Here is a 57671-nt window from a genome sequence, read left to right on the forward strand (position 1 = left end):
TCGGCGGCTGCGAAGCGGTAGCTCTGCACATACGCGCCGTAGAAGCCCGCCAGGAAGGTGCCGGCGCAGAAGATCCAGAACGAGGCCAGCATGATGCCCAACGCGGCGATCAGGCCCGAGGCCACGCCGAAGCCGACCCCCACCACGTATCCGTTGCGGCGGCCATGGTGCCGCATGATGAAGGCGGCAGGCAAGGTGCCGATGGCAAGACCCAGGCCGAACAGACTCACGGGCAAGGTGATCCAGGCCGAATTCTTGGCAAGCTGCTGGCCGACCAGCCCACCCAGCGACATCACGATGGGCGCGCTGGCGCCGCCGAGCGCCTGCGCGGCGGTGAGAACGCCGATGTTTCGGCGCGTGATGCTCTGGTCGGTCATGGGCGTCTTTCTTATTCGTTTGTCTGGCCGGAAATATTACACGCATGAATATATATTCAGTTATATGGACATGCGATGCTCACGAACCATCGCGAGCCGGTCCATCCTCGGAAGCCCCGGCGGAAGCAGCACCGTGCAGGGCCAATGCGAGCAGGTGCTCTTTCACCTGGATCAGTTGCTCCATGCGTTCCTCAACACAGGCGAGATGGCCTTGGACAGCCTGCCTTAGCAGCTCAGGTTCCAGGAACCCCTCATGTGCCCAACCCAGTAGGCGGCGCACGTCATCCAGGCCGATTCCCGAGGCACGGTAGTTGCGAATCAGGTGAAGCCGTTCGACATGGGCCGGGCCATAGCGCCGATAGTTGTTGCGTGACCGCTCCGGGGCTTGCAACAGGCCCTCCCGCTCGTAGAACCGAATGTTCTCCGGGGGGGTGCCCGTCAAGCGCGCAAGTTCACCGATCCTCATCCGGTTCTCCGTGCGCAACGATGGGGAACGCCGCCGTTGCGCATAGCCCTTATCCCGGCGACCGGGCGGATGGTTGCCCGGTGGCGCCCGATTGCACCGTGTGCTCAGTCCAGCCGCCACCCAGCGCCTTGTAGAGGTGGATGAGGTTGTTCAGCCGCGTCAGGCGCGTGCGCACCAGGGTCTGCTGCGCACCGTACTGTGTGCGTTGCGCATCGAGCAAGGTGAGGTTGTCGTCCACGCCTTCCTGGAAGCGTTGCTCGGCTAGTTGGTAGGCTTTCTGGCTAGCCGCTACCAGGAGCTGCTCCGAGCGGATCTGCTCATCAAGCGTGCGCTTGCCCGCCAAGCCGTCAGCCACCTCAGCAAAGGCCGCCTGGATAGACTTCTCGTAGTTGGCGATTTCGATCCTCTTTTGTACCTGTGCCACGTCCAGATTGGCTCGCAACGCGCCGCCGCGGAAGATGGGCAGCGTGATCTGCGGCAGGAAGCTCCAGGCCCGCGAGCCCGAATCGAACAGGCCGTCCAGCGAAGCGCTGGCCGTGCCCGCCGAGCCCGTGAGGCTAATCGTCGGGAAGAACGCGGCCCGCGCCGCGCCGATGTTGGCGTTGGCGCCGATCAGCATCTGCTCGGCGGCGCGGATGTCCGGCCGACGCGCGAGCAGTTCGGACGGCAGGCCGCTCGGCAGGTCGGTCGGCACGATGTCGTCCGGCAGCGCCACGGCCTCGTCAAGCTGCCGGGACAGCTCCGGCGTCAGCGGCTGGCCCAGCAGCAGCACCAGCGCGTTGCGGTCCTTGGCCGCCTGCCGCGTGTAGGCGGCGCGGTTGGCCTCGGCGGTGCGCAGCGCGATCTCCGCGCGGCGCAGGTCGAGCTGCGTGGAATTTCCCGCTTCCACCAGTTGGGTGGTCAGGTCATAGGAGCGCTTCTGTGTGGCGAGGGTGTCGCTCGTCAGGCGCAGCAGTTCCTGGTCGGCGCGCAGCGTGAGGTAGGCGCTGGCCACCTCGGACACCAGGCTCATCTGCGTGGCGATGCGGGTCTCGTCGAGGGCCAGGTAGGACGCCAGCGCCCGGTCGTTGAGGCTGCGGATGCGGCCCCACAGGTCCAGCTCCCAGGCGGCCGTCACCCCGGCCACGTCGTAGCGCCGGAGCACGTCGCTTTGCCCCGTGGTACTGAGGTCGGCCGGTACGCGCTCTGACGCGCCGCGGGCGGAAACGCCCAGGTTCGGCAGCATCTCGGCACGCTGGATACGGTACAGCGCCTGAGCCGCCTCCACGTTGAGCGCGGCTTTGTGCATGTCGCGGTTGTTCTCCAGCGAAATGCCGATCAACTGCTGCAGCAGCGGGTCGCGGAAGAAGTCCCGCCAACCGATCTCGGCCGTGATCGCGTCGTCGGGCGTCGCGGCCGCCAGTTCCACATAGGCCGCGCCCGAGGGATAGGCCGTGTCGATCGGCGCTGCGGGCCGGTCATACTTCGGTGCCATGGAGCAGCCAGCCAGCGCCGCCGCGAGGGCGAGCGGCGCCAGCGTCCTGGCGGGTCGTGTGAATGCGAAAGATGTTTTCATGTCGTATGTCCTCCTGGCCGTCATGCGTGCTGGTCGGTCATGCCGCCACGGGCATGGCGCGCTTCGCGGCGCAGCGCCAGCTTGCGCACCACAACGTAGAACACCGGCGTCAGCACCAGGCCGAATACCGTCACGCCCAGCATGCCGGCGAACACCGCGATGCCCATGGCGTGGCGCATCTCGGCGCCCGCACCGCTGGCCAGCACCAGCGGCACCACGCCAGCGATGAAGGCGAACGACGTCATCAAGATCGGGCGCAGCCGCAAGCGCGCGGCTTCGAGCACGGCTGCCAGCGGATCGGCCCCTTCGCTTTCCTTCGCGCGGGCGAACTCCACGATCAGGATCGCGTTCTTGGCAGCCAGGCCGACCAGCACCACGAAACCGATCTGCGTGAAGATGTTGTTGTCGCCCCCAGAGAGCCAGACGCCGGCGATCGCCGAGAGCAGCGCCATGGGTGCAATCAGCAGCACAGCGAACGGCAGCGACCAACTGTTGTACTGGGCCGCCAGGAACAGGAAGGCGAGCAGCACCGCCAGCGCGAAGATGTAGATCGCCGTGTTGCCAACCCGTTTTTCCTGGAAAGTCAGGTCCGTCCATTCGTAGGTCATACCGTCCGGCAGCGATTCGCTCACGATCTTCTCAATCGCGGCGGTGGCCTGGCCGGACGAGTAGCCCGGCGCTGGCCCGCCGCTGATGTCGGCCGAGGGAAAGCCGTTGTAATGCATCACCCGGTCGGGGCCGGAACTGCGCTCGATGGTCGCGATCGCGCTCAGCGGGATCATGTCGCCCGCTGCATTGCGCACCTTGAGCATGCCTATGTCCTCAGCCTGCATGCGGAACTGCGCATCGGCCTGGGCCATGACCCGGTAGGTGCGACCGAAGCGGTTGAAGTCGTTGACGTAGAGCGAGCCAAGGTTGACCTGCAGGGTGTCGAACACCTCGGTCAGCGATACGCCCTGCGACTTGGCCTTCACCCGGTCGATGTCCACCTGCAACTGCGGCGCATTGGTCTGGAAGCTGGCGAGCATGTTCGCCAGCTCGGGCGCCTGCATGGCCTTGCCCATGATCTGGCCCTGTGCCTGCGCAAGCGCCTCGGGACCCAGGCCCGCCCGGTCCTCGATCTGCAGCTTGAAGCCGCCCATCGAACCCAGGCCCGGCACCGGCGGCGGCGGGAAGATGCCAACGAAGCCGTCCGGGATCTGGCTGAACTTGCCCATGAGCTTGCCCTGGATGGCGAAGGCCGACAGCGACGGGTCCTTGCGCTCATCGAAGGGCTTGAGCATGGCGAACATCAGCGCGGTGTTCGGCTGGTTCACCGGTCCATTGACCGACAGGCCCGGGAAGGCCACCACGCTCTCGACGCCCGGCTCAGCCAGTGCGATCTTGGTCATCTCCTTGACGACCGCCTCGGTGCGATCCAGCGAGGCGCCGGTCGGAAGCTGGGCGATGCCCACGAGATAGTACTTGTCCTGGGCCGGCACGAAGCCCGCAGGCACCTTGTGGAAGCCCAGCCAGGTCAGGCCCAGGAAGCCGACGTAGAGCAGCAGCACGATGGCGCTGCCGCGCACCGCGCGGCGCACGCCCCCGACGTAGGAATTCGAGGCGCGATCGAAGAAGCGGTTGAAGCGGCGGAAGAAGCCGCCGAACACGCCGTCGATGATGCGCGTGAGACGATCGGGCTTGGCCGCGCCGTGGTGCGGCTTGAGCAGGATGGCGGCCAGCGCTGGCGACAGCGTAAGCGAGTTGATCGCCGACAGGATGGTCGAGAACGCGATGGTCAGCGCGAACTGGCGATAGAACTCGCCCTGCAGCCCCGACAGGAACGCCGAGGGGATGAAGACCGCTGCCAGCACCGAGGTGATGGCCAGGATCGGGCCAGTCACTTCATCCATCGCCTTGCGCGCCGCATCCTTGGGCGATTCGCCCAGCGCCATGTGGCGCTCCACGTTCTCCACCACCACGATGGCGTCATCCACCACGATGCCGATGGAGAGCACGAGGCCAAACAGCGACAGCGTGTTCAGCGAGAAGCCGAACATGTGCATCACCGCGAACGTGCCGACCAGCGAGACCGGCACGGCGATCAGTGGAATGATCGACGCGCGCCAAGATTGCAGGAACAGCACCACCACGATCACCACCAGGAGGATGGCCTCCAGCAGCGTGACGGCGACGGACTGGAGCGAGGCGCGCACGAAGACTGTGGGGTCGTAGGCGATCTTGTACTCGATGCCTTCGGGGAACTTGGCCTGCAGCCGCTCCATCGTCGCGCGCACCGCGCTGGACGTGTCCAGGGCATTGGAGCCGGGCGTCATCAGGATTTGCAGGCCGACCGCGTTCTCGCCGTCGAGCTGGCCGCGCATGGTGTAGTTGTCCGAGCCCAGTTCCAGGCGTGCGACGTCGCGCAGGCGGGTCACCTGGCCGTTGGCGCCGGCCTTGATCACGATGTCGCCGAACTGCTCTTCGGTGGTCAGGCGCCCCAGCGCATTGACGCTGACCTGGAAGGCGGCCGACGCATTCGGCTGCTGGCCGATCGAGCCGGCTGCGACCTGCACGTTCTGCTCGCGGATGGCGGCGACCACATCGCTGGCGGTCATGCCCCGCGATGCGACCTTCTCGGGGTCGAGCCAGACGCGCATTGCGTACTCGCCTTCACCGCCGATGATCACGTTGGCGATGCCCGGCAGGCGCGCCAGTTCGTCGCGCACGTTGAGCATCGCGTAGTTGGACACGTACAGCGGGTCGTAGCGGTCCCCCGGCGAGAGCATATGCACCACCATGAGAATATCGGGCGCGGTCTTGTCGGTGACCACGCCGATGCGCTGGACCTCGGGCGGCAACCGGGGCAGCGCGCGTGAGACGCGGTTCTGCACCTGGATCTGCGCGACGTCGGGGTCGATGTGCTGCTCGAACGAGATGGTCAGCACCATCCGCCCGTCCGTGGACATCTGGGACTGCATGTACATCATGCCTTCCACGCCGTTGACCGCCTGCTCCAGCGGCGATGCCACGGTGTCGGCGATCACCTGCGGGTTGGCGCCGGGATAGCTGGCGGTGACCTGCACCGTCGGCGGCGTGACCTGGGGGTACTCGCTCAGGGGGAGCTGGAAATAGCTGATCGCGCCCGCGATCAGCATCAGCACCGACAGGACGATGGCGAAGATCGGCCGGTTGATGAAGAAGCGGGGGAAATTCATTTGCGGGCCTCCGCCGAGCCGGCCGCGCCGTCAGCCTTGGCGGGGTCCGCGCCACCGGCCTTGGCAGGCGCCGCAGCGGGAGCCGGAGCGTTTGCCGCAGCCTTGGTCGCGCCGGTCGCGCCGGCGGCCGGTGCCGCGGGCGCCTGCATGGGCACCATGCGCGGCGTGACCGCCATGCCGGGGCGCACGAGGCCCTTGATGATGATCTTCTCACCGGCCTGCAGGCCGCCGTTGATGACGCGCAGCCCGTCCACCACCGGCCCCAGTTCGATGGGCCGGTACTGGGCCTGGTTGTTCTCGCCCACGACCAGCACGTAGTTGCGCCCTTGGTCGGTGCCCACGGCCTGATCGTCGATCAGGACGGCCTCGCGCGCCGCGCCGGTGGACAGCTTGGCCCGGGCGAACATGCCGGGTGCCATGCGCCCATCCGGGTTGGGCACAACGGCGCGCGCGGATCGTGCCGGTGCTTCGGTCAATGGTGTTGCCCACGAAGTCGAGCGCGCCCCTGTGCGGGAAACCCTTGTCCGTGGTCAGCCCGACCTGCACGGGCAGCGAAGCCTTGCTACCGGCGCCCGCAGCGGGCCGCGAGCGGCTGACGACGTTGAGATAGGTGGCCTCATCAATGTCGAAGTACACGTGCAACGGGTCGATGGATACGATCGTGGTCAGCAGCGTGGCCGCGCCGGCGCCGCCACCGCTGACCAAGTTGCCCTCGGTCACGAGCACGCGGTCGACGCGCCCGGCGATGGGCGCAGTGACGCGGGCGTAGGACAGGTCCAGCTGAGCCGCAGCAACGGCGGCCTTAGCCGCCTGCACCTGAGCCTGGCGCGCGTTGCGTGCGGAGGCGGCATCGTCATAGGTCTTGCGCGCGACGGCGCCGGTCGCCACCAGGCGCTCGGCGCGGTCAAAGTCGGCCTGGGCCTGGCTGGCCAGCACCTCGGCCTGACGCAGTTGCGCCACGGCCGTGTCGAGCGCAACCTGGAACGGCCTCGGGTCGATCTGGAACAGCAGTTGGCCCTTGCGCACGAGGCTACCTTCGGGAACGCTCACCGCATCGACGGCGCCGCCGACCCGCGAGCGCAGCTCGACGGTCTTGGGCGCGGCCAGGAAGCCGGTGTACTCGGCCGATGGCGCGACCGTGCGGGTAATGACCTCGGCCACGGGCACCTGCGGCGCCATCGGCGCGCCCGCCGGGGGCGCCGCGGCCTTGCCCTCGTCCTTGGCGTCGCGGGCAGCGATCGCTATCCCCCCGACGGCTGCGATGACGCCTGCCACCACAATGATTCTGATTTTTTTACGCATGGAAGTGACCCTTTCTTGGATGCAGGACTCCGGCCCTTCCGAAGCGCTCTGCAGACATTTGTGTGGAGGCTAGGCGTTACAACGACGGCAAGGTCAAGCCCTCTTGTTGCCTCAGCGGGCAGACGGCACGGACAAGGTGGTGGGACGCCCGGCGTCGTCGCCGTGGTTGGCCTCCGGCGCGCCCTTGAAGCGCAGCAGGCGCAGTGCGTTCAGCGTGACCAGGGCCGTGGCGCCGGTGTCGGCCAGCACGGCAACCCACAAGCCGGTGATACCCAACACGGTGGTGACCAGGAACAAGCCCTTGAGGCCAATGGCGAATACGACGTTTTGGTGAATGTTGGCCATCGTCGCCCGCGACAGGGCCACCAGGTGGGCCACGTCCGTGACGCGGCTCTTGAGCAGCGCGGCATCGGCGGTTTCCAGCGCCACGTCCGTGCCGCCGCCCATGGCGATACCCACGTCGGCGGTCGCCAGGGCCGGCGCGTCGTTGATGCCGTCGCCGACCATCGCCACCTTGGCATCACGCTTCATCTCGTTGACCAAGCGCAGCTTGTCCTGCGGCAGCAGCTCGGCCTCCCACTCGATGCCCAGCTTGCCGGCGATCGCCTGCGCGGTGCGGCGGTTGTCGCCGGTCAGCATGACCGAGCGCACGCCCATGGCGTTGAGCTGGGCCACGCCTTCGCGCGCGTCGCGGCGGGGCTCGTCGCGCAGGGCCAGCAGGCCCAGAACGTTCTTGCTGGCTTCGTCGAACAGGACCACCACGGTCTTGCCGCCATCCTCCAGCTTGTCGATTTCCCTGCGGTGCGCGGCTGTCAGCGTGGCCGTCTGTTCCGCATGGGCGGGCGATCCGACAGCGAGCGCACTGCCGTTCACGGTGGCGCGCACCGCCTTGCCGGCAATGGCCGATGCGCCCGTGGCCTGGGGAATCGCCACGTCCAGGCTCTTGGCATGGGCGACAATGGCCTTCGCCAAGGGATGGTTTGAGCCGGACTCGACAGCGGCGGCAAGCGCAAGGACCTGTTGATGCTTGAACAGCCCGAAGGGCAGGACCTCGGTGATGCGCGGCTTGCCCTCGGTCAGCGTGCCAGTCTTGTCGAAGGCAATGGCGCGCACGCGGCCGATGGTTTCCAACGCGTTGCCACCCTTGATCAGCAGGCCCCGTCGCGTGGCCACCGCAAGGCCCGAGGCGATGGCCGCCGGTGTGGAGAGCACCAGCGCACATGGGCAGGCAATCAACAGCAGTGCGAGGCCGCGGTACAGCCAGGTACCCCAGTCGCCACCCATGGCAAGTGGCGGAACCACCACGATCAACGCCGCGATGGCCATGACGGCAGGGGTGTAGTAGCGGCTGAACTTTTCGATGAAGCGAGCCGTGGGCGCCTTGGAGGACTGCGCCTGCTCCACCAGTTGGATGATGCGAGAAATGGTGTTGTCCGATGCCGTCTTCTCGACTTGTACTTCGAGCACGCCATCGACGTTGATGGAGCCGGCGAACACGTCGGCACCGATAGCCTTTTGACGCGGTACGGACTCGCCGGTGATAGGCGACTCGTCCAGGCTGCTTTCACCGCGGAGGATCTTGCCGTCCGCAGGCACCCGGTCACCAGGGCGCACCAGCACGCGGTCGCTCACGCGCAGGGAAGCGGCGGGCACTTCGCGCTGCCCGCCCGCGGCATCGAGCAGTACCGCCGTCTTAGGCACCAGGGAGGCCAGCGCCTTGATGCCGGCGCGCGCGCGGCCGGCGGCCACGCTTTCCAGCAGCTCGCCGATCGCGAACAGGAACACCACGGCAGCAGCTTCCTCGGCCTCGCCTATCACGAGCGCGCCCAGCGAGGCGACGACCATCAGCGTTTCGATAGAGAACGGCGAGCCTGACACAGCCAGCGCGAAGGCTTTGCGAGCGAACGGCAGCACGCCCGCGATCACCGCAGCGGCGAAGATCCATTCAGCGTAGCCAGGAACGAACTGCGCGATCGCGTAGGCCGAGCCCATCAGGCCGCCCAGGCCCAGCACGTGCTTGCCTTTCTTCGTCTGCCACCAGCGCTGATGGCGCGCCGTCGATGCTGCTGCTGGGGCCGCGGGTGCTGAGCCATCATGGCGGCGCACGTCGGAGACGCCGAAGCCCAGGCTCTTGATGGTCTTCTCGATGTGGCCGAGCTGCGTGGGGCCGCCAGACGCGAGCGTCAATTCCAGCGTTTCTGCGGTGAAGTTTATGCGGGCATCGGACACGCCATCCATGCGAGCGAGCGCCGTTTCGATCTTGCCGACGCAACTGGCGCAGTCCATGCCCTCGACGCGCATGGACACGTTGGGGGGCGTGCTGGGTGCTCCACGGGAGGCAGAGGCCGGCGCATGGTCATGCCCGCTGCAGGCCCCGTGATCGTGACCGTGGTCATGGGCATGGGCATGGCCGTGAGCATGGCCATGCCCATGGTCATCACCGCACGCTTTGCCGTGCGAATGATCGTGCCCGTGGTCGTGGGCATGCCCATGGTCATGGTGGCCGCCGCAGCCGGCGTGGTCATGCGCGTGGGCCGCATGGCACGGTGCAGGTGCTGCGGACATTTCGGACGCGGGCAGTGCCTGCACGTCGAAGCCCAGGGACCGGATTTTCTTGGCAATGTCGCGTGCAGTATTTCGGCTACTTGTGCTGCGCGTCAACGTCAGCGTCTCATTTGTAAAATTAACCTGTACATTTGATACGCCATCAATTCGACCAAGCGCTGTTTCAATCTTGCCGACGCAACTGGCGCAATCCATACCTTCGACCCGAAAGCCCAGTTGTTCGTCCTGCGCTCCTGTGCCGTCCAATGTTTCCAAAGACATATCAATCTCCTGGTTCTCTGAGTAATCGCCGTGGCAGGACGCACAAATCAGCGATCGGAATGTTATGCAAACAAATGAACACTTGTTTGTATGTTTATTCAAAAAAAAGAAAGAATCTCTTTCTGGCTGAACCATCCGACCGCTGCTTTATGCAGCTGCCATTAAGTCATTTTTTGTTGCGCAGCATCTGGTAGGTTTCAAATGCGGTGCGGTAGGCATCACTATAGGTATCAGGCGTCTGCTCACCAGCCCAGAATCCAGCCATTCCCGCAACCTGCCAATCTGCCAAATCACTCTTTACTTGAGCACGAGTCAATGCCACCGGAGCCTTGTAAGCCGCACCCAGCTTGAGCTGGAGATAGCTCTCGTAGGCTTGTTGGTAGGCTTGGGTGTGCGAAGCGGTGGTGATTCCGCGCGAGGTGAACGCGTGCATGCCGGAGATTTTCCACAGTTCCAAATCAGCCATCACTTCAGCACGAGTCTTTCCTGCTGAGGGCGCCTGATACATATCACCTTGGGTCAATTGCAAGTAGCGCTGAAAGGCAGCCTGGTATTGAGGGCTGAACGTATCCGGGCCGCTTTCGCCGCGAGACAACGCTTCCAACCCAGATTGCCTCCAAGCAGCCAGATCCTCCTGGACCTGTTGCCGTGTCATATCTGCGGCGAACGGTTGAGCGTTTACTCCAGCAGCAAAAAGTGCGGAAAGCAGAACAGCAAAGCGAATTTTCTTGGACATGGTCAATACTCCTTGACGTTAAAAATAATGGCGTGGTCCTTACGCCTTTCGGATACCCCGTAGACAAATAATAACACACATGAAGATATGTTCAAGTGTTTATTTTTAGAGTGCTTTTTGCTTGGGGTCTTCTAGGCATTCAGCAAGGCGCGCCGGTGTCTCTCTAGATTAATAGCCAAAAAAAGCCTACCCCTTGAAGGCGTAGGCCGGCGCGCACTCACATGTTCAGTCAATCGTCGTGTCTGTCCTCCGAAATGTGAACCGCCATGTCCTGGAGTACCTGGCTGACGTGCTGGTCGGCAATGCCGTAGAAGATGTGCTTGGCTTGGCGCTCGCCGCGCACGAGGCGCGCGCCGCGCAACAGGCGCAGGTGATGGCTGACCAAGGACTGCGACAGGTCTAGCGAGCCAGCAATGTCGCCCACTGCGACCGATCCGCGCATGCACTGCAACAGGATTTTCAATCGCGATTGGTCGCCCAGCAGGCGGAAGGTCTCTGCCAGAACAGCGACGTCACTTTGCGATAGTGCGAGGACATCAGTGGTCGTGCCGTGGTTAGAGGTCGAACATTGCACAATAGCGGCGCTGGTGGTTTTGCGGGATGTCATGGATTCAAACCCTCAAGTGAACTGCGAACCGTCTAGCACGGCCTCAATGCTTGTGACCGGGAGCGGAGTGGTCATGGTCATGATTGTGCTCACTGTGGTCGTGGCCGCTGTGGTCCTGACGGCCTGTCGTGGGTTGCAGGCTGCAGATGTTCTCGTCAGCCTCCGAGTTCCAGTCGATTCCGACTGTGGCGTGTTCGATGCTGAACTGCTCTCGCAGCACCGCCTCGACGCGCTTGACCACAGCTCGCGCCTCCTCGTCCACGTTGGGTCGAACGTGTAGCGTGGCCATCGTGCGACCGGAAGTGAGTTGCCACACGTGAACATGGCTGACAGCCGCCAGGCCGGGCACAGTGCTCATCAGGCCTTGTTCCACCTTTTCCGGCGAAGCGTCCTCTGGCGCACCCTCCAACAGGATATGGATCGACTTGGCCAGGAGCTTCCAGGCGCTGCGCAGAATCAACGCCGCTACTAGAACCGACAGGATGGGGTCGATCGGAGTCCAGCCGGTGAAGTAGATGACGATCGCTGCAACGATGGCGCCGACAGAGCCGAGCAGGTCACCCATCACGTGGAGGATGGCACCTTTCACATTGACGTGATCGGTTTCGCCGCGGGTCATGATCCACAGCACGAGGACGTTGATCAGTAAGCCGAGCACGGCGACGATCATCATCGGGCCGGCGAGGATGACGGGCGGCGCCTGCAGCCGCTCCCACGCCTCGTAGGCGATCCATGCGACGATCGCGAACAGGGTCACGGCGTTCAGGAAGCCGGCGATGACCTCGAAGCGCAGGTAACCGAATGTGCGTTTGCTGTCGGCTGCGCGGCGACCGAATCGGAAGGCAGCGTAAGCCAGGGCAAGTGCCACGGCGTCGGTCAGCATGTGGCCAGCATCGGCAAGTAGGGCTAGCGAGCCCGACAGCACGCCGCCGACAGCTTCCACGAGCATGAAGCCGAAGATCAGGAAGAAGGAAACCAGAACCTTGCGCTCGTTGGCGCTCGTCACTGTGGGGGTGTGGTCGTGATCATGGTCGTGACCATGGTCATGTGCATTGGATTGGGACATGGGCGCCTCTGCTGGTTGAGTGTTTGACTATGGCGAAATATAACACATGAATATGTGTTCATGTGATATATTTTCGCTCACCCTTCTCAGCCTCCGAAGCCATGCGTTGTGATGCCGCAACGAGAAAATGTGCCTATCCTTTCGGCCAGATACGGTGCAGGTCATCCAGAATCAGCTGGTGATGGTGCCTGCCTTGGTCTGCGTGTGTGCGTAAATGAGGGTGATCCGGCGGCAAGCTGGGGTGGTCATGCGCCACGTCAGAAGGGTCGCTGGCCGGCCACAGCCAGAGCGTCAGCGCCACGCCGGCCAAGCCGACCAGGGACATGACAATGAAGGTCGATGGCAAGCCCATGACCGCGCCGAAGCGGCCGGCAAGTGGGTAGCAGATGAGCCAACAGGCGTGCGACAGCGCGAAGTGTGCCGCGAAGATCGCAGGACGGTCCTCGGCATGGGCCGAGCGGCGCAGAAGACGGCCGGATGGCGTTTGCGCCACGCTGTAGCCAAAGCCGATGATCAACCACAGCGGCAGCAACAATGCATAGCTCGGCAGCAGTGCGCCGATCCCCGTGCCCACGACCAGTACGGTAGCGCCGGTGAGCATCGCGGTTCGGTCGGCCACCTTTTCCAGTAAGGATGGCAGAACGAAGGCTGCCACCATCGAACCGCCTCCGAATGCCGCCAGTGCCGACGCCACTTCGACCTCGCCTAGGCCAAAGCGCGCCTTCACGAGAACCACCGTGTTCACGATCACCATGGCGCCCGCCGCCGAGACGGCCAAGCTGATCGCCAGCAGGCCCCGCAGGCGTGGCGTAGCGAGATAGATGCGTGTGCCGCGGGTCGTGCGATCCCAAATGCCGCGGCGCGGTCCGGGAATAGTTGTGGGCAACCGCACGCTGACCACGAGCGCGGCTGAAACGAGGAAACCGAGCACTGTTCCCGCGAACAGGTTGTGAAAGCTGATGACGGTCAGCAGCGCAGCAGCCAGCATCGGGGAAATCAGGCTTTCCAGGTCATAGGCCAGCCGGGACAGCGACAGCGCCTTCGTGTAGTCCTCTTCATCGGGAAGGATGTCCGGGATAGTGGCTTGGAAAGTCGGCGTGAAGCCGGCGGATGCCGCTTGCAGGACAAAGATCAGCAGATAGATCTGCCAGACCTCGGTGACAAAGGGCAAACAGATCGCGACAACCGCTCGTACCAGGTCCAGCGCTACGAGCAATGACCGTCGCGGGAACTGGTCGGCGAAGGCCTGTGCGACTGGAGCGACTCCCACATAGGCCAGCATCTTGATAGCCAGCGCCGACCCGAGCACCGCACCTGCATCGGCCCCGGCCAGCTCGTAGGCAAGTAGGCCGAGCGCTACCGTCATCAGGCCTGTGCCGACGAGTGCGATCACCTGCGCGGTGAACAGGTGGCGGTAGGTGCGGTTCTTTAGGACGGAGAGCATCGAGAGACCTCAGAGCAGTCTGGTTAGCGCCTTCATTTCGGCTAGAACGGAGTCCTCATCATGAGATAGGCAGTGGTCGATGTGGTCATGGATCAGGACGCGCTTGGCCGCTGTGACGGCGCTCTCCACCGCAGCGAGCTGGCGAGCGATGTCCAGGCAGGTTTCTTCTCCTTCGATCATCCCGATGACGTGTCGCAGATGACCCTCGGCGCGCTTGAGCCGTTTCACGAGATCTGGGTGGCTGGTGTGCTTGTGCATCTCTTTCATGCAGCAATCATATCCCCCCCCCGGGGGATATGCTCAAGGAGTCTGCATAGCTGTTTGCGCAGTGGATTAGCCCCACCTCGCCTCTCGATGTCTTGCGCCCGACGCCCTCTCTAAGGCGATTGGTGCTCAAAGGATGTAAGGTTTTCTTTCCCATTCATATAAATAGATATACAATTGTTCATATCTAAGCCAGTGAACAGTGGCTTTTCAACGACAAGCACTTGCTCGGAAAGAGAACACCCAGCCGGGGGTAAGTACTGATGCAACACCGATGGAGAATTGAATGCTTCGCAAAGACATACGCAAGGGATGGATATGGGCGGTATCCACGCTTTGGGCCGGCACCGTGCTAGCCCAGCCAGTAGCCGCCCCTCACGTCCCATCCAGACCAGACAGCCACATGGTCGCCCAATTGTGGGAGTCAGCTTGGCAGCGGCAGCCAGAAGCCGCTGGAGAAGGCGCCTGGCAGCAGGCCGCCCAAGCACGCCAAGAGACGGCCGGCAGTTGGGTGGCAGGTCCGATGGCGCTGGAAGCCTCCACCAAAACTGATCGGTTCAACAACCGCAACGGACAGCGCGAATATGAAGTCGGGGTGGCTATTCCCCTTTGGATGCCTGGTGAGCGCGCCTCGTCGGCACGCTGGGCGGACGCGGAAAGCCTCGCGCTATCCAGCCGGATGCTGGCCGCCAAGCTACGCACGGCCGGACAGGTTCGCCAGGCATGGTGGGCATGGCAGCGTGCCCAGGCCGAATTGGTGGCGGCGCAGGATCGCACCCGCAGCGCGGACGAGTTGGCGCAAGATGTGGCTCGCCGGGTTCGCGCGGGCGACCTGGCGCAAGCCGACAGAAACCAGGCCGATGGCGCCTTGGCGTCGGCTCGTAGTGCCCTGGCCATTGCTCAGGCCGAAGAAATCACGCAGCGCGAGGCGTTGTTGGCACTGACCGGCATCGAGAGTATCCCGTCGCAGGCCGATTCCGCGCAGCCGGAGCAGTCAGGTGTCCGAGTTCAACCGGCATCGGCACAGCCGTCCGGCGCGTTGTTGGGTAACCACCCTGCGCTGCTGGAACTGCAGCACAAGGCGCTGGCGGCCCGCCGCTCTGCGGAACTGGTGTCCCATCAGAAGTACGCCAACCCCGAACTGACCCTGGCGACCACGCGGGATCGGGGCGGCTACGGCGAACGCTACAACCAGACGATCACGGTGGGTGTGCGCATTCCCTTCGGTACGGGTAGCCGTCATACCGAGCAATTGTCCAGCGCCAATGCGCAGGCACTGGAGGCTGAGTCGGCACTCGCGGCCCAGCGCACCCGGCTACTCTCGGAAATTCGAACTGCCCAATCGCGCGAACTGGCAACCAGCACCCAGATGCAGGCCGCTTCGGAGCGCCAGCGACTAGCCCAACAAACGCGCACCTTCTACCAAAAGTCGTTCGCGATGGGCGAGACGGACATGCCGACACGCCTTCGCATCGAGCAGGAGGCCACCGAGGCCGAGCGCGCGGCGCTGCTCGCCAAGGTGGAGCATGCCGCGGCCATCTCGTCCCTGTTGCAGGCACAAGGCACGCTGCCGCAGCCGACCGAGACTTTCACTGACATCTCCGGCACGCGCTGATCGGCGCGCGCTCAACCATCCTGGAACCTTAGAAATGTCGCAATCCTCTTTCTGGCGTGCAGCTGCCTTGTCCAGCCTCCTGCTTGGCAGTAGCGCAACGTGGGCCGGCGACGGCCATGACCATGGCGAAGCCGCTCCTGCCCCCGCAGCGGCCGCGCTTCCGCGCTTTGCCGCAGTTTCCGATGACTTCGAACTGGTGGGTGTGCTGAACGGCCAGCGTCTCACACTCTACCTCGACCATGCTGCCGACAACCGGCCGGTGACCGATGGCGAGCTGACCCTCGAGCTGGGTGGTCAACAGGTAAAGGTCAGCTCACACGGGGTTGGAGAGTTCGAGGCCGATCTGACTGAGCCGCTATCCGATGGCGAGACCTCAATCATGGCCACTATTACTGCGCAGGGCCAATCGGACCTGTTGACGGGCGTTCTCGATGTTCATAGCGAAGACGCCGAACACGAGCATGCCGTCGCATCCGGCCGTGTGGTCGTACTAGGTGGCGGTGCCGCAGTCCTCGGCGTCGGTGTCCTAGCGTGGGCGCTGCGCAGACGTACACGCACCAACGGTGCACTGCGAGGTGCAGCATGAAGCGCAACTTCCGTTTCCTAATGACGACGGCCATGGCGGCTGCATTGGCTCTGGCTGCTCCCGCGTTCGCTCACGACGGCCATGACCACGGCGACGAAGCGCCGGCTGCGTCTTCCAATGGCCCCCAGCGCCAGCCTGATGGCAGCGTGTTTCTTCCGAAACCGTCGCAACGTCAGATCGGTGTACGCACCCAGCTGATCAAGCAGGAGCCCTTGGCCCGCAGCCATGAACTGGCTGGCAAAGTAATCATGGACCCGACGACAGGCGGCAAGGTCCAGGCAATGGTAATTGGCCGGCTGGTGCCCGGGCCGGATGGTCTGCCGCAGATCGGCCAATCCGTGCGCAAGGGCCAGGTGCTGGCTTACATCGAACCGGCCAGCGGTGTGCTGGAGCGCTCAGGCCAGATGGCCCAGGTTGCCGAGCTGCGTGCGGGCCAAGCGCTCGCGCAGAAGCGCTTGGCCCGGCTGCGCGAGCTGTCGGAGACCGTGCCCCGCAAGGAGATCGAAGCAGCCGAAAGCGAAGTGAACAGCCTGACCGAACGCGCCCGCGCCTTGAGCGGGGGCCTCGCCGGCAGGGACGTACTGAAGGCCCCAGTCAGCGGCGTCATCGCATCCAGCCCCGCAGTTGCCGGGCAGGTCGTGGATGCGCGCGAACTGGTGTTTGAGGTGGTCGATCCGACCCAACTGCGCATCGAGGCGCTTGCCTACGATCCGGCAATGGCACAGAACCTGGCCGGTGCTGCACTCGCAGTAGGCGGTCAGAAGGTGCCGCTGAGCTTCGTCGGTGCCGCCAGCAGCCTGCGCGAGCAGGCCCTGCCCATGCTGTTCAAGGGCACCAGCGAAAGCCTCTCGCGCTTGGCGGTCGGTATGCCGGTGGTGGTCTTCGTGCAAGAGGCGACGACGGTACCTGGCTACCGCGTGCCTTCCGGTGCGCTGATGAAGAACCCTGCCAACCAGAACATCGTCTGGGTCAAAGACCAGGCCGAGCGCTTCGAGCCGCGTGTCGTGAACATCACTCCTTTGGATGGTGCATCCATCGCTGTCACTTCGGGCCTGGCGGACGGCGACCGCGTGGTTGTCGAGGGCGCGTCCCTGATCAATCAAGTTCGTTGAGGGGCACCATTCCATGTTCAAGTGGCTTCTCGAAAATAGCTTACGAAACCGGCTCCTGGTCATCATCGGGGCGCTGGTGCTGATGGCGTATGGCGCGTTCACCCTGACGCGCACGCCGGTAGATGTCTTTCCCGATCTCAACAAGCCGACCGTCACTCTCATGACGGAGGCTGGCGGCATGGCTGCCGAAGAAGTCGAGCAACTCATCACGTTCCCGCTCGAAACGGCCATGAACGGCCTGCCCAGCGTCGAAAGCGTGCGCTCGGTCTCCAGCGCCGGGCTTTCCTTCATCTACGTGACATTTGACTGGAAGACCGACATCTTCCGGGCGCGCCAGATGGTCTCCGAACGCCTGACGTCCATGGAGGAAGGGCTAGCCCCGGGCGTGACGCCCACTATGGGGCCAATCAGCTCAGTGATGGGCGAGATCATGCAGATTGCAATCCCCATCGGTGCCAAGCCCTCAGGGCAGAAGAACGCAGCCCCGCCGCTGTCGGCCATGGACACTCGCGAGTACGCGGACTGGGTGCTACGCCCCCGGCTGATGGCCATACCTGGTGTTGCCCAAGTCATCCCGATCGGAGGCGAGGTCCGTCAGTTCCAGGTCCAGCCCAACACCACGCGAATGTCAGAGCTGGGCGTGACTGCGTCCGATCTGGATGCGGCTCTCAAGGGCTTCTCCGCGAACACTTCCGGCGGCTTCCTGGAGATCAATGGCCGCGAGTACCTGATCCGCAACCTGGGCCGCACGTCCCGACTCGACGACCTGCGTAACCTGCCTCTCGCGGTGCGTGCGGGCCAACCCATCCTGCTCCACCAGGTCGCCGATGTTCAGTTTGCGCCAGCCATCAAGCGCGGCGATGCGGGCTTCGAGGGCCTGCCAGCCGTGATCCTGGGCATCCAAAAGCAGCCCACGGCCGATACGATTGCACTGACCCGCTCGATCGAGTCAGCGTTGGCGGACATGAAGGGCTCACTGCCGGCTGGCATGGCCGAGCCACAGGTGACCTTCCGACAAGCCAACTTCATCGAGGCGTCCATCAGCACGCTGCAAGGCAAGCTCATCGGCGCATCGGTCTTCGTGGCGGTGATCCTGTTCTTCTTCCTGGGCACTTTGCGCCCCCTGGTGATCGCGTTGACCGCGATTCCTGCCTCGATCTTCGTGACCGGGCTGGTGTTCCACTATTTCGGCCTATCAATCAACACCATGACGCTCGGTGGGCTGGCGATCGCCATCGGCGGTCTCGTGGACGATGCTGTGGTCGATGTGGAGAACATCATGCGGCGGCTCAAGGAGGACCGCACCCGCCACCCTGAGAACCGGCTGACGCCCCTGGTCATCGTTGCCAGGGCCTCGATGGAGGTTCGCTCGGCGATTCTCTACGCCACGATGATCATTGTGCTGGTGTTCCTGCCCCTGTTCGCGCTGCCGGGGATGGAGGGGCGCTTGTTCGTGCCGCTGGGCATCGCCTTCATCGTCTCCACGCTGGCCTCGCTGCTGGTCTCTGTGACGGTCACTCCGGTGCTTTCGTACTACCTGCTGCCCAAGATGAGGACGCTGGACCATGGCGACACTCGGCTTCTAGCCTGGTTGAAGACGCGCTATCAGGGCGGCCTGCAGCGGGTCTTGCAGCGGCCGCGTGCCGCCCTTGGCATGGCCGCTGTGGCTGTCACACTGGCTGTCGCCGCGGTGCCATTCTTCCCGACCACGTTCCTGCCCCCGTTCAATGAAGGAACGTTGCTGGTGGGCCTGCGCCTGAATCCCGGTGTGACGCTGGCCGAATCTTCGGCGCTTGCCCAGCAAGCCGAGCTGCTGGTCGCGCAGGTGCCAGAGGTGCAGCACGTGGGCCGGCGCAGCGGACGGGCCGAGCTGGACGAGCATGCCGAAGGCGTGCATGTCAGCGAGCTGGACGTGGGCCTGCTGCCCGCCTCGGAGCTAAAGCGCTCCATGGAGGAGATCACCGCCGACATCCGTTCGCGTCTGGCTCACTTGCCCGGCTCCATCGGCATTGGCCAGCCGATCTCGCACCGCATCGACCACATGTTGTCGGGGGTGCGCTCGCAGATCGCCATCAAGGTGTTCGGCGAGGACCTGGACGTCCTGCGCGGGCAGGCGGATCTGCTGCGCGCCAAGCTGGCCGGAATTCCGGGGCTTGCTGACCTGGAGATCGAAAAGCAGGTCCTAGCGCCGCAGATCAAAATCCGCGTGGATTATGCGGCGGCGGGACGCTACGGCGTGGCCGCACCGCAAATTCTGTCCACGCTGCAAAGCCTGGTCGAAGGCGAAAAGATCACCGAGGTCATCGAGGGCAACCGCCGCTTCGCGCTGGTGGTTCGCCTGCCCGAGCAGGCGCGGTCGATTGAGGGCTTGAGCCGCATCCTCATCGACACGCCCATGGGTCGGGTCCCGTTGTCGCGCCTTGCCACCATCGAAGACAGCGACGGCCCCAACCAGGTCAGCCGCGACGATGGCCGTCGACGCATAGTTTTGTCGGCCAACGCTCAGGGACGGCCGCTGTCCGAAGTAGTGGCCGACATACGCAGCGTCGTCCAAGAAGTGCGCTTGCCCGAAGGCTACTTCATCACGCTGGGCGGCCAGTTCCAGGCACAAGAGGAAGCCTCGCGACTGGTGGGCCTGCTGTCCATCGTCTCCCTGACGCTCATGTTCGTGGTGTTGTACACGCGCTACAAGTCGGTCGTCCTATCAGCGCTCATCATGGTGAACATTCCATTGGCCCTGGTCGGCGCCGTGTTGGGGCTGTGGCTGTCTGGCCAGCCGTTGTCCGTGGCCGCCCTGGTCGGCTTCATCACGCTCGCGGGTATTTCTGTGCGCAACGGCATCCTGAAGGTGAGCCACTACCTCAACCTCATGCGCATGGAGGGCGAGGACTTCGACCAGAAGATGATCGTGCGTGGCTCGCTCGAACGGCTTTCCCCGGTTCTGATGACCGCGCTGGTCACGGCCTTCGCGCTGGCCCCGCTGCTGTTCGAGGCGTCCCGACCCGGTACTGAGATCCTGCACCCCGTCGCGGTGGTGATCTTCTCGGGGCTGGTCAGCTCCACGCTGCTAGACACCTTCCTTACACCCGCCATGTTCTGGCTGTTCGGCCGCAAGCCTGCCGAACGCCTGCTGGACGACCGCGACGCGGGGGCATTCTGATGCAACGCCTTCTGTCACCCGATTTCAACCACCGTAACCCTATAGGAGCTTTCATGTCTGTTCGATTTCGTTCCCTCACGGCTGGCACCGCCCTCGCCCTGGCATCCGTCACCGCCTTCGCCGCAGGCGACCATGACCACGCGCATGACCACAAGCCGCTGCATGGTGGCGTCGTGACCGAAGTCCGGGACGTGGACTACGAGTTGGTCGTTCAGCCCGCAGCAGCGCAACTCTACCTGCGCGACCACGGCAAGCAGGTCAATGTAAGCAACACCAAAGCCAAGCTCACACTGTTGACCGGCTCACAAAAGCAGGAGGTGCAACTCACGCCTGCCGCGGACGGAAGCCGCCTCGAAGGCAGCGGGACCTTCGCCGCAGCCAAGGGCACGAAGGCCGTCGTCCAAGTCGAACGTGGGGGCAATACCGCGAGCGCCCGGTTCGTTCTGCCGTAGTGTTCAACGTGATCGTCAGGGAACGAGCTGTAATCTGGCGACCACCTGACAAAAGGCGCGACATAGGCGCTCACTATTTCCTCAAAAACTTTGGAGATGTAAATCATGGACATGCATTTCGACGTCATTGTTATCGGTGCCGGCCCAGGCGGATACATCGCGGCCATTCGCGCTGCCCAATTAGGCATGAAGGTCGCTTGTGTAGATGCCTGGAAGAACAAGGACGGAAAGCCAGCACCTGGCGGCACCTGCAACAACATCGGTTGTATCCCTTCGAAAGCGCTACTGCAGTCGTCAGAGAACTTTGAACAAGCCAAGCACCACTTTGGCACGCACGGCATCTCCACGGGTGATCTGCGCATGGATGTGACCACGATGTTGGAACGTAAGAATCAGGTCGTGAAGTCCAGCAACGAAGGCATCCTTTATCTGTTCCGCAAAAACAAGGTCCAGTTTTTCAACGGCCTGGCGTCTTTCACCAGGACTGTCGATGGTGGCTTCGAGGTGAGCGTCGCCGCCGATGAGGCTGTTACCTTGGTGGGCAAGCAGATCATCGTTGCCACAGGCTCCAACGTGCGGCCACTCCCCAACCTACCGTTCGATGAGCGGGTCGTGCTCTCCAACGACGGCGCGCTGGACATCGCGGCCGTGCCCGATCGGTTGGCCGTCATCGGTGCCGGCGTGATCGGCCTGGAGCTGGGCTCCGTTTGGCGCCGCCTGGGGGCGGATGTCACGATCCTCGAAGGCTTGCCCAGCTTCCTGCCAATCGTCGACCAAGCCATCGCCAAGGAGGCGAAGAAGGCGTTCGACAAGCAAGGCCTGAAGATCGAACTAGGTGCGAAGGTTCGCGAAGTCAATGCAACCGAGGCTGGCGTGACTATTCACTACACCGACAGCCAGGGCCAGACGCAGTCCTTGCAGGCAGACAAAGTGATCGTGGCTATCGGCCGTGTGCCCAACACCGAAGGCCTGAATCCGGCCGCCGTGGGACTCCAACTGGATGAGCGCGGCGCCGTGCTGGTGGACGATGAATGCCGCACCAGTGTGCCCGGCATCTGGGCCATCGGTGACGTGGTGCGTGGCCCGATGTTGGCGCACAAGGCGGAAGAGGAAGGTGTCGCAGTGGCCGAGCGCATTGCCGGCCAGCACGGTCACGTCGATTTCAATACGATCCCCAACGTCATCTACACCAGCCCAGAGATTGCCTGGGTAGGCCGCACCGAGCAGCAGCTCAAAGAGCAGGGCACCGCCTATCGAATCGGTTCCTTCCCGTTCATGGCCAATGGCCGCGCGCGTGCGCTGGGCGACACGCCGGGCCTCGTCAAGGTGATCGCCGATCCTGCCACTGATGAGATACTCGGCGTGCATGTGGTCGGCCCGCAGGCCAGTGAACTGGTGGCCGAGGCCGTGATCGCCATGGCGTTCAAGGCCAGCAGCGAAGACATCGCCCGCATCTGCTTTGCCCATCCGACCCTCTCCGAGACGTTCAAAGAGGCCTCGCTGGCCGTGGACAAGCGCGCGCTCAACTTCTGATTGATCGGAAGCGGCATCCAAACCACCTCACCGAACGCAGCTGCGGGCGGTGGGGCGCATATCGCCATGGAACGTAGGCCACGCCGCAACGGCATGCTATGCCCAACAGTTACTCGTCGTTGTGGTCTTCCGCGATGTGGGTGGCCATATCCAGCAGCACCTGGTTCACGTGCTTGTCCGCCACCTCATAGAAGATCTGTTTGGCTTGGCGCACGCCCTTGACCAGGCGAGCACCGCGCAGCAGCCGCAGGTGGTGGCTCACCAGCGACTGCGAGAGTTCGAGGGTTTCAGCGATGTCCCCGACCGAGGAAGAGCCTTTCATGCAGCACAGCATGATTCTCAGCCGGGACGGGTCACCCAGGAGGCGGAATGTCTCAGCCAAGATGGTCACGTCATTCTGTGACAGCGATTCCAAATCGGCGCTGGGACCCTTCGGTGGGGTACTGAATGGCTTACTTGTATTCATTTTTAAAATATTTCCTAACCTCGAATGGCTGTTTTCGCCCTTCAGAATTAACAAGGCAGCGGCCGCTTAGGCGCGCGCAGCAAAGAACCAGTGCGAGCCTGGCAGGCAAGGCCTCCGTTCCCCGTGCACCGGGTCATTTCTGAAACCTGACAGCATCCGAAAAAGCGCTTGACCTTCCCACGATGGTAAACCCTAAGCTCCCTCCATGTCGAATTTCAACTATGGGAAGCACACCATGAGCATGGCAACAACGAGTAGTGCTGGCGCCCAAGCAGCGGCAATCAGCCTGCCCATCGAGGGCATGACCTGCGCAAGCTGTGTCGGCCGAGTCGAGGCCGCCCTTGCCAAGGTCGAGGGCGTGGCAAGCGTGTCTGTCAATCTCGCCACCGAGCGAGCGGACATTCGCCTGAACCGTGCTGTCGATCGCATGGCGCTGATCCAGGCGATCGAGAAGGTAGGGTACGACGTGCCTCAGGGCACCATCGAGCTGGCGATCGGAGGCATGACCTGCGCTTCGTGCGTGGGCCGCGTCGAGAAGGCGCTCAAGGCGGTGCCGGGCGTCACTGAGGCTGTGGTCAATCTGGCGACCGAGCGCGCTACCGTGCGTGGTGTGGCATCCGTGCAGGATCTAATCGCGGCTGTCGATAAGGTCGGCTACGAGGCCAGCCCTGTCGATACCAGCATGCAGGCCGACGAGGAAGCCGCCGAGAAAAAGGACGCCGAGCGCGCCGAACTCAAGCGCGACCTGACCCTGGCCGCCGTGCTGGCGCTGCCTGTGTTCGTGCTCGAAATGGGCTCGCACATGATTCCCGGCATGCACGAGTGGGTGGCTTCCACCATCGGCATCCAGCAGAGCTGGTATCTGCAGTTCGTGCTGACCCTGCTGGTGCTCGCCATTCCGGGCTGGCGCTTCTACGAGAAGGGCTTCCCGGCGCTGTTCCGCCTGGGTCCCGACATGAACTCGCTGGTCGCGGTCGGCACGGCCGCGGCCTTCGGCTATTCGATGGTCGCCACGTTCGCGCCCAGTCTGCTGCCGGCCGGCACGGTGAACGTGTACTACGAGGCGGCCGCCGTCATCGTGGCGCTGATCCTGCTGGGCCGCTTTCTTGAGGCACGGGCCAAGGGCCGCACCTCCGAGGCCATCAAGCGCCTGGTCGGCCTACAGGCCAAGGAGGCGCACGTGCTGCGCGACGGCCGCATCGTGGACATCCCGATCAACGACGTGGCGCAGGGCGACATCGTGGAAGTGCGCCCCGGCGAGCGCGTGCCGGTCGATGGTGAAGTGACCGAGGGCCGCAGCTTCGTGGACGAGTCGATGATCACCGGCGAGCCGATTCCCGTCGAAAAGGCGGAAGGCAGCACCGTGGTCGGCGGCACCGTCAACCAGAAGGGTGCGCTGACGCTGCGTGCCACCGCCGTGGGCGGTCAGACCATGCTGGCGCAGATCATCCGCATGGTCGAGCAGGCGCAAGGTTCCAAGCTGCCGATCCAGGCCGTGGTGGACAAGGTGACGCTGTGGTTCGTGCCCGCCGTCATGCTGGCCGCCGTGCTGACCTTCCTGGTCTGGCTGGTGTTCGGCCCGTCGCCCGCGCTGTCCTTCGCGCTGGTCAATGCCGTGGCGGTGCTGATCATTGCCTGCCCGTGCGCCATGGGTCTGGCGACGCCGACCTCCATCATGGTCGGCACGGGCCGGGGCGCTGAGATGGGCGTGCTGTTCCGCAAGGGTGAAGCCCTGCAACTGCTCAAGGACGCCAAGGTGGTGGCCGTGGACAAGACCGGCACGCTGACCGAGGGCCGCCCGGTCCTGACCGACCTGGAGATTGCCGACGGCTTTGACCGCAACCAGGTGCTGGCGAAGGTCGCCGCCGTGGAATCGCGCTCGGAGCATCCGATCGCACGCGCCATCGTCGAGTCGGCCGTGGAAGGTGGCATCGCGCTGCCGACGATGACAGACTTCGATTCGGTCACGGGCATGGGCGTGCGCGCCACCGTGGACGGCGCGCGTGTCGAGGTCGGTGCCGATCGCTTCATGCGTGAGCTGGGGTTGGACGTGGGCGGCTTCGCTCGCACGGCCGAGCGCCTAGGCAACGAGGGCAAGTCGCCGCTGTACGCCTCGATCGACGGCCGGCTGGCCGCCATCATCGCGGTGGCCGATCCGATCAAGTCCAGCACGCCCGCGGCCATTGCCGCGCTGCACCAGCTCGGCCTGAAGGTGGCGATGATCACCGGCGACAACGCGCGTACCGCGCAGGCCATCGCCAAGCAACTGGGCATCGACGAGGTGGTGGCCGAAGTGCTGCCCGAGGGCAAGGTCGAAGCCGTGCGCCGGCTGAAAGCCAGCCACGGCCAGATCGCCTACGTGGGCGACGGCATCAACGACGCCCCGGCGCTGGCCGAGGCCGACGTGGGCCTGGCCATCGGCACCGGCACCGACGTGGCGGTGGAGTCGGCCGACGTAGTGCTGATGTCGGGCAACCTGCAGGGCGTGCCCAACGCCATCGCGCTGTCCAAGGCGACCATCGGCAACATCCGCCAGAACCTGTTCTGGGCGTTTGGCTACAACACGGCCCTGATCCCGGTGGCCGCTGGCGTCCTGTACCCCGCATACGGTGTGCTGTTGTCGCCGATCTTCGCGGCTGGCGCGATGGCGCTGTCCAGCGTGTTCGTGCTCGGAAACGCGCTGCGCCTGCGCCGCTTCCAGCCGCCGCTGGCGGCGGATACCGCTCATTGAGAAAGGAGGAACACCATGAACATCGGTGAAGCATCCAAGGCCTCGAAGGTCTCGGCCAAAATGATCCGCTACTACGAGCAAATCGGTCTGATCCCTCCGGCTGACCGCACCGATTCGGGCTACCGCGCCTATACCCAGGACGACGTTCACCGGTTGCATTTCATCCGGCGTTCGCGCGACCTCGGCTTCTCGGTAGCCGAGATCACGGACTTGCTGGGACTGTGGAATGACAAGTCGCGCCAGAGTGCTGATGTAAAGCGTCTGGCCCAGCAACACATCGACGAGTTGGACCGGCGCATCGAGAGCATGCTGGAGATGGCCGCGACGCTCAAGGCGCTGATCCGGTGTTGCGCCGGCGACGAACGGCCCGACTGCCCGATCCTGCACACGCTGGAGCAGCCCGATACCAGTGACAACAAGCCCGAAGCGCGCACTGGCGCAGTGCCGCGCCGCGCGCGAGCCAACGCAGCAGGAAAAAAGCCGCGTGCGCACTGAGCAGCCAGGAGAGATATGCCCAAAATCACAGTCTTGCCCCATCCTGAACTGGCTCCCGAGGGAGCCGAACTGAACGTGCCAGCAGGCACTTCGATCTGCGAGGCCCTGCTGGACAACGGCATCGAGATCGAGCATGCCTGCGACATGAGCTGTGCCTGCACGACCTGTCACTGCATCGTGCGCAAGGGGTTTAATTCTCTAAACGAAGTCGAGGAGTGCGAGGATGATCTGCTCGACCGGGCCTGGGGACTGGAGGCGCAGTCGCGGCTGAGCTGCCAGGCCATCGTTGCGACCGAAGACCTGACCGTCGAGATCCCCAAGTACACGATCAACCATGCCAAGGAGAACCACTAGGAGCCTGCGTGCTGCCTCAGGCGCACCGGCCTGCGGCAGGGTTGCTCTGGCAGATGGAGGACTGACGGCATTGCAGCCAGATAACCAACCCGTGGGCCAGACCAACCCGCGAGCCAGGTGTCTACACTCCCTTTGCACGGTCGTCGGTTAGGCTGGAAAGGTCATCAACGTCCTTAAATCCGTGACGGCCGGCCCATGGAAAGTCACACAGGAGAAGTCCTGCATGTCTGCGCCCAAGCTAGCCACGCTCTACCGAATGGTCATGCCCGGCCATACCTGCCCCTACGGGCTGAAGTCGCTCGATCTGCTCAAACGCAAGGGCTACGAGGTCGAGGACAAACACTTGGCGAGCCGCGAGCAGACGGATGCGTTCAAGAAGGAGCATGGCGTCGAGACCACGCCCCAGGTCTTCATAAACGGGCGGCGCGTGGGCGGCTACGACGACCTACGCAAATTCTTCGGCATGTCCGTGAAGGACAAGAACGCCGTGACCTACACCCCTGTGATCGCGCTGTTCGCCATGGCGGCCGCGATGGCGCTGGCGGCGAGCTGGGCGGCCTTCGGCCAGCTCTGGAGCATTCAGGCGGCAGAGTGGCTCGTGGCCTTTGCCATGTGTCTCCTGGCGCTGCAGAAGCTCAAGGACGTGGACGGCTTCGCGACGATGTTCCTCAACTACGACCTGCTGGCCAAGCGCTGGGTTCGGTATGCCTATTTCTACCCGTTCGCGGAGGCCATCGCAGGCGTCCTGATGGTCGCGGGCGTGGGGATGTGGGTGTCGATTCCGTTGGCGCTGTTCATCGGGACCGTCGGGGCCGTGTCGGTTTTCAAGGCGGTCTATGTCGATCGCCGGGAACTCAAGTGCGCCTGCGTGGGCGGGGACAGCAACGTGCCGCTGGACTTCGTGTCCCTGACCGAGAACCTGATGATGGTGGCGATGGCCCTGTGGATGTGGGCCAAGGTCGCCTACCTTGGGATGCACTGAGCGCCGCGCCAGATATGGCGCAGCGCACGTGCTCGCATCGGCCGTCCTGTGTGCATGCCGGCCACGACGCGGTGTTACTGCGCGCGCGGCGGGAAGCCAGCTTCGCTCAGGGCCGCGGCGATCTGCTCTTGCGAGGCCGAGGTCTGGACCTCGACACGGCGGGTCGGCGGGTCCGTAACGATCTTGGCGTTGGGGTCGATCGTTTGGATCGTTTTCGTCACAGTGCGGGCGCAGCCGCCGCAGGTCATGTCTTCGAGATGGAATTGCATGGAAAACTCCTTTCGGGTTGGGATGCTTAAAGTTTGATCCTTGCCACGGTTGGAAGGTCAAGCGCTATTTGCATCCCCGCCACACCAACCTGCCGAATGTTCATAGGGGCAAGGCCGTGGTGCTCTTCACGCGGTCCAGCACGAAGCTGGTCTTGCAGTCTTGCACGCTGGGGTGCTTGAGCAGCGTATCGAGCACGAAGCGGGAGTAGTGGGCCATATCTCTGACGACCACCAGCAACAGGTAGTCCATGTCGCCGGTCAGCGCGTGGCACTCCACCACCTCGGGCCAGTTCTGAACCGACGCGCGGAACACGTCCATGGGGTTGCGCTTGTGCGAATCAGAGTGCTTTTCGAGGCGCACGTTCAGGTAGGCCGTGAGGGTGAGGCCGATGCGTTCGGGGTGCACCAGGGCCACATAGCCGGCGATGACGCCAGCCTCTTCGAGGCGGCGCACCCGCCTCAGCGTGGCCGAGGACGACAGGCTTGCGTGTTCGGCCAGTTCGTCGAAGGTGGACCTTCCATTGCGTTGCAATGCATCAATAAGGCGTCTATCCGTACCATCAAGGACTATTTCTGTGCTCATTTCTTTCACCACGCAGGAATCAGGCATCAAGAAGTCTATTTGCAATTGATTTTGCAGAAATGATGTGCGGGCTTTTTCTTACCATCTAGGGTGTCCAGATTTCCACCCCAAACCCAAGAGAGACACCCCTGATGACCGACCTTTTTGACAACCCGATGGGCCTGTGCGGCTTTGAATTCGTCGAGTTCGCCTCGCCGACGCCCGGCGTGCTGGAGCCGCTGTTCGAGAAGCTCGGCTTCACCGAGGTGGCCCGGCATCGCTCCAAGGACGTATCGCTCTACCGCCAGGGCGACATCAACTTCATCGTCAACCGCGAGCCTAAAAGCCAGGCGGCGTATTTCGCGGGCGAGCACGGCCCCAGCCCCTGCGGGCTGGCGTTCCGCGTCAAGGATTCGCACAAGGCCTACCACCGCGCGCTGGAGCTGGGCGCGCAGCCGATGGACATTCCCACTGGCCCGATGGAGTTGCGCCTACCGGCGATCAAGGGCATCGGCGGCGCGCCGCTGCACCTGATCGATCGCTTCGAGGACGGCAAGTCCATCTACGACATCGACTTCGAATTCCTACCCGGTGTGGATCGCCGTCCCAAAGGCCACGGCTTCTCGATCGTCGATCACCTCACACACAACGTCTATCGCGGCCGCATGACGTACTGGGCCGACTTCTACACGAAGTTCTTCAACTTCCAGGAGATCCGCTACTTCGACATCAACGGCGAGTACACCGGCCTGGCTTCCAAGGCGATGAGCGCGCCGGACGGCCTGATCCGCATCCCGCTGAACGAGGAAGCACGCCAGGGCGGCGGCCAGATTGAGGAATTCTTGATGCAGTTCAGCGGCGAGGGCATCCAGCACATCGCCCTGCTGTGCGACAACCTACTCGATGCGCTCGACCGCGTGCAGATGGCCGGTATCCCGCTGCTGACCGCCCCCAACGACATCTATTACGCAAACTTGGAAAAGCGCCTGCCCGGCCATGGCCAGCCCGTGCCCGAGTTGCAGGCGCGCGGCATTCTGCTCGACGGCACGACCGAAGGCGGCCAGCCCCGCCTGCTGCTGCAGATATTCTCCGAGCCGCTGCTTGGCCCGGTGTTCTTCGAGTTCATCGAGCGCAAGGGCAACTACCGCGAGGGCTTCGGCGAAGGAAACTTCGGCGCCTTGTTCGAGTCGATGGAACGCGACCAGATCAACCGTGGCTCGTTGGAAATCAACCCGGCCTGATTTGGGCTTTTCCATGAAGGCAGAGCGCCTTCGGTCCTACATCTCGCGAGCCCCTCTGTGGGCTCGCGCTACTTTGGCGTCAGTACGGCCTTAGCCGCTCAAGCATTGAGCGGGTTGGGTTCGGCGTCACGTTCCGAAACAGTTGCTACCACTCTTGACTTGAGTTAATACATGAACATATGTATTCTTATTCAGATACACCGATGGCCTTTTTCCTCGCCCTGAAGAGGGACCCAGCACTACCTCGCCCCCTCTAAGCGCACTTCGGCAGCAATGCGCCGTGGCCAACCCAATGACCAGGATTGCTGAAGGACGTGCCCATGGAACTTCGTCATTTGCGCTGCTTCGTGGCTCTCGCCGAAGAGCTGCATTTCACCCGTGCTGCGGAGCGCTTGCACATCGAGCAGCCGCCGCTGTCCCGCACGATCAAGGAATTGGAAGACGAACTGGGGGTGCTGCTCTTTGACCGCGATCGGCGGGGAACGCGGTTGACGCCAGCGGGTACCACCTTCCTTCAGGACATTCGCCGGCTGTTCACCAACCTGGAGCAGGCACGAGAAAACGTCAGGGCGATCGCCGCAGGCCTAAGAGGCAGCGTGCGCATCGCCATCTCCGATGGCGCCATCGACCCGCGGCTGTCTGCACTTCTTGCCCTGTGCCGCCAGGAGGAGCCGGAGATCGAAATACGGCTCTCCGAGGTCACCCTGGCGGAACAGTTGCGGGGGCTGCGATCCGGCGACTTCGCGATCGGTTTCGCACACACTGCGGACGTCGGCGACGGACTGGTGACGGAGCCCATCTGGCAGGACCCGCTGGTGGTGACCTTGCCGATCCGGCACCCGTTGCTGGCCCACAAGGAAGTGTCGCTACGTGAACTCGTGAGTTACCCGCTGGTGATGTGCGATCCGCAGCTTTGCGAGGGCTACTGCCGCGAATTGACCCGGCTGCTACATCCCCTGGAGCGCGAGTCCACCATCGTTGAGCATGTCTCGTCGCTGGACATGATGCTCACGTTGGTCGGAGCTGGTTACGGCATCGGCTTCGCAACGGCGACCCGAATCGCGGTATGCCAACGTCCCGACGTGGTGATCCGGCCGTTGGCGCTCGATTCGGCCGTCATCATCACCTACCTGCTTCGGCCCGAAGGCGGTAGCGGACTATCCGTTCCCGTAGAGCGCTTCATCGAGCGTTTGCGTTCGCCAAAGAGCGATTAGCTACGGCGCCTGCGCCACACCCGGCGTCACGCATCGCCCTGAAGGTAGAGGTTGCGCTCCGTGGCCGTCATCAGTTCGGCCGAGCTGATCTTGAGAGCCAGGGAAATTTTTAGAATGAGAGCGAGTGTCGGCATGTGCTCGCCGCGCTCAATCTTGCCCATGTGCGAACGCGCGATCCCCGCCAAGCCCGCGAACTCATCCTGAGCAATCCCCTGATCCAGGCGAGCGGCTCGCACCGCTTGCCCGAACGCCAACGCCGGTGCGGACTCATAGGTGGTTACTCCGGCGGGCCGTCCAGGCCGAATAGTGCGCTTCTGCATTCGCAGAAGCGTCATGGAATCACTGATCTTTAACCACGTTAAAGATATCTCTTTAGTATGATGTCGGTAGATCTTTTCGATCCCCTCCCGCCGCCTCTTTGGGGGTATCCATGCATGACGTCATCAGTCCGCCCCCGAATTTCACACTCGCCATAGCGCCAGGTGTACCGTCTTCACGGCTGTCGGCGCTGCTTGCACTGCAGCGAGCGCAGGAGCCGGGCGTCGCGATGGCCGTGCGTGAAGTTTCGGATCAAGAGTTGATGACGGGCCTGCAGGAGGGCCGCTACGACGCGGGACTATCTCTTAGCGGTGCGGGGGATCACCTGACGAGTAGCCGGAGGCTATGGTGCGAAAGCATGGCCGTTGCGATACCACCGCGGTCCCGCTTAGTTAACCAGGCGAAGCTCACCATCTCAGATCTTCAGGATTATCCAATCTATCGCTGGCGGGTGGAGGCTTGCCCCTTGCTGGACGAGAGGTTGGCCTCCCTCATGCCAGTGGACCAAGAGAACATCCTGTCTGCAACTTCATTCGAGATGATGGCGCTGTGGGTCTCATCCGGCTACGGCATCGGCGTATGCGCGCAATCGCGCATCGAGCGTGCCCATCAATGGGGGATCGGCATGCGACCGCTCGCCGATGGCCCCTACAATATCGTGACGTACCTCCAACGGCCCCACGCGCAAGCCGATTCTGCTGCCAAGCGGTTCGAGCGTAGAGCGCTACAGATTGCTGGGGAAGGTGCAAGGTGATGGGCCTACGGCCGGAAGCGTCATCCCGGCCATAGGCTGACCCGTGGATTAGGTTCCCTCGATCACCACAGCGCTGTCCACTAGCCTACGAACGCTCTGCCGCACATCTTCCGGGACGGGCTGCGGGGCGACGGCCTTGGGCACATCCTCGTGATGCTGGTAGTCGCCCATGATGACCCGTACGATCGCCGGCACGTTGGTCGGCGTGACCGCATCGATGGCGGCGCGATCGCCCAGGTCAGGGTGCGGCTGGGTCAGCATGCGGTAAAGTCCCCAAGAATCCGCGTGCGGGCACTGGTTCATGAGCACCTGGGCCAGCCTGTGTTTGAGCGGCACCAGTTGCCAGTCCGGAACACGCTGTCCCCGATTGCCAAGGCTGATAGCCAGCAACTTTCCGGCTTTCAGTTCGCGGTTGATCTGGTCCTTGGACTTCCCGGCCAGCTTGCCGAACAACGGGACCGGCAGGCTGTTCGGCGACTCATAGATAGCCAGCATTTCCTCGCGCTCGCGCTGGATCGCGGACACTTCCGGCTCTGGGACATGCACCGGAGGCGGCGGCAGATGCGACAGTCTCCGGAACGTGATTCCGCCGCTGCTCGAAGTGACGACAATGGGCGTTGCGACAAGGGACTGCACGCCGGGCACAGGGGGCTCGGCCACGATGGGGGCCGCACCCACCGCCTCTTCCACTTCTGCCATCGCAGGCACCCCATCGATGCGGATGGTCAGGTGTGCGCTCGCAGCTTCTACCTCGCCCTGTTCGAGCAGGTCGAGGCGATCGGCCCAGTCCTGCATCATCCGGCGCCTCGGCTCCACGTATTTGGCGTGGTTGTAGGCCGAGCTGACCTTGTTGGGGTCGGAGTGCGATAGCTGTGCATCCACCCAAATTTTCGGATAGCCGATTTCGTTGAGCGCCGTCGAGATGGTGCCGCGGATGCCGTGCCCGGTCAGGCGCCCCTCGTAACCCATGAGCTGCAAGGCCTTGTTCAGCGTATTTTCGCTGATGCGCTTCTTGAGTTCGCTGGTATGAGCCAACAAGTACTTCTGCGCCGGCCGCATCGCGCTCAGAAGATAGCGCACGATCTCGATGGCCTGCAGAGAGAGGGGCACGATGTAGGGCGGCACGTCCTGCGGCCGCTTACCGGCCTTGCGCATTTCGTCCTGGAGCTGCTTGACGAATTGTGGCGGGATGATCCACAAGCCGCGGTCGAGGTCGAACTGCTCAGGCTCGGCCAGCCGCAATTCGCCCGTCCGCACCCCAGTTAACAACAGCAGCCGCACACCAAGCTGGGTCTGCCAGCCGCGGGGGGTGTAGAGCCGAAGCTTCTGAAGGAACTCGGGCATCTCGGGCAGGTGCAGATAGGGATTGTGGGTCACCGGGGGCTTGGGTTCGGCCACCACATCCAGGTCAGCAGCAGGGTTGACCTCCAAGCCCTCGGCAACGACCAAGGCATAGCGGAACATCTGGTTGAACCAGGTGCGAACCTTCTCGGCGGTGGTGAACGCTTTGCGCTTCTCGATCGCCGCCAGAACTCCCAGGAGCTGAGGGCGGCGAATGTCGTAGATCGACATCTTCCCTAAGGCGGGCAGCACGTCCTTGTTGAAGATGCGCAGAATCTGCGACAGGGTGCTCTGGCGGCCTTCCTTGAGTTCCTTGCGGCGATGCTCGACCCAGGCATCAAAAACGTTCCTAAAGGTGTATTCACCCGCCAATTTGGCCGCGTGCCGGCGCTGGTCACGCTCGATTTGCGGATCAACCCCCCTGGCAAGCAGGGCTTGGGCCTTATCCCGCTCGGCGCGGGCCTCGCGCAAGCTGAGGGCAGGATATCCGCCCAGGGACATACGTTTTTGCTTGCCCAGCCAGTAGTAGCGAAACATCCACGACTTACCGCCTGCAGCAGAGACCATCAGGCCCAGGCAGTCATTATCGGAGAGGGTGTAGCGTTTTCCGGTGGTTCTTGCCTGCCGGACGGTCAGATCAGAGAGTGCCATTTCGAGGCTCCTAAGTAATGACTTAGGCCCTATGCTCGTCATGGTTCCCGCTCAGCCCCAGCAACTATCCGGTAGCCGTCCCACCCGTATTCTTGTGCCTCAATTGGTCACTCAAAAACGGTAGCTGTGGGTGGATTTCCGTGGCGCTCGCTGGAATGGAAAAAGGGCCGAAGCCCCTTTTTTCAATGACTTACAGACGTCAGTAGAAGTCTGTAGATCATAATTTGGAGCGGGAAACGAGACTCGAACTCGCGACCCCGACCTTGGCAAGGTCGTGCTCTACCAACTGAGCTATTCCCGCAATTTTTGGCGTCCCCTAGGGGACTCGAACCCCTGTTACCGCCGTGAAAGGGCGGTGTCCTAGGCCACTAGACGAAGGGGACCAGGTAGAATCCCTGAGGACTCTGGCCTACCACTCGGCTGACGCTTGCCGCCGTTGGGAGTGCGCGCATTCTAGGGAGCCTTACCCTGGGCGTCAATAGCTGATTAAATACTTTTCAAATCAACGACTTCGCTCGTACGACAAACGGCGGGCAAGCACCATGGAGAAGGTCATGTCCTCAACGATGATTGCAGCGGTAGTGGGACTTGGCATCCTCTTGTTGATCATGATCGCCTTCGTCAACCAGAAGCTCGAAGCGGGCCGCCTGGAAAAGCAGCGCCTGGTCGCCGACCTCACCGACCGCATCAAGCGCTGCGCCCAGCTGGGCAGCAGTCTGCCCGGCCAGCTGATGACCCCGGCGCTCAAGCAGCTGTTCCACCGTATCGAACTCGGCCTGATCGCCCGCCTTGCCGCCCTGCAAGCCCCTTCCGCTGGCCTTACCGCACGCAAGACCGAACTGGAAGAAGCCCTGGCCAAGGGCGATAACATCGAACTCACCAATGCCGCCAGGCCAGTGCATACCGAGGCGCGGGTCAAGGAAGTTCGTGGCTATATGGAGATGCTGCACGCACTCGTCGCCCATGCCAATCAGATCGGCATTTTGGACGGCCAGGAAGCCCAGCGCTGGGTGGGCGAGATGCGCTACCTGCTCACGGTCACCTATGTGGAGTTCTTTCGCTACCAGGCCGAACAGCAGATCAAGAGCGAACACTATATCCAGGCACGCCAATCGTACGAACGGGCGATCATGCAGATCCGCAAGCAACAGCAACCCGAGCGCTATACCGAGTTGCTGGCCTATCTGGAAGAGCAGATTGCCCAGGTGAAACGCCAGCAGAGCGAACTGGTCGAGCAGGCCAGCAGCAGCGCCAACGAGCTGTCGGACAGCGTGGATACGCTCAAGGACGACAGCTGGCGTAAGAAGAACGACTACGAGTGAGGGCTTCCCTGCCCTCCCCGCCGATCAGCAATCGGTCGCGGCCAGAAAGGCCTCTACCATGGCTTCGATACCCGCCTGATCCGCCGCGCTGAAGCGCGCCGGATGAGGGCTGTCCAGATCCAGCACGCCGATCAGCCGACCGTCCTGCACCAGCGGCACCACCAGTTCGCTGCGCGAGGCCGCGTCACAGGCGATATGCCCGGGAAAGGCGTGGACATCCTCGACACGCTGGGTGCGGCGCTCCCGGGCGGCCGCGCCGCACACGCCCTTGCTGAAGGGAATGCGCATGCAGGCCACCTTGCCCTGGAAGGGGCCGAGCAGCAGCTGGTCTTCACCCTCGACGAAATAGAAGCCGGCCCAGTTCAGGTCCGGCACTTCCTGATAGATGAAGGCCGACAACTGGGCGGCATTGGCCACCAGGTTGCGCTCACCGGCCAGCAGGGCTTCCACCTGGGCGGCCAGCATGGCGTAGCCCTCGAGTCCTGCCCCTACGCCCGTCAGTTCTACGGTCATGCGTTCTCCAACAGTTTGAGCCCGACCCATTGGCGGGCGAATTGATAGGCACAGCGGCCATTGCGGTTGCCGCGACCAGACGCCCAGCGGATGGCCTCGCGATCCGCTTCTTCGGACCACTCCAGCTGCAGGCCGGACTTGCCGGCCAGGGTCGTGCACCAATGGCGCACCACGGCGAGATAGTGATCCTGGGTGAAGGGGTAGAAGGAAAGCCACAGTCCGAAACGATCCGACAGGGCGATCTTGTCCTCGGCCGCTTCGCTGGGGTGCAGCTCACCGTCGACGTGCTCCCAGTTGGCGTTGTCGCTCTGCCGCTCCGCCACCAGATGACGGCGGTTGGAGGTGGCGTAGAGGACCACGTTATCCGGCGCCTGCTCCAGGGAGCCATCCAGCACGCTCTTGAGCACCCGGTAATCGTCGCTGCCGGAATCGAAGGACAGGTCATCGCAGAACACCACGAAACGCTGGGGCTGGCCGGCGAGCTGTTCCACGGCGCGGGGCAGATCGGCCAGGTCGTCGCGCTCGATTTCGATCAGGCGCAGGCCCTGCCCGGCATATTCCGCCAGCAGCGCCCGGATCAGCGACGACTTGCCGGTGCCACGCGCGCCCCACAGCAGACTGTGGTTGGCCGGCAGCCCGGCCACGAACTGGCGGGTGTTACGGGCGAGCTGGTCACGCTGCCGATCGATACCCAGCAGGTCGGCCAGGCGCAATTCCAGATTGACGTCGAGCGGCTGCAGATAGCCGCCATGGCCTTCCCGGCGCCAGCGCGCCGCATAGCAGTGCTGCCAGTCCAGCGGCTCGCGACGATGGGGCAACAGGGGTTCGAGGCGCTCCAGCACCTGCCGTGCGTGGAGCAGAAAGTCTTCTAGGGAGGCATTCACAGGGATGATCCTTGACGACGAAAAAAAGAACAGCGGACCAGCCGCCTTACAAGCCGCGCATTATCGTATGACTTTTGCCCTCCAGACAAAGTCCAGAGGGCTACCACGCTAGGACGCCAGCGCCTGGCGGACATGCTTTTCCAGCTGGGAAGGACGGGTGATGGGCGCGAAGCGCTGGACGCGCCCCTGGGCCGGCGTGACGAGGAACTTGGTGAAGTTCCAGCGGATGGCGCCTCCCAACAAGCCCGGCGCCGCCTGCTTGAGCGCCACGAACAGCGGATGGGCGCCGTCGCCATTGACGTCGAGCTTGGCCATCACCGGAAAGCTGACATTGAAGCGGGTCAGGCAAAAGGTCTGGATCTCGGCATTGCTACCTGGCTCCTGACCACCGAACTGATTGCAGGGAAAGACGATCACCCGCAGTCCCTCGGCCAGATAACGCTGCTGCAGCGCTTCGAGGCCGTCGTACTGACGGGTGAAGCCGCAACGACTGGCGGTATTGACCACCAAGTAGGCCCGCGCCGGCCAATCGGCCAGACAGGCCCGCAGGCCATCGGCGGTCTCGAACGGCACGCTGAAGAGGTCCCTGATCACGCGGAGGCCCTGGGTTGCAACTGTAGCGCCACCGAGTTGATGCAATAGCGCAGACCGGTCGGCGGTGGACCGTCGGGGAAGACATGCCCCAGGTGGGCATCGCAGCGGGCGCAGAGCACCTCTACGCGCTGCATGCCGTGGCTGAAATCTTCCTTTTCCCGCACCGCCTCGGCATTGATGGGCGCGTAATAGCTGGGCCAGCCGCAGCCGGAGTCGAACTTGGTGCTGGAGTCGAACAGTGCCAGCTCGCAGCAGGCGCAATGATAGACGCCAGGCGTCTTGGTGTTGCAGTAGGCACCGGTATAGGGTCTTTCGGTGGCGGCCAGGCGACAGACGCGAAACTGATCGTCGGTCAGGCGCTCACGCCAGTCTTCCGGGCTACGCTGTACTTTTTCCATGATGACCTCTCTGGATGCCGGCGCATCTTTTGTAACAGGCGATGCAGCCGTATGATTCCCGCTCAGTCTGGCATCCACCCGCGGATGCTGCCAAGCGCCGGTCGGCGTCCGTCCCCGCCGAGTCTTACTCGCCCCTTTTCCAGGATTCATTTCCCCATGCAGGTCTCCAAGTCGAACAAGCTCGCCAATGTCTGCTACGACATCCGCGGCCCGGTCCTCAAGCATGCCAAGCGCCTCGAAGAGGAAGGACATCGCATCCTGAAGCTCAACATCGGCAATCCGGCGCCCTTCGGCTTCGAGGCGCCCGAGGAGATCCTGCAGGACGTCATCCGCAACCTGCCGACCGCTCAGGGCTACAGCGATTCCAAGGGCCTGTTCAGCGCGCGCAAGGCGGTGATGCAGTACTGCCAGCAGAAGCGCATCGAGGGTGTCGGCATCGAGGACATCTACCTGGGCAACGGCGTCTCCGAGCTGATCGTCATGGCCATGCAGGCCTTGCTCAACAACAACGACGAGGTGCTGATCCCGGCTCCCGACTATCCACTGTGGACCGCCGCGGTCAGCCTGGCCGGCGGCAAGCCGGTGCACTATCTGTGCGACGAGCAGGCCGGCTGGTTCCCCGACCTGGCCGACATGGAAGCCAAGATCACCAGCAATACCAAGGCGCTGGTGCTGATCAACCCGAACAATCCCACCGGCGCGGTCTATTCCAAGGAGGTGCTGGAAGGCATCGTCGAACTGGCGCGGCGGCACAACCTGGTGCTGTTCTCCGACGAGATCTACGACAAGATCCTCTACGACGAAGCCCAGCACATCTCCACCGCCTCCCTGGCGCCGGACGTCCTGTGCCTGACCTTCAACGGCCTGTCCAAGTCCTATCGCGTCGCCGGTTTCCGTTCGGGCTGGCTGATCGTCTCGGGCCCCAAGCACCGCGCCCACAGCTATATCGAAGGCCTCGACATCCTGGCCAACATGCGCCTGTGCGCCAACGTGCCGGCCCAGCACGCGATCCAGACCGCTCTCGGCGGCTACCAGAGCATCAATGACCTGGTGCTGCCGCACGGACGCCTGCTGGAGCAGCGTAATCGCACCTGGGAACTGCTCAATGACATCCCCGGCGTCAGCTGCGTGAAGCCGATGGGCGCGCTCTATGCCTTCCCGCGGATCGATCCCAAGGTCTGCCCCATCCACAACGACGAGAAATTCGTTCTCGACCTGCTGCTCTCGGAAAAGCTGCTGGTGGTCCAGGGCACTGCCTTCAACTGGCCCTGGCCCGACCACTTCCGGGTCGTCACCCTGCCCCGCGTCGATGATCTGGAACAGGCCATCGGCCGCATCGGCAACTTCCTTGGTGGCTACGCCCAGTAGCGGCAAAGCATTTCCGGGTCTTTCATCGGTTGACGCGCCTCGCGGCGTCAACCGGCGCAGGCACTCGCGCGACAGCCGCCAGCAGTTTCGCCAGCCCCCAGACGACACAGTTTGCAATAGTGGAAACATTGAATGGATCGGGGCCGAACCTTATATAGCCGGCAGATAAACCTGTGAGGAGCTATACCCCACCATGATGCGCATTCTGTTGTTTCTGGCTACCAACCTGGCGGTGCTGATCGTTGCCAGCATCACCTTGAAGGTGCTTGGCGTGGATCGCTACACCGGTCAGAACTATGGCAGTCTGCTGGTGTTCTGTGCCGTGTTCGGCTTTGCCGGCTCGCTGATCTCGCTGTTCATCTCCAAGTGGATGGCGAAGATGAGTACCCGTACCGAGGTCATCAGCCAACCGCGTACCCGCCATGAGCAGTGGCTGCTGCAGACCGTCGAGGAATTGGCCCGCGAAGCCGGCATCAAGACCCCCGAGGTCGGTATCTTCCCGGCCTACGAGGCCAACGCCTTCGCCACCGGCTGGAACCGTAACGACGCCCTCGTCGCGGTGAGCCAGGGCCTGCTGGAGCGCTTCTCGCCCGACGAGGTGCGCGCGGTGCTGGCCCACGAGATCGGTCACGTCGCCAACGGCGACATGGTGACCCTGGCGCTGATCCAGGGCGTGGTGAACACCTTCGTGATGTTCTTCGCGCGGATCTTCGGCAACTTCGTCGACAAGGCCATCTTCAAGAACGAGGAAGGCCACGGCATCGCCTATTTCGTGACCACCATCATCGCCGAACTGGTCCTGGGTATCCTGGCCAGCATCATCGTCATGTGGTTCTCGCGCAAACGCGAATTCCGCGCCGACGAAGCCGGTGCCCGCCTGGCTGGCCCCAACGCCATGATCGGCGCCCTGCAGCGCCTGCGTGCCGAGCAGGGTATCCCGGTGCAGATGCCCGACACCCTGAACGCCTTCGGCATCAACGGCTCGCTGAAGAACGGTCTGGCCGGCCTGCTGATGAGCCACCCGCCGCTGGAAGACCGCATCGAGGCCCTGCGCCGCTACGGTCAGCGCTAAGCGCGAGCGATGAAAAAACCCGGCTTCGGCCGGGTTTTTTCATGGGCGGGTCAAGGATCGGATGGCATCGCCCAGCCCCTCGCCTGTCAAGGGAAACATCCGTTGGGCCATGAGTTCGCGAAGCAACTGGATCGAGGTGCTGCTGGCCCAGCCGTCCTGCGGATAGGGATTGAGCCAGACCGCCCGAGGGAAGTGCTGGCACAGCCGCTGGATCCAGAGCGCGCCGGGCTCTTCGTTCCAGTGCTCGACGCTGCCGCCGGGATGGGTGATCTCATAGGGCCCCATGCTGGCGTCGCCGACGATCACCAGGCGGTAGTCCGCTCCATAGCGGCGCAGCAGTTCGGCGGTCGCCAAGCCTTCCTCATACCGACGGGCATTATCGCGCCAGACCCGCTCGTAGACGCAGTTGTGGAAGTAGTAGTACTCCAGGTGGCGGAACTCCAGGCGACAGGCACTGAACAGCTCGCTGCACAGGCGCACATGCAGATCCATGGAACCGCCGACATCCAGCAGCAGGAGCACCTTGGTGGCGTTATGGCGTTCAGGGCGATAGCGCACGTCCAGCAACCCACCCTCCTGCGCTGTGGCGGCAACGGTCTCATCCAGGTCGAACTCCGCCGCCGCACCCTGGCGAGCGAAGCGCCGCAGCCGGCGCAGAGCCAATTGCAGATTGCGCCGATCCAGGGGCGCGCGATCGTCCAGATTGCGGTAGTCACGCTGCTCCCAGACCTTGGCCGCCCGCCCCTGGCGGGTACCGGCCTCGCCGACGCGCACACCGAAGGGATTGTAGCCACCGCTGCCGAAGGGACTAGTGCCACCCGTGCCGACCCATTTGTTGCCACCGGCGTGCCGCTCGCGCTGCTCGGCGAGGCGCTGCCGCAGGGTTTCGAGCAGTTCGTCGAGGCCGCCCAGGGCCTGGAGTCGCTGGCGGTCCTCGTCCGACAGCAAGCGCTGGAACTCCAGCCGCAACCAGTCCGCGGGAATCGCCTTGGGCTCCGCCAGACGTTCGTACCTGGCCAGCTCGCCGGCATAGACCTGATCGAAGCGGTCGAAGAAGCGCTCGTCCTTGACCAGCACGGCGCGCGCCAGCAGATAGAAGGCCTCGGGATCGGCCACTGCCAGGCCGGCATCCAGGGCAGCGTGCAGATCCAGCAGTTCGCCCAGGGACACCGGGATGCCCGCGGCCCTGAGTCGGGTGAAGAAATCGAGGAACATGCCGCGCTCAGCTCCGCCGCCGGCGCATGAAGGCCTGGCGTTCGAGCAACTGGAGATCCTGCTCGTTCTTTACCAGGGCACCTGCCAGGGGCGGCAGACCGTCCTCGCCGTGCAGCGCCCGCTGCGCCGCCTCATCGCCCAGCAACAGCGCCAGCCAGTCCACCAGCTCCGAGGTGGACGGCTTCTTCTTCAGCCCCGGCACGCTGCGCAGGTCGAGGAAGAGGTCCAGCGCCTCCTTGACCAGACGCCCCTGGAGATCGGGATAGTGCACCTGGACGATACGTTCGAGGGTGTCGCGCTCGGGAAAGCGGATGAAGTGAAAGAAGCAGCGGCGCAGGAAGGCGTCCGGCAGTTCCTTTTCGTTGTTGGAGGTGATGATGATGACGGGTCGCCGCTGGGCACGAATGGTCTCGCCGGTCTCGTAGACGTGGAATTCCATGCGATCGAGTTCCAGCAGCAGGTCGTTGGGAAACTCGATGTCGGCCTTGTCGATCTCGTCGATCAGCAGCACCACCGGATCCTCGGCGGTAAAGGCGTCCCAAAGCTTGCCCGGCTTGATGTAGTTCGCCACCTCCTGTACCCGGGGATCCCCCAGTTGGGAATCGCGCAGGCGACTCACCGCGTCGTACTCATAGAGGCCTTGCTGCGCCTTGGTGGTGGACTTGACGTGCCAGGTGATCAGCCGCGCCCCCTGGCTCTCGGCCACCTGCTCGGCCAGCAGCGTCTTGCCGGTGCCCGGCTCGCCCTTCACCAGCAGCGGACGCCCCAGCTGGATGGCGGCATTGACCGCCAGACTGAGTTCGGCCGTGGCCACATAACGCTCGGTACCCTGAAAGGCCATCACTGATCCTCGGCAGCTGTTTCGCCTGACGATAGCACGCCACGCCTGGGCTGGACGCCATCGGACGCAAGGCCTAGGCTGCGAGTTTTCCGCGCCGTACAGGATCCGCCATGAGCCGCATCTTCGCTGACAACGCCCAGTCCATCGGCAACACGCCGCTGGTCTACATCAATCGCCTCGGCCCCAAGGGCGTCACCCTGCTCGCCAAGATCGAGGGACGCAATCCGGGCTATTCGGTCAAATGCCGTATCGGTGCCAACCTGATCTGGGACGCCGAAGCCAAGGGGCTGCTCAAGCCCGGCATGAGCCTGGTGGAGCCCACCTCGGGCAATACCGGCATCGGCCTGGCCTATGTCGCCGCCGCCCGCGGCTATCGCCTGGTGCTGACCATGCCGGCCTCCATGAGCCTGGAGCGGCGCAAGGTGCTCAAGGCGCTGGGGGCGGAGCTGGTGCTGACCGAGCCGGCCAAGGGCATGAAGGGCGCCATCGAGAAGGCGCGGGAAATCGCCGAGAGCGAGCCCGATCGCTATTTCATGCCGCAGCAATTCGATAACCCGGCCAACCCGGCCATCCATGAAAAAACCACCGGCCCCGAGATCTGGAACGACACCGACGGCGCCATCGATGTGCTGGTGGCCGGCGTCGGTACCGGCGGTACCCTGACCGGCATCTCGCGCTTCATCAAGAACACCAAGGGCAAGCCGATCCTCTCGGTCGCCGTGGAGCCGGAAACCTCGCCGGTCATCAGCCAGACCCTGGCCGGTGCCGAGGTGAAGCCCAACCCGCACAAGATCCAGGGCATCGGCGCCGGCTTCGTACCCGGCAACCTGGACCTCGCCATGGTCGATCGCGTCGAGCAGGTGAGCGATGAGCAGGCCAAGTTGATGGCCCAGCGCCTGATGCGCGAGGAAGGCATTCTCTGTGGCATCTCCTGCGGCGCCGCCATGGCGGCCGCGGTCCGGCTGGCCGAGACGCCGGAGATGCAGGGCAAGACCATCGTGGTCATCCTGCCGGATTCCGGTGAGCGCTATCTGTCGACGATGCTCTTCGACGGTCTGTTCGACGAGCAGGAACTGGTTCAGTAACGCCCGCAGCCCCGCCCTCCCCTTGAGGGCGCCACCGGAGAGGCCTGGACCGCGTTACCACCGCCCAAGAAAAAGCCCGGTTTCCCGGGCTTTTTTCGTATCAGAGATGCTTGATCTCGGCCTTGGCATCCAGGGCCCGACGGTAGGCCGCGAAATCGACCTGGCCGGCGCGCGAGGCGAGGTAGCGACGATACAACGCCTTGTCCTCGGCGCTCAGGGCTTCCTTGGGTACGCCTACCCCCTGCAGACGGATCAGGACGAAGTCCCCGTTCTGCAGGCTGATGCCGGCATAGGACGGCTTGTCGGCTTCCGGCTTGGCCATGCGGAATGCAGCCTGCAGCACCTGGGGATCGACGCCCTCCTGGTTGCGCGTGGCGGCTTCGACGGTACGCCAGTCACCCGCGGCGGCCTTGCCGCCGGCACGCAACGCCTTGAGCTGCTCTTCGCCGGCCTGCTTGGCCACGGCTGCGGCCTTTTCCTGGGTCAGGCGGGTCACGATCTCTTTCTTGACCGCATCCAGGGGTTGCAGCTGCGGCGTACGGTGCTCCTTGTCACGGATCACCACCAGGGTCTCCGGGTCGAGCTGCAGGGCGGTGCTGTTGGCACCGTTACGCAGGACGTCTTCGCTGAAGGCCGCCTCGATCACCTGGCGGTTGGCGGTCAACCCCTCGCCACCTTCGCGACCGAAGGGTGCGCTGGTCTTGACCTGCAGACCCAGCTCCTGGGCCGGCTGGCTCAGGTCGGAGGATTCGTAGGCGGAGCTTTCCAGCTTGCGGCCCGCTTCCACGAACAGGCGGTCGGCGTCTTCCGCCTTGAGCTGCTGTTCCAGACGCGGCCGGACACTGGCCAGGGTGGGCACTTCCGGCGCCTGGACGCCCTGCAGCTTGATCAGGTGCCAGCCAAAGCTGGTACGCACCGGTGCCGAGACCTGTTGCGGTGCCAGGGCGTACAGTGCCTCTTCGAAGGCCGGATCATAGACGCCACGACCGGCGAAGCCGAGGTCACCGCCATTGGCCGCCGAACCCGGATCCTGGGAGAACTCCTTGGCCAGCTTGGCGAAATCTTCACCCTTGTTCAGGCGCTCTTGGATCTGCTGGATCTTGGCCTTGGCCTGCTCATCGTTCTGCTTGTCGTTGACCTCGATGAGGATGTGAGCGGCGTCGCGCTGCTCCGACAGATTGGCGATTTCGGACTTGTAGGCGGCCTGCAGGCGGCTTTCGTCGACCTTGGCCTTGGCCAGGAAGGCGGCCTTTTTCAGCTCGACGTACTCGATGACTACCTGCTCAGGCGTCATGAAGGCGTTCTTGTGGCTGTCGTAGTAGGCCTGGATCTCGTCCTGGGTCGGCGTGATGCCAGCCGGCGAAGCCTTGACGGTACGCATGGCGAAGTCGCGTGTCTGCCGCTCGAGCGCGGCGAAGGCCTCGATATCGGCATCGGTGACGAAATTGCTGCCGACGATACCGGCACGCAGCTGACCGATCAGCATTTCGTCACGCAGCAGATCGCGGAATTGCAGGCGGTTGTAGTTCATCTGGCGAACGGCCTGATCGAAGCGCTGGGGATCGAAACGCCCTTCGGTCTGGAATTCGGGGGTATTGAGGATCAACTGATCCAGTGCCTGCTCGGAGAAGGCGAAGCGATCGGTCTTGGCGCTCTGCAGCAGCAGTTGCTTGTCGATGAGTGCCTTGAGTGCGGACTCGCGCAGCAACCGGTCATCCAGGGTGGAAGGATCGAAGCCCTGCCCCAGTTGTTGCTGCAGCTGGCGACGCTGCATTTCCACGGCCTGGGCCAGCTCTGTCTGCTTGATCTCGTCGCCATTGACCAGGGCGACGGCACCCTGGTGACCCGTGGCGCGGATGATCGCTTCGAAGCCGGTCAGCGCCATCAGCAGGATAATGAATCCGATGATGACTTTGGCAATCCATCCCTGCGAACGGTCCCTGATGTTTTGTAGCATGTTCCCCCCACGAGCTGTGGCCAGACCGGCCATGGCGAAATCGTCGAATAGCAAATAGCGAAAAGGCGCATCTCGAGATGCGCCTTTTCGTCGATCAAGGACCTTGCATCCAGCAGGACGGCGGAACACCAGCAACCTTGGCTGGCGCCCCGCCCATCAAGCCCAAGGGCGCCGTCAGTGCGTACTGACGCGCTCCTTGCCTTCCTGATCCCGCTTCTCGTCCTTGCTGACGAGCTCCGGACCATCGTCCGGAAGCGGCTCCGGCGTGTATTGCAGCGCAACCTCCAAGACCTCGTCAATCCATTTGACTGGCTTGATCTGCAAGTCGGCCTTGATGTTGTCCGGAATGTCCCGCAGATCCCGGACGTTTTCCTCTGGAATAATCACGGTACGGATGCCGCCGCGGTGGGCCGCAAGCAGCTTTTCCTTGAGCCCACCGATGGCCAGCACCTGACCACGCAGGGTGATCTCGCCGGTCATGGCGACGTCGGCACGCACCGGGATACGGGTGGCGGCCGAGACCAGCGCCGTGCACATACCGATACCGGCGCTCGGGCCGTCCTTGGGCGTGGCGCCTTCGGGCACGTGGATATGGATGTCGTGCTTCTCGTGGAAGTCCTTGGGAATGCCCAGGCTGCGACCACGACTGCGGACCACGGTCAGGGCCGCGGTGATGGACTCGGCCATCACATCGCCCAAGGAACCGGTCTTGATCATCTGGCCCTTGCCGGGGACGACCGCGGACTCGATGGTCAGCAGTTCGCCGCCAACCTGGGTCCAGGCGAGGCCGGTGACCTGACCAACCTGATCCTGCTGCTCGGCCAGGCCATAGCGGAATTTGCGAACGCCCAGCCAGTGCTCCAGGGTATCCACGGTGACGCTGGCCGTGCGCTCCTTGCTCAGGGCATGCTGTTTGACCACCTTGCGGCAGACCTTGGCCACCTGACGCTCCAGACTCCGTACGCCCGCTTCGCGGGTGTAGTAGCGGATGATGTCGCGCAGGGCGTCTTCGTCGAATTCCACCTCGCCCTTCTTCAGGCCATTGGCCTTGACCTGCTTGGGAATCAGGTAGCGGGTGGCGATGTTGACCTTTTCCGCCTCGGTGTAGCCGGGCAGGCGAATGACTTCCATACGGTCCAGCAAGGGCGCCGGAATGTTCATGGAGTTGGCGGTGCAGACGAACATCACGTCGGAGAGATCGTAGTCCACCTCCAGGTAATGGTCGTTGAAGGTGTGGTTCTGCTCCGGATCCAGGACCTCGAGCAAGGCGGAGGCGGGATCGCCACGCATGTCGTTGCCCATCTTGTCGATTTCGTCGAGCAGGAACAGCGGATTGCGCACCCCGACCTTGGTCATCTTCTGGATCAGACGACCCGGCATGGAACCGATGTAGGTGCGGCGGTGACCACGGATCTCGGCTTCGTCACGCACGCCGCCCAGGGCCATGCGCACGAACTTGCGACCGGTGGAACGGGCGATGGACTCGGCCAGGGAGGTCTTGCCCACGCCGGGCGGACCGACCAGGCACAGCACCGGCCCGCGCACCTTTTTCACACGCTTCTGCACGGCGAGGTATTCAAGAATGCGTTCCTTGACCTCTTCCAGACCGTAGTGGTCCTTGTCCAGGACTTCCTCGGCACGGCCCAGGTCCAGGCGGACCTTGCTTTCCGCCTGCCACGGTACGTTCACCAACCAGTCGATGTAGGAGCGCACCACGGTGGCTTCGGCCGACATCGGCGACATCTGCTTGAGCTTGTTCAGCTCGGCCGTAGCCTTGGCCAGGGCATCCTTGGGCAGACCGGCGGCTTCGATGCGACGTTTGAGGTCGTCGACCTCGTTGTGGCCTTCGTCGATGTCACCCAGTTCTTTCTGGATGGCCTTCATCTGTTCGTTGAGGTAGTACTCGCGCTGGCTGCGCTCCATCTGCTTCTTGACGCGACCACGGATGCGCTTTTCCACCTGCAGGAGGTCGATTTCCGCATCCAGCAGGGCCAACACGTGCTCGACGCGTGCGCCCAGCTCGGTGATCTCGAGAATTTCCTGCTTCTGTTCGATCTTCAGCGCCATATGGGCGGCCATGGTGTCGACCAGACGGCTGGGATCCTCGATGCTGTTGAGCGAGGACAGGACTTCGGCAGGGACCTTCTTGCCGAGCTGTACGTATTGCTCGAACTGACTCATCAGGCTGCGCGAGAACACCTCGGATTCACGATCCGGGGCTTCGCTGTCTTCGATCAGGGTGACCAGCGCACGGGCATAGGCCTGGTTCTCGACGAAGGATTCGATACGGCCGCGCTGCTCGCCTTCGACCAGGACCTTGACGGTGCCGTCGGGCAGCTTGAGCAGCTGGAGAACGGTCGCGACCGTACCCATGTGATACATGTCATCCGCGGCGGGATCGTCATCGCCGGGATTCTTCTGTGCGACCAGCAGGATCTGCTTGTCGCCAGACATGGCGGCCTCGAGGGCCTCGACGGACTTTTCCCTTCCGACGAACAATGGGATGACCATGTGGGGATAGACCACTACGTCACGTAGGGGCAGCAGGGGAAGTTCTATCGTCGTAGTCATGGGGTACGGGTCTCGGCAAATAATCGGCCGCAGATGCGGTTAAGGCCTCGGTTTCCCCTAACATGAGGTTGACCGCCGCAAAATACAACCGTCGCTGAAATGAAAAAGGGGCCGAAGCCCCTTCTGTCACGCGTCTGGCGCCGCCTTGGCGGGCTCGCTGTTCTCGTAGATGAGCAGCGGCTGGGAACTCCCCTCGATAACACTCTCGTCGATGACCACCTTGCTGACCTCCTTCTGCGAAGGAATCTCGTACATGGTCTCGAGCAGGATGCCTTCGAGGATAGATCTCAGACCCCGAGCACCGGTCTTGCGCTCCAGTGCCTTGCGGGCGACCGCCTTTAGGGCATCGGGACGGAATTCCAGATCCACGTCTTCCATCTCGAACAGCTTGGCGTACTGCTTGGTCAGGGCGTTCTTCGGCTCGGTCAGGATCTGCATGAGTGCCGGCTCATCCAGCTCGTCCAGGGTCGCGATGACCGGCAAACGACCGACGAACTCGGGAATCAGGCCGAACTTGACCAGATCCTCGGGCTCGGCGTCACGTAGGGATTCGCCGATTTTCTTGCCCAGTTCCACGCTGCGTACCTCGGCGTTAAAGCCGATGCCGCCACCCTTAGTGGAACGATTCTGGATGACCTTTTCCAGACCCGCGAAGGCACCGCCGCAGATGAACAGGATGTTGCGGGTATCTACCTGCAGGAATTCCTGCTGGGGATGCTTGCGGCCGCCCTGAGGCGGAACCGACGCCACGGTACCCTCGATCAGCTTCAGCAGTGCCTGCTGCACGCCCTCGCCCGAGACGTCGCGGGTGATGGAGGGGTTGTCGGACTTGCGCGAGATCTTGTCGATCTCGTCGATGTAGACGATGCCCATCTGGGCCTTTTCAACATCGTAGTCGCACTTCTGCAAGAGCTTTTGAATGATGTTCTCGACGTCTTCACCCACATAACCGGCTTCGGTCAGAGTGGTGGCATCGGCGATGGTGAAAGGTACGTTGAGCAGGCGCGCCAGCGTTTCCGCCAGCAGGGTCTTGCCCGAACCGGTCGGACCGATGAGCAGGATATTGCTCTTGCCCAGCTCGACGTCGTCTTTCTTCTCGCGCTGATTCAGACGCTTGTAATGGTTGTAGACAGCAACGGCGAGGACCCGCTTGGCACGCTGCTGACCAATGACATACTGGTCGAGGATGGCGCTGATTTCCTTCGGCGCTGGCAGCTTGTGCGCATTGCTTTCGGCCTGAGCTTCCTGGACCTCCTCGCGGATGATGTCATTGCACAGGTCGACGCATTCGTCGCAGATGAAGACGGAGGGTCCAGCGATCAATTTACGTACTTCGTGCTGACTCTTGCCGCAGAAGGAGCAGTAAAGCAGCTTGCCGTTATCGTCGCTATTGCGCGTATCTGTCATTCGATCGATCCAATGGAATGTGCTTACATCAACAAGATGGAGCCTATTGCACGGTTTTTCAAGCCTACCCGCCCAAACGACCGGCGCTTGGGCAGGTGGTCGAGGCGGGGTCAGGCGGGGATGTTGCGCTTCTCGAGGACCTTGTCGATCAAGCCGTAGGCAACGGCTTCGGGGCCACTCATGAAGTTGTCACGGTCGGTATCGCGGGCGATCACGTCCATCGGCTGACCGGTGTGATGCGCCAGCACCTTGTTCAGACGCTCACGGATGGTCAAAATTTCACGGGCGTGAATTTCGATGTCCGATGCCTGACCCTGGAAGCCGCCCAGCGGCTGGTGAATCATCATCCGCGAGTGCGGCAGGCAGAAACGCTTCTCGGCGGCACCGCCTGCCAGCAACAGGGCGCCCATGCTGCAGGCCTGGCCGATGCAGATGGTGGAGACGTCCGGCTTAATGAACTGCATGGTGTCGTAGATCGACATGCCCGCGGTCACCGAGCCACCCGGGCTGTTGATATAGAGGTGGATGTCCTTGTCAGGATTCTCCGCTTCCAGGAACAGCAGCTGGGCGACGACGAGATTGGCCATGTAGTCCTCGACCTGGCCAACCAGGAAGATGACCCGCTCCTTGAGCAGCCGGGAGTAGATGTCATAGGCGCGCTCGCCCCGGGCGGATTGCTCCACCACCATGGGTACCAGACCGCCAGCGGCTTGAATATCGGGCATGGATTGCATGTATGAATTGCGGGACATGTCCTGCACTAGCTCCCTATCTGGATGACCTGTCAAAAACACATAAGCCAGCACGAGGCTGGCTTAGGTGAACTAGCAACTGGAGGCAGATCAGGCTGCTTGGGGAGCCTCGGCCGGTTTGACCGCGTCCTCGTAGGAGACCTGCTTGTCGGTGACTTTTGCCTGCTTGAGGACAGTATCCACGACTTGTTCTTCCAGTACAACCGAACGCACTTCGTTCAGCTGCTGCTCGTTCTGGTAGTACCACTTCACTACCTGCTCGGGCTCCTGATAGGCCGCAGCCATCTCTTCGATCAGCTCGCGAACGCGGGCGTCATCGGGCTTGAGCTCGAACTGCTTGACCATCTCGGCGATGATCAGGCCCAGCAGCACGCGGCGCTTGGCCTGCTCGCTGAACAGCTCGGCCGGCAGTTGCTCGGGCTGGATGTTGCCGCCGAACTGCTGGACGGCCTGAACGCGCAGGCGATCCACTTCGTTGCTGATCAGGGCAGCCGGTACGTCGATCTGGTTGGCAGCCAGCAGACCGTCCATGACCTGGTTCTTGACCTTGGTCTTGAGCGCCTGGCGCAGCTCGCGGTCCATGTTCTTGCGCACTTCGGCGCGGAACCCTTCGACAGTGGTCTCTTCCACGCCGAACTGCTTGAAGAAGGCTTCGTTCAGCTCGGGCAGCTCGGGTGCGGCCACTTCCTTGACGGTGACCTTGAACTGGGCGGCCTTGCCGGCCAGATCCAGGTTCTGGTAGTCCTCGGGGAAGGTCAGGTCGAGCACACGCTCGTCACCGGCCTTGGCACCGACCAGACCGTCTTCGAAACCGGGGATCATGCGACCCGAACCCAGCACCAGCTTGGTGTTCTCGGCGGAGCCACCGGAGAAGGCTTCGCCATCCTGGGTGCCGACGAAGTCGATGGTGACCTGGTCGTCGTTGGCGGCAGCGCGGTCAACGGCTTCGTAACGGGTACCCTGCTTGCGCAGCACGTCGAGCATCTTGTCGATGTCGGCGTCTTCGACGCTTGCGTCCTGGCGCTCGATCTCGATGCCGTCCAGGCCCTTGACTTCGAACTCGGGGAAGACTTCGAAGGTGGCGACGTATTCCAGGTCCTTGCCCTTTTCGAACACCTTGGGTTCGACGGCGGGTGCGCCGGCCGGGTTGAGCTTCTGCTCGACGACGGCTTCGTAGAAGGTTTCCTGAATGAGATCACCCAAGGCTTCCTGACGAGCCGAGGCTTCGTAGCGCTGGCGGATGACGCTCATGGGTACCTTGCCCGGGCGGAAACCGGGAACCTTGGCACGCCGTGCAGTCTGCTGCAGACGCTTGTTCACTTCGGTTTCAATACGCTCGGCCGGCACGCCAATGGTCATGCGACGCTCGAGAGCAGAGGTGTTTTCAACGGAAACTTGCATGGATATTCCTCGTGGCACAAGAACAGGCCGGCTTTCCGACCCCCCAGAATCAAGGGCGACCATTCTAGAGACAGTCTCAAGCGAAGTCACCTGGCTTGATCCAGCGGTACGTACGGCAATCAACGAAGGGCGTCTGGCCTGACCCGACGAAAGCAACATTTTGTTGCCCGCCTTTAGTTGTACGACGTCGTATGTAGTGCTAAACCCTGAAAGGGCAAGCTAACGAAAAGGCCAATTCCGGCCCCTTCACAACAACAACAATCGTTAGGAGAACCGCCCTAATGGAGCGATCCGGTTCCGTCGAAAAATCCGTACCTCTGGCCAAGGAGCAAGGCTCCGGCCTGCGCCGCCTGGCGAAGCTGCTGGGCCCCGGCATCATCGCGGTGCTGTCCTGGCTGGGCGCTGGCGACCTCATCACCTCTTCGGTGGCTGGCGCCAACTATGGCTACGCCATGATGTGGGTGCTGGCGGTGTCCCTGCTGCTGCGCTTTCTCATCGTCAACATCATCGCGCGCTTCCAGCTGTGCAATAACAAGGGCATGTCGATCCTCGAAGGCTATGCCCAGCTGCACCCGGTGTTCGCCTGGTTCATGCTCGGGTACGCGCTCGTCATGGGGCACCTGACCAACGCCTACATGCTCAAGGGCGCTGGCGAGGCCCTGGCCACCCTTCTCCATGTCGACTATCCGCTGCTTTGTTCGGTGGCGGTGGTGATCGCCGTCTGGCTGCTGGTGGGACGGAACTTCTATGCCCTGATCGAAGGCGTGATGAAGGTGCTGCTGGCGGTCATGACCCTGGCCTTCATCACCCTGGCGGTGATGTCGGGCCCGGACCTGGGCGGCATCCTGCGCGGCACCATCGGCTTCAGCATTCCGCCGGACGAAGGCGTGCATGGGGCTCTGCTTGTGGCCGTGTCGGTCATTGGCGCCGTGGCCGGTTCCATCGCCAACTTCGTGCATCCCTATGTGATGAAGGAAAAGGGCTGGACCGGCCCGGAGCACAAGCGCATCCAGCGCAACGATCTGCTGTTCGCCGTGGTGGTTGGCATCATCATCAACCTGGCCATCTGGGTCGTCGGCGTGGAAATCCTCAGACCCAACGGCCTGCAGGTGAACACCCTGAACGACCTGGGCTCGGCGCTGGAGCTGTTCTTCGGCTCGGGCGGCTGGTTGATTTTCTTCACCGGCGTCTTCGCCACCCTGTTCGCCAGCGTGGTGGGCAAGACCACCGCCTTCCCCATGCTGATCACCGATGCCCTGCAGCACATCCGTCCGGAACGGCGCGAGCGCTATGGCAAGACCTTTCACAAGGACCCGGCGCACAAGTGGTTCCTGCTCTTCATCCTGGTGACGCCGCTGGTGTGGTCGCTGCCGGGCATGCCCGACTTCGTGACCCTGACCATCGGCGTGAATGCCTTGAACATCGTCGGCCTGCCGGTGATCTCCCTGGGCCTGCTGATCATGTCCAACCAGAAGTCGCTGCTGGGCGACGAGTACCGCAACAACTGGTTCGAGAACCTGGCCCTGGGTTTCGCCACCCTGTTGGCGATCTGGGTCGCGATCCAGCTGGGCCTGCAATTGCTGGGCTGAGCCCACCGCTTCAAGGGGCGGTTCGCCGCCCCTTCTCTTTCAAGGAGTCTAGAAATGGCTGAACAGAACCAACGTCCGCTGTTGCTGCAGGTGGGTCCGCTGCTGCCTGCGCTGCAGGACGCGCTAGAGACCCGTTATGAGGTGCTACGACTTTGGGAAGCACCCGATCAGTCCGAACTGCTCGCGGCACGCGGCCAGGACGTGGTGGCCGTGGTGACCTCAGGCGTGCACGGTGCGACCCGCGAACTGATGAGCGCCCTGCCCGCCCTGGCGGCGGTGTTCAGTTTCGGCGTGGGCTACGACAGCATCGACATCGCCGCGGCGCGCGACAGAGGCGTGCTCGTGAGCAACACTCCGGGTGTCCTGGACGACTGCGTCGCCGACACCGCCTTCGCCCTGCTGATCGATGTAGCGCGGGGCATCAGTGCGGCGGATCGTTTCGTGCGCCGCGGCGACTGGCGCCAGGGCAAGTTTCCCCTGACCTCGCGCCTGGCGGGCAAGACCTGCGGCATTGTCGGTCTGGGTAACATCGGCAAAGGCATCGCCCGACGGGTGGAGGCTTTTGGCATGGAAGTGGCCTACCACGGTCGCCATCGGCAACCGGACGTACCCTATCGCTATCATGCCGATCTCGAATCCCTGGCGGAGGCAGCGGACTTCCTGGTGCTGTCGCTGCCCGGTGGTCCCGCCACCGATGGGCTGATCGACGCGCGGATCCTCGCGGCCCTGGGACCGCGTGGCTATCTCATCAACATCGCTCGCGGCAGTGTGGTCGATGAGCCGGCCCTGGTGGCGGCCCTGCAGAGCGGCGCCCTGGGCGGCGCCGGGCTGGATGTCTTCGCCGAGGAACCCGAGGTGCCCACGGCGTTGCTGACGCTGGACAACGTGGTCCTCACCCCGCATCTCGGCAGCGGCACCCACGAGACGCGCCAGGCCATGGCTGACCTGGTGCTGGCCAATGTGGAGCGCTATTTCACCGACGGCACCCTGGTCACTCCCGTCTGAAAAGCGGCGGCCCGCGCGGCCGCCCTTTCCTACTCGATGGCGGGCAGGGTCTTGCTGCGGATCCGCCGTGCCAGCGAATCGTAGATCTCGCGGCAGCCTTCGTCCCAGAATCGGTCGGGATCGTCCTGGGGTTCGAGGGCAACGGAGAATTCGCCGTCGCGCTCCTTCAGCACGAAGTGATCGTTGGTATAGAAGAAGGACAGCCCGATGGCGAAGGTCTGGGGCGTGCCGGCCAGGTCATCGACGATCACCGTGAGGTCGTAGCGCGCATAGACTTCCAGTTCGCGGACGATGTTGCCATCGACGCGCTTTTCCAGGCCCAGCCCGGCATCGACCTGATCCGCGGGAGTGAGCCCCAGGTAGCGGGTGAAGCACTCCGGCAATTCATGCAGGCGGCGCTCCAGCTCCTGCCAGTAGGCTTCTTCCCGCTCGGCTGACTTGCTCAGCGCCTGACTCAATGCCTGATATCGTTCCATTGCCGTTCCCATCTGTTCACTGGAGGCCGTCGAAGGACGACCGACAGCTCTGAGACCCCGGCCGGGTCCCGGGGTGCCGCAGCGATCGGCGCCGGGCCTCAGGTTGCCGGCCAGCCCAGCACCGGCGCGCGGGTTTCGCCGAGCAGGAAGTCGCGATTGGCGTCGGTGCAGGCGCGCAGGTAGTCGGTCACCAGGGTGATGCGGCGCAGGCGGCGCAAGTCTTCGCGGTAGTAGAGCCAGAATTGCCGGGTGATCTGGATCTGTTCCGGCAGGAGCGCCATCAGGCGCGGATCCGGCTCGGCGACAAAGCACGGCAGGATGGCCAGGGCGTGTCCGCACAGGGCGGCCTGATACTGGGCAATCACGCTGGTACTGCGCAGGCCGCTGCTGGCCTCCGGCAGGATGCGCTCCAGATAGAGCAGCTCGGGGCTGAAGGCGAGATCGTCGACGTAGGTGATGAACCTATGACGGTGCAGATCCGCGAGCTGCGCGATGGGCGGGTGGCGGGCCAGGTATTCGGCGGTGGCATAGAGTCGCAGGCGATAGTCGCACAGCTTGCGGCAGACATAGGGTCCGCGCTCGGGGCGTTCCAGGGTGATGGCGATGTCGGCTTCGCGGCGCGACAGGTTGACGAAGTGCGGGACCGGTAGCACATCGAGGGTGATCCCCGGATAGCGATCCTGGAAGAAGCTCAGCTGAGGCGCGACGAAGTAGCTGCCGAAGCCTTCGGTAGCACCGATGCGCACCTGGCCGGAAGGCGCCAGACGGGTATCGGAGATCTGCTCGCAGGCGGTCTGCAGGGTGCTTTCCAGGGTTTCGGCGTGCACCAGCAGCCGCTGCCCTTCCATGGTGAGGCTGAAGCCGGTGCTGCGCGACTTCTCGAACAGCAGGGCACCGAGCGCCTTTTCCAGGGCCGAGATACGCCTCGAGACGGTGGTGTAATCGACCCCCAACCGCCGCGCCGCGGCGCTGGCCTTCTGGGTGCGGGCGACTTCGAGGAAGAATCTGAGATCGTCCCAGTCGAGACGCGCTGCCGGGTTATTGGATTTTTGCATGTCGGTCGGGCGTTTTTGTCGGAAGCCAAGAGACTTTTGCCGGAACTATACTGCTTACCAGGGCGCGTCACGAGTGGTGACGGCGCGACCCGCTGCTACCCAACAACAATAAAGAGCAGGCAACCATGACCCACCCTCAGGCCCCATCCCGGCGCCAGGCCGGACGCTGCCCTTCCTTCCCGCTCCTGCAGGCCGCGGGGTATCGCCCATGACCGCCGGCGACGCCTTCCGTGAAGCGCGCGACTTCCTGCTGCACCATCGCACCGACTACGCCACTGCCGTCCGCGATTTTCGCTGGCCGGAACTGGAACACTTCAACTGGGCACTGGATCATTTCGATCGCCTGGCCGAGGAGCATGCCGGTCCGGCACTGTGGCGACTCGACGCCGAAGGTCGTGAAGAGCGCTACAGCTTCGCCGAGCTGCGCCAGGCCTCGAATCGCACCGCCAACTTCCTGCGGGCCCAGGGCGTGCGGCGCGGCGAACGCATCCTGGTGATGCTGGGCAACGAGGTGGCGCTGTGGGAGACGCTGCTCGGTGCTTTCAAGCTGGGCGCCGTGGTGGTGCCCGCCACTACCTTGCTCAGTGATGCCGATCTGCAGGATCGGGTGCAGCGCGGGCGCATCGCCCACCTAGTGGTGGGCAGTGCCCATACGGAGCGTTGCGCCAGTCTGGATCCGGGCCTTACCCGGATCTGCGTCGGGTCGCCGGTGGCCGGTTGGCAGCCCTATGCACCGGGCGCCTGCGCCAGCGACTTCCTGCCGGACGGCCCTACCCTCGCCACGGATCCGCTGCTGCTCTATTTCACCTCGGGGACCACCTCGCGACCCAAGCTGGTCCTGCACAGCCACAGCAGCTATCCAGTCGGGCACCTGTCGACCCTCTACTGGATCGGCCTGCAGCCAGGCGACGTACACCTCAACATCTCCTCCCCCGGCTGGGCCAAGCATGCCTGGAGTTGCGTCTTCGCCCCCTGGAATGCCGGTGCCTGCGTGTTCATCCATGACGTGCCGCGCTTCAAGCCCCAGGCGCTGCTGGAGGTGCTGGCGCGCTATCCCGTCACCAGTCTCTGCGCGCCGCCCACGGTGTGGCGCATGCTGATCCAGGAGGACCTTGCCGCCTATCGCGAGCGGCTGCAGCTGCGGGAGCTGGTCGGCGCCGGCGAGCCGCTCAATCCGGAGATCATCGACAGCCTGCAGGCGGCCTGGGGACTAACCCTGAGAGATGGTTTCGGCCAGTCGGAGACCACCGCCCTGGTAGGCAATACCCCGGGCCAGCCGCTCAAGCCGGGCTCCATGGGTCGTCCGCTGCCCGGGTGCCACGTCGAGTTGCTGGATGCCGATGGCCAGCCGGGCAACGACGGCGAGGTGGCCCTGTCGCTGCAGCCGCGCCCCGCCGGGTTGATGCTGGGCTACGAGGACAGTCCGGAGAAAACCGCCGAGGTGATGCGGGACGGCCACTACCGCACCGGCGATACCGCGGTGCGTGATGCCGAGGGCTACATCACCTTCGTCGGGCGCGCCGATGACGTCTTCAAGTCGGCGGACTACCGCATCAGCCCCTTCGAACTGGAAAGCGCCCTGATCGAGCACCCGGCCGTGATGGAAGTGGCCGTGGTGCCGAGCCCCGACCCCTTGCGCCTCAATGTACCCAAGGCCTTCGTCATCCTGGCCGCCGGCCACGCGCCTTCGCCTGAACTCGCGCAGGAGCTGCTCGGCTTCGCCCGTGGCTGCCTGTCCCCCTACAAGCGAGTACGCCGCCTGCAATTCGTCGGCGAACTGCCCAAGACGCTGTCGGGCAAGATCCGCCGCATCGAGCTGCGCCTGGGCGAGGCACAGCGCCGCGCGGCTGGCACAGCCGACCTCCACGACTATGCCGAAGAAGACTTCGCCAACCACCCTGCCCCGGCCTCCGTTGCCACCGCCCAGGAATCCCTGTCATGACCCAGACCGCCATCAAAGACGTGCCGCTGCTGATCGACGGCCAATTCGTCACCTCCACCAGCCGCGAAGGCCGCGAAGTGATCAACCCGGCCACCCAGGAGGTGCTGGCGCGGGTGCCCTTCGCCACCACTGAGGAGGTACAGCGCGCCGTGGCCAGTGCCAAGGCCGCCTTCGCCACCTGGCGCAAGACGCCCATCGGCGCCCGGGCACGCATCTTCCTGCGCTACCAGCAGCTGATCCGCGAACACATGAGCGAACTGGCCGCCCTGCTCACCGCCGAGCAGGGCAAGACCCTGGCCGACGCCGAGGGCGATGTCTTCCGCGGCCTGGAGGTAGTGGAGCACGCCGCGGCCATCGGCAATCTGCAACTGGGCGAACTGGCCAACAACGTCGCCAGCGGGGTGGACACCTATACGCTGCTGCAACCCCTGGGCGTCTGCGCCGGCATCACCCCCTTCAACTTCCCGGCGATGATTCCGCTGTGGATGTTTCCCATGGCCATCGCCTGCGGCAATACCTTCGTCCTCAAGCCCTCGGAGCAGGATCCG

49 protein-coding genes, 2 tRNA genes and 1 pseudogene (1 of these 52 running past the window's edge) are annotated in these 57671 nt (G+C 63.5%); 21 read left to right on the forward strand and 31 right to left on the reverse strand.

Annotation, left to right across the window (positions count from 1 at the left end):
* The 11 genes and pseudogenes from C722_RS25260 to C722_RS0121915 all read right to left on the reverse strand — a co-directional run.
* Nucleotides 1-377: MFS transporter (locus C722_RS25260; RefSeq protein ID WP_037064480.1), on the reverse strand; the 377-nt coding region annotated here is incomplete at its 3' end.
* A 79-nt stretch (nt 378-456) separates the two neighbouring features.
* Nucleotides 457-843, reverse strand: coding sequence for a MerR family transcriptional regulator (locus C722_RS0121860; protein ID WP_015912830.1), 387 nt, complete (start codon nt 841-843; stop codon nt 457-459).
* Nucleotides 844-892: 49 nt separating this feature from the next.
* Entirely contained in the window at nt 893-2398 is a 1506-nt protein-coding gene (locus C722_RS0121865) for an efflux transporter outer membrane subunit (RefSeq protein WP_003821143.1), read from the reverse strand.
* 20 nt (nt 2399-2418) lie between these two features.
* Nucleotides 2419-5595 (reverse strand): efflux RND transporter permease subunit, encoded by a 3177-nt coding sequence (locus C722_RS0121870; RefSeq protein ID WP_012614062.1) that lies wholly within the window; start codon nt 5593-5595, stop codon nt 2419-2421.
* Nucleotides 5592-6897, reverse strand: a pseudogene (locus C722_RS25265) (efflux RND transporter periplasmic adaptor subunit). The gene C722_RS0121870 and the pseudogene C722_RS25265 overlap by 4 nt, the downstream one beginning before the upstream one ends.
* Before the next feature lie 111 nt (nt 6898-7008).
* Nucleotides 7009-9723, reverse strand: coding sequence for a heavy metal translocating P-type ATPase (locus tag C722_RS0121885; RefSeq protein WP_012614060.1), 2715 nt, complete (start codon nt 9721-9723; stop codon nt 7009-7011).
* A 166-nt stretch (nt 9724-9889) separates the two neighbouring features.
* On the reverse strand, nt 9890-10459 hold the full coding sequence (locus C722_RS0121895; protein WP_003821150.1) for a DUF4148 domain-containing protein: 570 nt from the start codon (nt 10457-10459) through the stop codon (nt 9890-9892).
* Between the two features lie 229 nt (nt 10460-10688).
* Entirely contained in the window at nt 10689-11066 is a 378-nt protein-coding gene (locus C722_RS0121900) for a helix-turn-helix transcriptional regulator (protein ID WP_003821152.1), read from the reverse strand.
* A 43-nt stretch (nt 11067-11109) separates the two neighbouring features.
* The gene (locus C722_RS0121905) at nt 11110-12132 is read right to left on the reverse strand and encodes a cation diffusion facilitator family transporter (RefSeq protein ID WP_003821153.1); all 1023 of its coding nucleotides are present in this window, start codon (nt 12130-12132) and stop codon (nt 11110-11112) included.
* A gap of 133 nt (nt 12133-12265) precedes the next feature.
* On the reverse strand, nt 12266-13576 hold the full coding sequence (locus C722_RS0121910) for an MFS transporter (protein ID WP_003821155.1): 1311 nt from the start codon (nt 13574-13576) through the stop codon (nt 12266-12268).
* A gap of 9 nt (nt 13577-13585) precedes the next feature.
* Entirely contained in the window at nt 13586-13843 is a 258-nt protein-coding gene (locus C722_RS0121915) for a metal-sensing transcriptional repressor (protein ID WP_003821156.1), read from the reverse strand.
* Between the two features lie 400 nt (nt 13844-14243).
* Here C722_RS0121915 and C722_RS0121920 point away from each other — a divergent pair, with 400 nt between their 5' ends.
* The 6 genes from C722_RS0121920 (at nt 14244) to lpdA (ending at nt 22298) form a co-directional block, all read left to right on the forward strand.
* Nucleotides 14244-15455 (forward strand): TolC family protein, encoded by a 1212-nt coding sequence (locus C722_RS0121920; protein WP_223656232.1) that lies wholly within the window; start codon nt 14244-14246, stop codon nt 15453-15455.
* 34 nt (nt 15456-15489) lie between these two features.
* The gene (locus C722_RS0121925) at nt 15490-16041 is read left to right on the forward strand and encodes a hypothetical protein (RefSeq protein ID WP_015912829.1); all 552 of its coding nucleotides are present in this window, start codon (nt 15490-15492) and stop codon (nt 16039-16041) included.
* Nucleotides 16038-17153: an efflux RND transporter periplasmic adaptor subunit gene (locus C722_RS0121930; RefSeq protein WP_026084021.1), complete on the forward strand. Its 1116-nt coding sequence runs from the start codon at nt 16038-16040 to the stop codon at nt 17151-17153. The genes C722_RS0121925 and C722_RS0121930 overlap by 4 nt, the downstream gene beginning before the upstream one ends.
* 13 nt (nt 17154-17166) lie before the next feature.
* Entirely contained in the window at nt 17167-20313 is a 3147-nt protein-coding gene (locus C722_RS0121935; RefSeq protein WP_017642568.1) for an efflux RND transporter permease subunit, read from the forward strand.
* Nucleotides 20314-20366: 53 nt separating this feature from the next.
* Nucleotides 20367-20765, forward strand: a complete 399-nt coding sequence (locus C722_RS0121940) for a hypothetical protein (RefSeq protein ID WP_015912828.1) — start codon at nt 20367-20369, stop codon at nt 20763-20765.
* Between the two features lie 105 nt (nt 20766-20870).
* Nucleotides 20871-22298, forward strand: coding sequence for a dihydrolipoyl dehydrogenase (gene lpdA, locus C722_RS0121945; protein ID WP_026084022.1), 1428 nt, complete (start codon nt 20871-20873; stop codon nt 22296-22298).
* Nucleotides 22299-22407: 109 nt separating this feature from the next.
* Here the strand turns inward: lpdA and C722_RS0121950 are convergent, their stop codons facing one another.
* Nucleotides 22408-22764, reverse strand: coding sequence for a metalloregulator ArsR/SmtB family transcription factor (locus tag C722_RS0121950; RefSeq protein ID WP_015912826.1), 357 nt, complete (start codon nt 22762-22764; stop codon nt 22408-22410).
* Nucleotides 22765-22999: 235 nt separating this feature from the next.
* Between C722_RS0121950 and C722_RS0121955 the strand changes: the two genes are divergently transcribed.
* The 4 genes from C722_RS0121955 (at nt 23000) to C722_RS0121970 (ending at nt 27326) form a co-directional block, all read left to right on the forward strand.
* Complete coding sequence (locus tag C722_RS0121955; protein WP_026084023.1) at nt 23000-25495, forward strand: heavy metal translocating P-type ATPase; 2496 nt, start codon at nt 23000-23002, stop codon at nt 25493-25495.
* Nucleotides 25496-25510: 15 nt separating this feature from the next.
* Entirely contained in the window at nt 25511-25990 is a 480-nt protein-coding gene (gene cueR / locus C722_RS0121960) for a Cu(I)-responsive transcriptional regulator (RefSeq protein ID WP_003821164.1), read from the forward strand.
* A 15-nt stretch (nt 25991-26005) separates the two neighbouring features.
* Nucleotides 26006-26344 (forward strand): ISC system 2Fe-2S type ferredoxin, encoded by a 339-nt coding sequence (gene fdx / locus C722_RS0121965; RefSeq protein ID WP_003821165.1) that lies wholly within the window; start codon nt 26006-26008, stop codon nt 26342-26344.
* Nucleotides 26345-26567: 223 nt separating this feature from the next.
* Nucleotides 26568-27326: a MauE/DoxX family redox-associated membrane protein gene (locus C722_RS0121970; RefSeq protein ID WP_017642570.1), complete on the forward strand. Its 759-nt coding sequence runs from the start codon at nt 26568-26570 to the stop codon at nt 27324-27326.
* Nucleotides 27327-27400: 74 nt separating this feature from the next.
* On the opposite strand, the gene C722_RS0121975 is transcribed toward C722_RS0121970, so the two are convergent.
* Nucleotides 27401-27595, reverse strand: coding sequence for a heavy-metal-associated domain-containing protein (locus tag C722_RS0121975; protein ID WP_003821167.1), 195 nt, complete (start codon nt 27593-27595; stop codon nt 27401-27403).
* 100 nt (nt 27596-27695) lie between these two features.
* Nucleotides 27696-28178: an Lrp/AsnC family transcriptional regulator gene (locus C722_RS0121980; RefSeq protein ID WP_026084024.1), complete on the reverse strand. Its 483-nt coding sequence runs from the start codon at nt 28176-28178 to the stop codon at nt 27696-27698.
* Between the two features lie 131 nt (nt 28179-28309).
* Here C722_RS0121980 and hppD point away from each other — a divergent pair, with 131 nt between their 5' ends.
* Nucleotides 28310-29398 (forward strand): 4-hydroxyphenylpyruvate dioxygenase, encoded by a 1089-nt coding sequence (gene hppD, locus C722_RS0121985; protein WP_017642572.1) that lies wholly within the window; start codon nt 28310-28312, stop codon nt 29396-29398.
* Nucleotides 29399-29718: 320 nt separating this feature from the next.
* Nucleotides 29719-30612, forward strand: a complete 894-nt coding sequence (locus tag C722_RS0121990; protein ID WP_003821171.1) for a LysR family transcriptional regulator — start codon at nt 29719-29721, stop codon at nt 30610-30612.
* Nucleotides 30613-30638: 26 nt separating this feature from the next.
* On the opposite strand, the gene C722_RS0121995 is transcribed toward C722_RS0121990, so the two are convergent.
* The gene (locus C722_RS0121995) at nt 30639-30932 is read right to left on the reverse strand and encodes a helix-turn-helix domain-containing protein (RefSeq protein ID WP_003821173.1); all 294 of its coding nucleotides are present in this window, start codon (nt 30930-30932) and stop codon (nt 30639-30641) included.
* Between the two features lie 110 nt (nt 30933-31042).
* Here C722_RS0121995 and C722_RS0122000 point away from each other — a divergent pair, with 110 nt between their 5' ends.
* Nucleotides 31043-31684: a substrate-binding domain-containing protein gene (locus C722_RS0122000; protein ID WP_023110687.1), complete on the forward strand. Its 642-nt coding sequence runs from the start codon at nt 31043-31045 to the stop codon at nt 31682-31684.
* A gap of 48 nt (nt 31685-31732) precedes the next feature.
* Here C722_RS0122000 and C722_RS0122005 read toward each other — a convergent pair whose 3' ends face one another.
* From C722_RS0122005 to C722_RS0122015, 3 genes are all read right to left on the reverse strand, one after another.
* Entirely contained in the window at nt 31733-33676 is a 1944-nt protein-coding gene (locus C722_RS0122005) for an integrase arm-type DNA-binding domain-containing protein (RefSeq protein WP_017642575.1), read from the reverse strand.
* Nucleotides 33677-33901: 225 nt separating this feature from the next.
* Nucleotides 33902-33977: transfer RNA gene (locus C722_RS0122010), tRNA-Gly, on the reverse strand.
* 6 nt (nt 33978-33983) lie between these two features.
* Nucleotides 33984-34059, reverse strand: a tRNA-Glu gene (locus C722_RS0122015).
* 171 nt (nt 34060-34230) lie between these two features.
* On the opposite strand from C722_RS0122015, the gene C722_RS0122020 reads away from it, so the two are divergent.
* A complete protein-coding gene (locus tag C722_RS0122020; protein WP_242455120.1) occupies nt 34231-34998 on the forward strand; it encodes a hypothetical protein in 768 nt (255 codons plus the stop codon).
* Between the two features lie 24 nt (nt 34999-35022).
* Here the strand turns inward: C722_RS0122020 and C722_RS0122025 are convergent, their stop codons facing one another.
* The 4 genes from C722_RS0122025 to msrB all read right to left on the reverse strand — a co-directional run bounded on the left by C722_RS0122025 (nt 35023) and on the right by msrB (nt 37387).
* The gene (locus C722_RS0122025; protein ID WP_017642577.1) at nt 35023-35511 is read right to left on the reverse strand and encodes a GAF domain-containing protein; all 489 of its coding nucleotides are present in this window, start codon (nt 35509-35511) and stop codon (nt 35023-35025) included.
* Entirely contained in the window at nt 35508-36395 is an 888-nt protein-coding gene (locus C722_RS0122030) for an ATP-binding protein (RefSeq protein WP_017642578.1), read from the reverse strand. The genes C722_RS0122025 and C722_RS0122030 overlap by 4 nt, the downstream gene beginning before the upstream one ends.
* 108 nt (nt 36396-36503) lie before the next feature.
* Complete coding sequence (locus tag C722_RS0122035) at nt 36504-36989, reverse strand: glutathione peroxidase (RefSeq protein WP_017642579.1); 486 nt, start codon at nt 36987-36989, stop codon at nt 36504-36506.
* Complete coding sequence (gene msrB, locus C722_RS0122040; protein WP_017642580.1) at nt 36986-37387, reverse strand: peptide-methionine (R)-S-oxide reductase MsrB; 402 nt, start codon at nt 37385-37387, stop codon at nt 36986-36988. Before msrB ends, C722_RS0122035 begins: the two co-directional genes overlap by 4 nt.
* A 156-nt stretch (nt 37388-37543) precedes the next feature.
* On the opposite strand from msrB, the gene C722_RS0122045 reads away from it, so the two are divergent.
* Nucleotides 37544-38755 (forward strand): pyridoxal phosphate-dependent aminotransferase, encoded by a 1212-nt coding sequence (locus C722_RS0122045; protein WP_017642581.1) that lies wholly within the window; start codon nt 37544-37546, stop codon nt 38753-38755.
* A gap of 193 nt (nt 38756-38948) precedes the next feature.
* Entirely contained in the window at nt 38949-39827 is an 879-nt protein-coding gene (htpX, locus tag C722_RS0122050) for a protease HtpX (protein ID WP_017642582.1), read from the forward strand.
* A gap of 39 nt (nt 39828-39866) precedes the next feature.
* On the opposite strand, the gene C722_RS0122055 is transcribed toward htpX, so the two are convergent.
* Both C722_RS0122055 and C722_RS0122060 read right to left on the reverse strand, forming a co-directional pair.
* Nucleotides 39867-41042, reverse strand: a complete 1176-nt coding sequence (locus C722_RS0122055; protein ID WP_017642583.1) for a VWA domain-containing protein — start codon at nt 41040-41042, stop codon at nt 39867-39869.
* 7 nt (nt 41043-41049) lie between these two features.
* Entirely contained in the window at nt 41050-41883 is an 834-nt protein-coding gene (locus tag C722_RS0122060) for a MoxR family ATPase (RefSeq protein WP_017642584.1), read from the reverse strand.
* A 110-nt stretch (nt 41884-41993) separates the two neighbouring features.
* On the opposite strand from C722_RS0122060, the gene cysK reads away from it, so the two are divergent.
* Nucleotides 41994-42968 (forward strand): cysteine synthase A, encoded by a 975-nt coding sequence (gene cysK / locus C722_RS0122065; RefSeq protein ID WP_007162226.1) that lies wholly within the window; start codon nt 41994-41996, stop codon nt 42966-42968.
* Nucleotides 42969-43068: 100 nt separating this feature from the next.
* Here the strand turns inward: cysK and C722_RS0122070 are convergent, their stop codons facing one another.
* The 5 genes from C722_RS0122070 to tig form a co-directional block, all read right to left on the reverse strand.
* Entirely contained in the window at nt 43069-44925 is a 1857-nt protein-coding gene (locus C722_RS0122070) for a SurA N-terminal domain-containing protein (protein WP_026084025.1), read from the reverse strand.
* A 174-nt stretch (nt 44926-45099) separates the two neighbouring features.
* Nucleotides 45100-47496, reverse strand: a complete 2397-nt coding sequence (gene lon, locus C722_RS0122075; protein ID WP_026084026.1) for an endopeptidase La — start codon at nt 47494-47496, stop codon at nt 45100-45102.
* A gap of 126 nt (nt 47497-47622) precedes the next feature.
* Nucleotides 47623-48903: an ATP-dependent Clp protease ATP-binding subunit ClpX gene (gene clpX / locus C722_RS0122080; protein WP_017642587.1), complete on the reverse strand. Its 1281-nt coding sequence runs from the start codon at nt 48901-48903 to the stop codon at nt 47623-47625.
* Between the two features lie 110 nt (nt 48904-49013).
* Entirely contained in the window at nt 49014-49655 is a 642-nt protein-coding gene (gene clpP / locus C722_RS0122085) for an ATP-dependent Clp endopeptidase proteolytic subunit ClpP (protein ID WP_007162222.1), read from the reverse strand.
* A gap of 90 nt (nt 49656-49745) precedes the next feature.
* The gene (gene tig / locus C722_RS0122090; RefSeq protein WP_026084027.1) at nt 49746-51056 is read right to left on the reverse strand and encodes a trigger factor; all 1311 of its coding nucleotides are present in this window, start codon (nt 51054-51056) and stop codon (nt 49746-49748) included.
* Between the two features lie 281 nt (nt 51057-51337).
* Here tig and C722_RS0122095 point away from each other — a divergent pair, with 281 nt between their 5' ends.
* Together C722_RS0122095 and C722_RS0122100 are read left to right on the forward strand one after the other, a co-directional pair.
* A complete protein-coding gene (locus C722_RS0122095; protein WP_017642590.1) occupies nt 51338-52645 on the forward strand; it encodes an Nramp family divalent metal transporter in 1308 nt (435 codons plus the stop codon).
* 54 nt (nt 52646-52699) lie between these two features.
* Nucleotides 52700-53650, forward strand: coding sequence for a 2-hydroxyacid dehydrogenase (locus C722_RS0122100; protein ID WP_017642591.1), 951 nt, complete (start codon nt 52700-52702; stop codon nt 53648-53650).
* Nucleotides 53651-53679: 29 nt separating this feature from the next.
* Here the strand turns inward: C722_RS0122100 and C722_RS0122105 are convergent, their stop codons facing one another.
* On the reverse strand, nt 53680-54126 hold the full coding sequence (locus C722_RS0122105) for a hypothetical protein (protein WP_173148240.1): 447 nt from the start codon (nt 54124-54126) through the stop codon (nt 53680-53682).
* 98 nt (nt 54127-54224) lie between these two features.
* On the reverse strand, nt 54225-55181 hold the full coding sequence (locus C722_RS0122110; protein ID WP_017642593.1) for a LysR family transcriptional regulator: 957 nt from the start codon (nt 55179-55181) through the stop codon (nt 54225-54227).
* A gap of 208 nt (nt 55182-55389) precedes the next feature.
* Between C722_RS0122110 and C722_RS0122115 the strand changes: the two genes are divergently transcribed.
* Complete coding sequence (locus C722_RS0122115) at nt 55390-57123, forward strand: AMP-binding protein (RefSeq protein WP_017642594.1); 1734 nt, start codon at nt 55390-55392, stop codon at nt 57121-57123.
* A protein-coding gene (locus C722_RS0122120; RefSeq protein WP_017642595.1) for a CoA-acylating methylmalonate-semialdehyde dehydrogenase crosses the window boundary here: on the forward strand, nt 57120-57671 show its 5' portion. The gene runs 963 nt beyond the window's last position; the window shows 552 of its 1515 coding nt (coding positions 1-552); the start codon lies at nt 57120-57122; its stop codon lies off the right edge, out of view. Before C722_RS0122115 ends, C722_RS0122120 begins: the two co-directional genes overlap by 4 nt.

Origin of the sequence: Pseudomonas sp. 313, assembly GCF_000316965.1 — a bacterium.
GTDB lineage: Bacteria > Pseudomonadota > Gammaproteobacteria > Pseudomonadales > Pseudomonadaceae > Chryseomonas > Chryseomonas benzopyrenica.

Bases quoted from the DNA above. Each gene is read 5' to 3' on its own strand.
- C722_RS0121860 (WP_015912830.1), bottom strand. From the start codon at position 843: ATGAGGATCGGTGAACTTGCGCGCTTGACGGGCACCCCCCCGGAGAAC.
- C722_RS0121865 (WP_003821143.1), bottom strand. From the start codon at position 2,398: ATGAAAACATCTTTCGCATTCACACGACCCGCCAGGACGCTGGCGCCG.
- C722_RS0121870 (WP_012614062.1), bottom strand. From the start codon at position 5,595: ATGAATTTCCCCCGCTTCTTCATCAACCGGCCGATCTTCGCCATCGTC.
- C722_RS0121885 (WP_012614060.1), bottom strand. From the start codon at position 9,723: ATGTCTTTGGAAACATTGGACGGCACAGGAGCGCAGGACGAACAACTG.
- C722_RS0121895 (WP_003821150.1), bottom strand. From the start codon at position 10,459: ATGTCCAAGAAAATTCGCTTTGCTGTTCTGCTTTCCGCACTTTTTGCT.
- C722_RS0121900 (WP_003821152.1), bottom strand. From the start codon at position 11,066: ATGACATCCCGCAAAACCACCAGCGCCGCTATTGTGCAATGTTCGACC.
- C722_RS0121905 (WP_003821153.1), bottom strand. From the start codon at position 12,132: ATGTCCCAATCCAATGCACATGACCATGGTCACGACCATGATCACGAC.
- C722_RS0121910 (WP_003821155.1), bottom strand. From the start codon at position 13,576: ATGCTCTCCGTCCTAAAGAACCGCACCTACCGCCACCTGTTCACCGCG.
- C722_RS0121915 (WP_003821156.1), bottom strand. From the start codon at position 13,843: ATGAAAGAGATGCACAAGCACACCAGCCACCCAGATCTCGTGAAACGG.
- C722_RS0121920 (WP_223656232.1), top strand. From the start codon at position 14,244: ATGGTCGCCCAATTGTGGGAGTCAGCTTGGCAGCGGCAGCCAGAAGCC.
- C722_RS0121925 (WP_015912829.1), top strand. From the start codon at position 15,490: ATGTCGCAATCCTCTTTCTGGCGTGCAGCTGCCTTGTCCAGCCTCCTG.
- C722_RS0121930 (WP_026084021.1), top strand. From the start codon at position 16,038: ATGAAGCGCAACTTCCGTTTCCTAATGACGACGGCCATGGCGGCTGCA.
- C722_RS0121935 (WP_017642568.1), top strand. From the start codon at position 17,167: ATGTTCAAGTGGCTTCTCGAAAATAGCTTACGAAACCGGCTCCTGGTC.
- C722_RS0121940 (WP_015912828.1), top strand. From the start codon at position 20,367: ATGTCTGTTCGATTTCGTTCCCTCACGGCTGGCACCGCCCTCGCCCTG.
- lpdA (WP_026084022.1), top strand. From the start codon at position 20,871: ATGGACATGCATTTCGACGTCATTGTTATCGGTGCCGGCCCAGGCGGA.
- C722_RS0121950 (WP_015912826.1), bottom strand. From the start codon at position 22,764: ATGAATACAAGTAAGCCATTCAGTACCCCACCGAAGGGTCCCAGCGCC.
- C722_RS0121955 (WP_026084023.1), top strand. From the start codon at position 23,000: ATGAGCATGGCAACAACGAGTAGTGCTGGCGCCCAAGCAGCGGCAATC.
- cueR (WP_003821164.1), top strand. From the start codon at position 25,511: ATGAACATCGGTGAAGCATCCAAGGCCTCGAAGGTCTCGGCCAAAATG.
- fdx (WP_003821165.1), top strand. From the start codon at position 26,006: ATGCCCAAAATCACAGTCTTGCCCCATCCTGAACTGGCTCCCGAGGGA.
- C722_RS0121970 (WP_017642570.1), top strand. From the start codon at position 26,568: ATGTCTGCGCCCAAGCTAGCCACGCTCTACCGAATGGTCATGCCCGGC.
- C722_RS0121975 (WP_003821167.1), bottom strand. From the start codon at position 27,595: ATGCAATTCCATCTCGAAGACATGACCTGCGGCGGCTGCGCCCGCACT.
- C722_RS0121980 (WP_026084024.1), bottom strand. From the start codon at position 28,178: ATGAGCACAGAAATAGTCCTTGATGGTACGGATAGACGCCTTATTGAT.
- hppD (WP_017642572.1), top strand. From the start codon at position 28,310: ATGACCGACCTTTTTGACAACCCGATGGGCCTGTGCGGCTTTGAATTC.
- C722_RS0121990 (WP_003821171.1), top strand. From the start codon at position 29,719: ATGGAACTTCGTCATTTGCGCTGCTTCGTGGCTCTCGCCGAAGAGCTG.
- C722_RS0121995 (WP_003821173.1), bottom strand. From the start codon at position 30,932: ATGCAGAAGCGCACTATTCGGCCTGGACGGCCCGCCGGAGTAACCACC.
- C722_RS0122000 (WP_023110687.1), top strand. From the start codon at position 31,043: ATGCATGACGTCATCAGTCCGCCCCCGAATTTCACACTCGCCATAGCG.
- C722_RS0122005 (WP_017642575.1), bottom strand. From the start codon at position 33,676: ATGGCACTCTCTGATCTGACCGTCCGGCAGGCAAGAACCACCGGAAAA.
- C722_RS0122020 (WP_242455120.1), top strand. From the start codon at position 34,231: ATGTCCTCAACGATGATTGCAGCGGTAGTGGGACTTGGCATCCTCTTG.
- C722_RS0122025 (WP_017642577.1), bottom strand. From the start codon at position 35,511: ATGACCGTAGAACTGACGGGCGTAGGGGCAGGACTCGAGGGCTACGCC.
- msrB (WP_017642580.1), bottom strand. From the start codon at position 37,387: ATGGAAAAAGTACAGCGTAGCCCGGAAGACTGGCGTGAGCGCCTGACC.
- C722_RS0122045 (WP_017642581.1), top strand. From the start codon at position 37,544: ATGCAGGTCTCCAAGTCGAACAAGCTCGCCAATGTCTGCTACGACATC.
- htpX (WP_017642582.1), top strand. From the start codon at position 38,949: ATGATGCGCATTCTGTTGTTTCTGGCTACCAACCTGGCGGTGCTGATC.
- C722_RS0122055 (WP_017642583.1), bottom strand. From the start codon at position 41,042: ATGTTCCTCGATTTCTTCACCCGACTCAGGGCCGCGGGCATCCCGGTG.
- C722_RS0122060 (WP_017642584.1), bottom strand. From the start codon at position 41,883: ATGGCCTTTCAGGGTACCGAGCGTTATGTGGCCACGGCCGAACTCAGT.
- cysK (WP_007162226.1), top strand. From the start codon at position 41,994: ATGAGCCGCATCTTCGCTGACAACGCCCAGTCCATCGGCAACACGCCG.
- C722_RS0122070 (WP_026084025.1), bottom strand. From the start codon at position 44,925: ATGCTACAAAACATCAGGGACCGTTCGCAGGGATGGATTGCCAAAGTC.
- lon (WP_026084026.1), bottom strand. From the start codon at position 47,496: ATGACTACGACGATAGAACTTCCCCTGCTGCCCCTACGTGACGTAGTG.
- clpX (WP_017642587.1), bottom strand. From the start codon at position 48,903: ATGACAGATACGCGCAATAGCGACGATAACGGCAAGCTGCTTTACTGC.
- clpP (WP_007162222.1), bottom strand. From the start codon at position 49,655: ATGTCCCGCAATTCATACATGCAATCCATGCCCGATATTCAAGCCGCT.
- tig (WP_026084027.1), bottom strand. From the start codon at position 51,056: ATGCAAGTTTCCGTTGAAAACACCTCTGCTCTCGAGCGTCGCATGACC.
- C722_RS0122095 (WP_017642590.1), top strand. From the start codon at position 51,338: ATGGAGCGATCCGGTTCCGTCGAAAAATCCGTACCTCTGGCCAAGGAG.
- C722_RS0122100 (WP_017642591.1), top strand. From the start codon at position 52,700: ATGGCTGAACAGAACCAACGTCCGCTGTTGCTGCAGGTGGGTCCGCTG.
- C722_RS0122105 (WP_173148240.1), bottom strand. From the start codon at position 54,126: ATGGAACGATATCAGGCATTGAGTCAGGCGCTGAGCAAGTCAGCCGAG.
- C722_RS0122110 (WP_017642593.1), bottom strand. From the start codon at position 55,181: ATGCAAAAATCCAATAACCCGGCAGCGCGTCTCGACTGGGACGATCTC.
- C722_RS0122115 (WP_017642594.1), top strand. From the start codon at position 55,390: ATGACCGCCGGCGACGCCTTCCGTGAAGCGCGCGACTTCCTGCTGCAC.